At 45.1% G+C, this 57,671-nt stretch carries 47 protein-coding genes and 2 riboswitches (1 of these 49 cut by a window edge); of the genes, 29 read left to right on the forward strand and 18 right to left on the reverse strand.

Features of this window, described 5'->3' with window-relative positions; genetic code table 11:
- Positions 1–174: 174 nt before the first annotated feature.
- On the forward strand, positions 175–3,087 hold the full coding sequence (locus tag AC23N5_RS21705; protein WP_487757224.1) for a PVC-type heme-binding CxxCH protein: 2,913 nt from the start codon (positions 175–177) through the stop codon (positions 3,085–3,087).
- Between the two features lie 219 nt (positions 3,088–3,306).
- Here the strand turns inward: AC23N5_RS21705 and AC23N5_RS21710 are convergent, their stop codons facing one another.
- Positions 3,307–4,389 carry a Gfo/Idh/MocA family protein gene (locus AC23N5_RS21710; protein WP_183973063.1) on the reverse strand — a complete coding sequence of 361 codons (1,083 nt, stop codon included), beginning with the start codon at positions 4,387–4,389 and terminating at the stop codon, positions 3,307–3,309.
- A gap of 272 nt (positions 4,390–4,661) precedes the next feature.
- Positions 4,662–4,802, forward strand: a riboswitch (cobalamin riboswitch).
- Between the two features lie 95 nt (positions 4,803–4,897).
- Here AC23N5_RS21710 and metE point away from each other — a divergent pair.
- Positions 4,898–7,207: a 5-methyltetrahydropteroyltriglutamate--homocysteine S-methyltransferase gene (metE, locus tag AC23N5_RS21715; RefSeq protein WP_487757225.1), complete on the forward strand. Its 2,310-nt coding sequence runs from the start codon at positions 4,898–4,900 to the stop codon at positions 7,205–7,207.
- Positions 7,208–7,278: 71 nt separating this feature from the next.
- The gene (locus tag AC23N5_RS21720) at positions 7,279–7,782 is read left to right on the forward strand and encodes a PAS domain-containing protein (protein ID WP_487757226.1); all 504 of its coding nucleotides are present in this window, start codon (positions 7,279–7,281) and stop codon (positions 7,780–7,782) included.
- A 155-nt stretch (positions 7,783–7,937) separates the two neighbouring features.
- On the opposite strand, the gene AC23N5_RS21725 is transcribed toward AC23N5_RS21720, so the two are convergent.
- The 5 genes from AC23N5_RS21725 to AC23N5_RS21745 all read right to left on the reverse strand — a co-directional run bounded on the left by AC23N5_RS21725 (position 7,938) and on the right by AC23N5_RS21745 (position 15,988).
- Positions 7,938–8,636 carry a hemerythrin gene (locus tag AC23N5_RS21725; RefSeq protein ID WP_487757227.1) on the reverse strand — a complete coding sequence of 233 codons (699 nt, stop codon included), beginning with the start codon at positions 8,634–8,636 and terminating at the stop codon, positions 7,938–7,940.
- Positions 8,637–8,828: 192 nt separating this feature from the next.
- A complete protein-coding gene (locus tag AC23N5_RS21730; protein ID WP_183973071.1) occupies positions 8,829–11,099 on the reverse strand; it encodes an NADP-dependent malic enzyme in 2,271 nt (756 codons plus the stop codon).
- Positions 11,100–11,294: 195 nt separating this feature from the next.
- Positions 11,295–12,257 carry an AAA family ATPase gene (locus AC23N5_RS21735; RefSeq protein WP_487757228.1) on the reverse strand — a complete coding sequence of 321 codons (963 nt, stop codon included), beginning with the start codon at positions 12,255–12,257 and terminating at the stop codon, positions 11,295–11,297.
- A 46-nt stretch (positions 12,258–12,303) separates the two neighbouring features.
- On the reverse strand, positions 12,304–13,671 hold the full coding sequence (locus AC23N5_RS21740; RefSeq protein WP_487757229.1) for a peptidylprolyl isomerase: 1,368 nt from the start codon (positions 13,669–13,671) through the stop codon (positions 12,304–12,306).
- A gap of 19 nt (positions 13,672–13,690) precedes the next feature.
- The gene (locus AC23N5_RS21745; RefSeq protein ID WP_487757230.1) at positions 13,691–15,988 is read right to left on the reverse strand and encodes a peptidylprolyl isomerase; all 2,298 of its coding nucleotides are present in this window, start codon (positions 15,986–15,988) and stop codon (positions 13,691–13,693) included.
- A 150-nt stretch (positions 15,989–16,138) separates the two neighbouring features.
- Here AC23N5_RS21745 and truA point away from each other — a divergent pair, with 150 nt between their 5' ends.
- The 19 genes from truA (at position 16,139) to AC23N5_RS21840 (ending at position 40,529) form a co-directional block, all read left to right on the forward strand.
- Positions 16,139–16,888, forward strand: coding sequence for a tRNA pseudouridine(38-40) synthase TruA (gene truA, locus AC23N5_RS21750; protein WP_183973078.1), 750 nt, complete (start codon positions 16,139–16,141; stop codon positions 16,886–16,888).
- A 12-nt stretch (positions 16,889–16,900) separates the two neighbouring features.
- Positions 16,901–17,497: a nucleotidyltransferase family protein gene (locus AC23N5_RS21755; protein WP_487757231.1), complete on the forward strand. Its 597-nt coding sequence runs from the start codon at positions 16,901–16,903 to the stop codon at positions 17,495–17,497.
- A 146-nt stretch (positions 17,498–17,643) separates the two neighbouring features.
- Positions 17,644–18,126 carry a Fur family transcriptional regulator gene (locus AC23N5_RS21760; RefSeq protein ID WP_183973082.1) on the forward strand — a complete coding sequence of 161 codons (483 nt, stop codon included), beginning with the start codon at positions 17,644–17,646 and terminating at the stop codon, positions 18,124–18,126.
- Between the two features lie 38 nt (positions 18,127–18,164).
- Positions 18,165–19,100 (forward strand): sirohydrochlorin chelatase, encoded by a 936-nt coding sequence (locus AC23N5_RS21765; RefSeq protein ID WP_487757232.1) that lies wholly within the window; start codon positions 18,165–18,167, stop codon positions 19,098–19,100.
- A gap of 6 nt (positions 19,101–19,106) precedes the next feature.
- Complete coding sequence (locus tag AC23N5_RS21770; protein ID WP_487757233.1) at positions 19,107–19,676, forward strand: PepSY-associated TM helix domain-containing protein; 570 nt, start codon at positions 19,107–19,109, stop codon at positions 19,674–19,676.
- Positions 19,677–19,684: 8 nt separating this feature from the next.
- Positions 19,685–21,952, forward strand: a complete 2,268-nt coding sequence (locus tag AC23N5_RS21775; RefSeq protein ID WP_487757234.1) for a TonB-dependent receptor — start codon at positions 19,685–19,687, stop codon at positions 21,950–21,952.
- A gap of 132 nt (positions 21,953–22,084) precedes the next feature.
- Complete coding sequence (locus AC23N5_RS21780; RefSeq protein ID WP_487757235.1) at positions 22,085–23,461, forward strand: HmuY family protein; 1,377 nt, start codon at positions 22,085–22,087, stop codon at positions 23,459–23,461.
- A 175-nt stretch (positions 23,462–23,636) separates the two neighbouring features.
- Positions 23,637–26,003, forward strand: a complete 2,367-nt coding sequence (locus AC23N5_RS21785) for a TonB-dependent siderophore receptor (protein ID WP_487757236.1) — start codon at positions 23,637–23,639, stop codon at positions 26,001–26,003.
- 72 nt (positions 26,004–26,075) lie between these two features.
- Positions 26,076–27,230 (forward strand): PepSY-associated TM helix domain-containing protein, encoded by a 1,155-nt coding sequence (locus AC23N5_RS21790; RefSeq protein WP_487757237.1) that lies wholly within the window; start codon positions 26,076–26,078, stop codon positions 27,228–27,230.
- A 327-nt stretch (positions 27,231–27,557) separates the two neighbouring features.
- Positions 27,558–27,893 carry a hypothetical protein gene (locus AC23N5_RS21795; protein WP_487757238.1) on the forward strand — a complete coding sequence of 112 codons (336 nt, stop codon included), beginning with the start codon at positions 27,558–27,560 and terminating at the stop codon, positions 27,891–27,893.
- 7 nt (positions 27,894–27,900) lie between these two features.
- Positions 27,901–28,122, forward strand: a complete 222-nt coding sequence (locus AC23N5_RS21800) for a hypothetical protein (protein WP_183973098.1) — start codon at positions 27,901–27,903, stop codon at positions 28,120–28,122.
- Positions 28,123–28,159: 37 nt separating this feature from the next.
- A riboswitch (cobalamin riboswitch) is annotated at positions 28,160–28,363 on the forward strand.
- Positions 28,364–28,422: 59 nt separating this feature from the next.
- Positions 28,423–30,369 (forward strand): TonB-dependent receptor plug domain-containing protein, encoded by a 1,947-nt coding sequence (locus AC23N5_RS21805; protein ID WP_487757239.1) that lies wholly within the window; start codon positions 28,423–28,425, stop codon positions 30,367–30,369.
- A 4-nt stretch (positions 30,370–30,373) separates the two neighbouring features.
- Complete coding sequence (locus AC23N5_RS21810; RefSeq protein ID WP_487757240.1) at positions 30,374–31,471, forward strand: YncE family protein; 1,098 nt, start codon at positions 30,374–30,376, stop codon at positions 31,469–31,471.
- A gap of 167 nt (positions 31,472–31,638) precedes the next feature.
- Positions 31,639–33,774, forward strand: coding sequence for a transcriptional regulator (locus AC23N5_RS21815; protein WP_487757241.1), 2,136 nt, complete (start codon positions 31,639–31,641; stop codon positions 33,772–33,774).
- A gap of 85 nt (positions 33,775–33,859) precedes the next feature.
- Positions 33,860–35,059, forward strand: a complete 1,200-nt coding sequence (locus AC23N5_RS21820) for a hypothetical protein (protein WP_487757242.1) — start codon at positions 33,860–33,862, stop codon at positions 35,057–35,059.
- Positions 35,060–35,069: 10 nt separating this feature from the next.
- The gene (locus AC23N5_RS21825) at positions 35,070–35,975 is read left to right on the forward strand and encodes an NAD(P)/FAD-dependent oxidoreductase (RefSeq protein ID WP_487757243.1); all 906 of its coding nucleotides are present in this window, start codon (positions 35,070–35,072) and stop codon (positions 35,973–35,975) included.
- A 292-nt stretch (positions 35,976–36,267) separates the two neighbouring features.
- On the forward strand, positions 36,268–38,712 hold the full coding sequence (locus AC23N5_RS21830) for an outer membrane beta-barrel protein (RefSeq protein ID WP_487757244.1): 2,445 nt from the start codon (positions 36,268–36,270) through the stop codon (positions 38,710–38,712).
- A 184-nt stretch (positions 38,713–38,896) separates the two neighbouring features.
- Positions 38,897–39,784, forward strand: coding sequence for a TraB/GumN family protein (locus tag AC23N5_RS21835; protein ID WP_487757245.1), 888 nt, complete (start codon positions 38,897–38,899; stop codon positions 39,782–39,784).
- Position 39,785: 1 nt separating this feature from the next.
- The gene (locus AC23N5_RS21840) at positions 39,786–40,529 is read left to right on the forward strand and encodes a hypothetical protein (RefSeq protein WP_487757246.1); all 744 of its coding nucleotides are present in this window, start codon (positions 39,786–39,788) and stop codon (positions 40,527–40,529) included.
- 121 nt (positions 40,530–40,650) lie between these two features.
- Here AC23N5_RS21840 and AC23N5_RS21845 read toward each other — a convergent pair whose 3' ends face one another.
- Positions 40,651–42,081, reverse strand: coding sequence for a 3-keto-alpha-glucoside-1,2-lyase-like domain-containing protein (locus AC23N5_RS21845; protein ID WP_487757247.1), 1,431 nt, complete (start codon positions 42,079–42,081; stop codon positions 40,651–40,653).
- A gap of 130 nt (positions 42,082–42,211) precedes the next feature.
- Between AC23N5_RS21845 and AC23N5_RS21850 the strand changes: the two genes are divergently transcribed.
- On the forward strand, positions 42,212–43,513 hold the full coding sequence (locus AC23N5_RS21850; protein WP_487757248.1) for a hypothetical protein: 1,302 nt from the start codon (positions 42,212–42,214) through the stop codon (positions 43,511–43,513).
- Positions 43,514–43,552: 39 nt separating this feature from the next.
- Here AC23N5_RS21850 and AC23N5_RS21855 read toward each other — a convergent pair whose 3' ends face one another.
- Entirely contained in the window at positions 43,553–43,936 is a 384-nt protein-coding gene (locus AC23N5_RS21855; protein WP_183973118.1) for a DUF3037 domain-containing protein, read from the reverse strand.
- Positions 43,914–44,711: a HipA family kinase gene (locus tag AC23N5_RS21860; protein WP_487757249.1), complete on the reverse strand. Its 798-nt coding sequence runs from the start codon at positions 44,709–44,711 to the stop codon at positions 43,914–43,916. Before AC23N5_RS21860 ends, AC23N5_RS21855 begins: the two co-directional genes overlap by 23 nt.
- A gap of 207 nt (positions 44,712–44,918) precedes the next feature.
- Here AC23N5_RS21860 and AC23N5_RS21865 point away from each other — a divergent pair, with 207 nt between their 5' ends.
- Complete coding sequence (locus tag AC23N5_RS21865; RefSeq protein WP_487757250.1) at positions 44,919–45,182, forward strand: hypothetical protein; 264 nt, start codon at positions 44,919–44,921, stop codon at positions 45,180–45,182.
- A gap of 5 nt (positions 45,183–45,187) precedes the next feature.
- On the opposite strand, the gene AC23N5_RS21870 is transcribed toward AC23N5_RS21865, so the two are convergent.
- From AC23N5_RS21870 to AC23N5_RS21880, 3 genes are all read right to left on the reverse strand, one after another.
- Positions 45,188–45,937, reverse strand: a complete 750-nt coding sequence (locus AC23N5_RS21870; RefSeq protein WP_487757251.1) for a thioredoxin domain-containing protein — start codon at positions 45,935–45,937, stop codon at positions 45,188–45,190.
- A 13-nt stretch (positions 45,938–45,950) separates the two neighbouring features.
- A complete protein-coding gene (locus AC23N5_RS21875) occupies positions 45,951–46,406 on the reverse strand; it encodes an OsmC family protein (RefSeq protein WP_487757252.1) in 456 nt (151 codons plus the stop codon).
- A 175-nt stretch (positions 46,407–46,581) separates the two neighbouring features.
- Positions 46,582–47,889, reverse strand: coding sequence for an aminotransferase class V-fold PLP-dependent enzyme (locus tag AC23N5_RS21880; RefSeq protein WP_487757253.1), 1,308 nt, complete (start codon positions 47,887–47,889; stop codon positions 46,582–46,584).
- Between the two features lie 225 nt (positions 47,890–48,114).
- Between AC23N5_RS21880 and AC23N5_RS21885 the strand changes: the two genes are divergently transcribed.
- A complete protein-coding gene (locus AC23N5_RS21885; protein WP_487757254.1) occupies positions 48,115–48,567 on the forward strand; it encodes a hypothetical protein in 453 nt (150 codons plus the stop codon).
- Between the two features lie 159 nt (positions 48,568–48,726).
- On the opposite strand, the gene AC23N5_RS21890 is transcribed toward AC23N5_RS21885, so the two are convergent.
- On the reverse strand, positions 48,727–49,599 hold the full coding sequence (locus AC23N5_RS21890) for a ribokinase (RefSeq protein WP_487757255.1): 873 nt from the start codon (positions 49,597–49,599) through the stop codon (positions 48,727–48,729).
- A gap of 77 nt (positions 49,600–49,676) precedes the next feature.
- Here AC23N5_RS21890 and AC23N5_RS21895 point away from each other — a divergent pair, with 77 nt between their 5' ends.
- Positions 49,677–51,260: a Na+/H+ antiporter gene (locus AC23N5_RS21895; protein WP_183980223.1), complete on the forward strand. Its 1,584-nt coding sequence runs from the start codon at positions 49,677–49,679 to the stop codon at positions 51,258–51,260.
- A 7-nt stretch (positions 51,261–51,267) separates the two neighbouring features.
- On the opposite strand, the gene AC23N5_RS21900 is transcribed toward AC23N5_RS21895, so the two are convergent.
- The 5 genes from AC23N5_RS21900 to AC23N5_RS21920 form a co-directional block, all read right to left on the reverse strand.
- Positions 51,268–51,531 (reverse strand): hypothetical protein, encoded by a 264-nt coding sequence (locus AC23N5_RS21900; RefSeq protein ID WP_487757256.1) that lies wholly within the window; start codon positions 51,529–51,531, stop codon positions 51,268–51,270.
- 42 nt (positions 51,532–51,573) lie between these two features.
- Positions 51,574–52,245, reverse strand: a complete 672-nt coding sequence (locus tag AC23N5_RS21905) for an XAC2610-related protein (RefSeq protein ID WP_487757257.1) — start codon at positions 52,243–52,245, stop codon at positions 51,574–51,576.
- Positions 52,246–52,460: 215 nt separating this feature from the next.
- Positions 52,461–53,759 (reverse strand): prolyl oligopeptidase family serine peptidase, encoded by a 1,299-nt coding sequence (locus AC23N5_RS21910; RefSeq protein WP_487757258.1) that lies wholly within the window; start codon positions 53,757–53,759, stop codon positions 52,461–52,463.
- A 133-nt stretch (positions 53,760–53,892) separates the two neighbouring features.
- Positions 53,893–54,237: a zinc ribbon domain-containing protein YjdM gene (locus AC23N5_RS21915; RefSeq protein ID WP_487757259.1), complete on the reverse strand. Its 345-nt coding sequence runs from the start codon at positions 54,235–54,237 to the stop codon at positions 53,893–53,895.
- Positions 54,238–54,316: 79 nt separating this feature from the next.
- Positions 54,317–54,715, reverse strand: a complete 399-nt coding sequence (locus tag AC23N5_RS21920) for a winged helix-turn-helix transcriptional regulator (RefSeq protein ID WP_487757260.1) — start codon at positions 54,713–54,715, stop codon at positions 54,317–54,319.
- 125 nt (positions 54,716–54,840) lie between these two features.
- On the opposite strand from AC23N5_RS21920, the gene AC23N5_RS21925 reads away from it, so the two are divergent.
- The 3 genes from AC23N5_RS21925 to AC23N5_RS21935 all read left to right on the forward strand — a co-directional run.
- A complete protein-coding gene (locus AC23N5_RS21925; RefSeq protein WP_487757261.1) occupies positions 54,841–55,713 on the forward strand; it encodes an SDR family oxidoreductase in 873 nt (290 codons plus the stop codon).
- A 347-nt stretch (positions 55,714–56,060) separates the two neighbouring features.
- Complete coding sequence (locus tag AC23N5_RS21930; protein ID WP_487757262.1) at positions 56,061–56,954, forward strand: dioxygenase family protein; 894 nt, start codon at positions 56,061–56,063, stop codon at positions 56,952–56,954.
- A 112-nt stretch (positions 56,955–57,066) separates the two neighbouring features.
- A protein-coding gene (locus tag AC23N5_RS21935; protein WP_487757263.1) for an acetyltransferase domain-containing protein crosses the window boundary here: on the forward strand, positions 57,067–57,671 show its 5' portion. It continues 538 nt past the right edge of the window; only the first 605 of its 1,143 coding nucleotides appear in the window; the start codon lies at positions 57,067–57,069; the stop codon falls past the right edge of the window.

Raw genomic sequence — 57,671 nt, forward strand, 5'->3', positions numbered from 1 at the left:
CAACCGACTCAGCTTTTTCAAAACCCTTGCAAACGAGGTCTTGAGAAACCTCTAGCGTCAGATTTGAGAATCTGACGTCACATCTAAACTCTTTATAATAAGTAGCGAGTATCTAACGCCTATTTTGGACTTTATTTTACACGAAGTCATTCGCACCTAAAACCCCAACCAACAATGCAAAATACAGCAATAAAACTCATACTATTACTGGGTTTTGTTTCGGTTTTTTCTTTCACAGGAACGGATACCCTCCAAAACGAATACCGAGCGGAAGGTGCTGCCGATTCCAACCGTGTCTATGTTCCCGACGACCTTGAAGCTACCCTCTGGGCCGAAGCACCGTTGTTTTACAATCCTACCAACATGGACATCGACGCCAAAGGGAGGGTTTGGATTACGGAGGCCGTCAACTACCGCAATTTTAACAATAAACCTGACCAAAAGCTCACCTTCAACGAAGGCGACCGAGTCATGATTCTGGAAGATACCGACGGTGACGGGAAGGCTGACAAATCGAAGGTGTTTGTCCAAGACAAAGACTTGGTAGCACCGCTGGGCATTGGGGTCATTGGCAATAAAGTGGTGGTAAGCTGCGCCCCCAATATCATTATTTATACCGACGAAAACGGCGACGACATTCCCGACAAAAAAGAGATTTTTTTAACGGGTTTTGGCGGCCTCGACCACGACCACTCGCTGCATTCGCTCACGGCTGGCCCCGACGGAAGGTGGCATTTTAACACAGGAAATGCGGGACCGCACAATGTCAAAGATAAAAGTGGTTGGACACTGCGCTCGGGGAGTATTTATACAGGAGGAACGCCCTACAACAAAGAAAACCAAGGCAATCAAAAAAGCGACGATGGGCGTATTTGGGTGGGTGGCCTGTCGTTGCGGATGAATGCCGACGGAACGGGTCTCAAAGTAATGGCGCACAATTTTAGGAATAGTTACGAAATAGCCATCGACAGCTACGGCGATTATTGGCAAAACGACAACGATGACCAAGTAGTCACCTGCCGTACGAGTTGGGTCATGGAAGGCTCTAACGCGGGCTATTTTAGTGCCGACGGTACGCGTACTTGGCAGGCCGACCGACGACCTAGCCAAGACATGTTTACTACCCACTGGCACCAAGAAGACCCTGGCGTTTTGCTCGCGGGTGACAACACGGGCGCAGGCTCTCCCACGGGTATGCTCGTGTATGAAGGCGACGCCTTGGGTGAAAAATACCGAGGTACCGTTCTCAGCTGCGAAGCAGGTCGAAATGTGGTATGGGCGTATTGGCCTAAAGCCAAAGGGGCTGGTTTTGATTTCTCTCAACGGGTCGATTTTATCAGTAGCTTTTCCAAAGTTGAAGAACACTACATTTGGCACGAAACGGGCAAAGACAAACGTAAGTGGTTCCGCCCCAGCGATGCCGCTACGGGCCCAGACGGCGCTATTTACGTCGCCGATTGGTACGACCCCGTGGTAGGTGGCCACCAAATGCACGATAAAAAAGGCTACGGACGGATTTACCGAATCACGCCCAAAGGCAAAAAGTTAAGTACACCCACCTTAGATCTCGGCTCGGTCAAGGGACAAATCGAAGCCCTTAAAAACCCCGCCATCAATGTTCGCAACCTAGGTTTTGTGGCGTTACAAGCCCAAGGCGAAAAAGTAATTCCCGCCGTCAAAGCCTTGCTGGCCGATGCTAATCCGTTTGTGCAAGCGCGCGCGGTGTGGTTGTTGGCTCAATTGGGGGCAGCTGGAAAAGCCGAAGTAGAACAACTTCTGCTTCAAAGTACTGACGCTCGGCTCCAAACTGCGGCATTTCGGGCGTTGAAGCACGACGTCACGCCTTCAAGTTCGCCCCAAGAAATAGCCCAACAAGTGGATTTGTGCCAAAAAGCGCTCAAAGTGGCTTCCCTTCCACTATACCGCGAAATCGCCATTTCGTTGCGGGATGTTCCTTACGCTGCGATGGCAAGTCTGATTTCGCCGCTCGAAGCTGCTTTTGATGGAAAAGACCGTTATTATTTAGAAGCCTTAGGAACGGCTTTGGACGGAAAAGAAGAAAGTTATTTCCAGAAAGTTCGTCCTCAATGGCCTCAAAATGCCGCCAAATGGACGCCCCAACAAGCGTGGATGGCGTGGCGACTTCATCCAAAAGCAGCCTTGGTCGATTTAAAAACGCGAGCGTCCTCTCCAACTCTCTCTTCTGAAGAGCGCAAACGAGCCATCACCGCGATTGCGTTTATCAAAGACAAATCGGCCGCGCTTGCCATGCTTGATTTGACAAAAAGTACCTTGAAAGACGTAGCCGAACAGGCGTTTTATTGGGTCAATTTCCGCAAAACCAACGATTGGCAGCCGTTGCTTGATTGGCAGGAAGCAGCGGCGACGCAACTCAGTCCCGCTCAAAAACAGATGTTGACTTGGAAAGACATCATGACCGATGCCAATGCCCCCATCGCAAAACGCGAAGAGGCGGCAAAAACGCTTGCTGGGGATGTATTTGGGGGACAATTGCTGCTCGCCGCCGCCAGTGAGAACAAAATTCCGAAAGAGCTACGGCCGCTCATTGCTCAAACCATTTTCAACAATCCCGATCGCAGTATTCGGATGATGGCGGGCGATTACTTTCCGCGTCCAAGTGGAAAAGGACTTTCGGTGAGCTTAGCCGCAAGTTTTCCTGCCGACCTTGGTAAAGGCAAACAGATTTTTCAAACACACTGCACGTCGTGTCACCGCTTTCAGCAAGACGGGAAAGAAATTGGCCCTGATTTGACTTTGATTGGGAAAAAGTTTGATAAAGAGGGATTGTTAGACGCCATCATCAATCCAAGCGCCAGTTTGGCCTTTGGCTATGAACCGTGGATTATTCAAACCAAAGACAAAAATACGTACTACGGTTTTGTGGTGGGCGACGGTGCGAATGTGCTCCTCAGGGATGTTGCGGGCAAAACATCGGCCATTAAAGCGTCACAAATTGCTTCTCGTCAACAACTTAAAAATAGTTTGATGCCCGAACCTTCGTCGTTGGGGCTAAAAGAAAAAGATTTGTCGGATTTGGCAGGGTATCTGCTCGGGTTACCTAAGTAAGCAAGAGGCAAGGGGCAAGGGGCAAGAGTCGGACCGTCGCACGGCAAGAAGCAAGAGGCAAGAGTCGGACCGTCGCACGGCAAGAGGCAAGAGGCAAGAGGCAAGAGGCAAGAGGCAAGAGGCAAGAGGCAAGAGGCAAGAGGCAAGAGGCAAGAGGCAAAGGAAACTAAAGTAAAGGGCGAATGAGTTCCTTCTGCCCTTTACTTTAGCCAATAATTATTACAAACGAACAACTTCGCCCGTACGCACTGATTCGTCGCACGCAAACGCGATTTGAAGGCTGTTTACGGCGTCCGCCATGTGGTCGGTTAGGTCAACATCTTCTACGATTGCCTTTAAGAAATAAGCTTGTTCGCGGTTACAAAGCTCTTGGTGGTCTGGCTCGTCGGTCAAGTTAATCCACTCATCAGGTTTTGTAAATGCGTTGTTTTCGTCAATATCAGCATGGTGATAACGCAACGACTCCGTTTTGGTGTGTGCGTCCACGTTGTCCGATTTACCCGCCCCACCTGCATCTTTTGCCACAATCGACACGCAGCCTTTAGGGCCTACCACGTCTTTCACAAAAAATGCCGTTTCGCTCATCATCGGGCCCCAGCCTGCTTCGTACCAACCTACGGAACCATCCTCAAAACGAATTTGGAGTTGTCCGTAATTGTAATTTCCCGCAGGAATATCGTCGGTCAAACGAGCGCCAATGGCCGATACCCACACTGGTTTTGAACGGGTCATTTGGCACATAACGTCGATGTAATGCACGCCGCAGTCCACGATTGGGCTAAGGCTTTTCATCAAATTGCGGTGTACGTCCCACATATAGCCGTGGCTTTGCTGGTTGAGATTCATCCTCATTACCAATGGCTTACCAAGCGTTTGCGCCAATTCCACAAACTTTTCCCACGACGGATGATGGCGCAAAATATACCCTACCACCAATTTTTTATTGGCTTTCACGGCCGCTTCTACCACGCGCTTCGCTCCTTCGACGGTATCAGCAACTGGTTTTTCGATAAATACGTGACAGCCGTGCTCAAAGGCCATGACGGCAAACGCTTCGTGCGTGTCGGGGTAGGTGGAGATACAAACCGCGTCGGGTTGAGTCGCTTGAAGGGCTTCTGCATAATCGGAATACAATGCGTAACCGCCCCCTAATTTTTCGTTTAGAACTTCTTTACTTTTTCCCGTTGAGACAATACCACAAATTTCGAAACCTTCAAAATTATGATAGGCTGTGGCGTGAGAGGCGCCCATGTTACCGCATCCAACGACAAGGACGCGCACTGGTTTGGGGGATGTTGACATAGGTAGTAATGAAAGGAAATGGTTTTAACTGTAAAAGTACATCATTCATTCTTACATACCATCATTTCTTCAAAATGGGCTGCTGTGGCACAGTAATTTTTGGGCAATAAATTGGAGAATTGTTAAAAGATTATTTATCTATTATTTTTAATTTTTATAATTATACAATCTTTTATATTTAACATATTTGATTATTTTTTGTTAATTTCTATTCATAAATAAACATTATAAGTTTTTATTTTATTCTCTCTCTACCTTTGCAGAAGTTCTTTCAATCAATTGCCGTTTTTGGTTTCAGCGGAGTTTGTTTTTGCTGAATTAAAAAGGAATCGTGTGTAACTCACGAACTGACGTGCAACCGTAAATCGCCCAAAACGATAAGTCGAGACACTTGCCAAAAACGAATTGACGGAGGCTTTCACGAGTCGAAGCCGACGTCAGGCAGTGGGTAAGGAAAGAGCAAATAAGTTTTTCAACTTTTTTGTTTCATTCAACTCCTTTTACTCTTATGCTCAAAAACAACCTTGGGTATCCTCGCATTGGCAGTCGCCGCGAGCTAAAAAAAGCCTGTGAAGCCTACTGGGCGGGCAAAATCTCACAAACCGAACTGCTAGAAACAGGCCGCCAAATCCGCCTCCACAACTGGCAGCTGCAACAACAAGCAGGCATTGACCTCATTCCGTCCAACGATTTTTCTTTGTACGACCATGTGCTCGACCTCAGCCTAACCGTGGGTGCTATTCCTGCTCGCTACCAAGAAATCTTAAATGCCAATCCTCAAAACAATTCCCTCGATGTCTATTTTGCCATGGCTCGGGGCTACCAAAAAGAGGGGCTTGACATTAAAGCGTTAGAAATGACCAAATGGTATGATACCAATTACCATTACTTAGTGCCTGAGTTCACCAAAAATCAGACGTTTAGCCTTTCTTCAGACAAAATTTTCAATGAGTTTGATGAAGCCAAGTCGGCAGGGATTTTGACGAAACCCGTGCTTTTAGGGCCTGTTTCTTACTTGCTTTTGGGCAAAGAAAAAGAAGCCGACTTTCACCGCTTAGAATTATTACCTCGCTTGCTTTCCGTCTATTACGACATCATTGAGCGACTGACCCAACAAGGAGCCGTGTGGATTCAATTCGATGAACCCTGCCTTGCACTTGATTTAAGCTACAAAGAAAAAGACGCCCTCCGAACGGCATACGGCACGATTCGTAACCGTTTCCCCCAACTGAAAATCATGCTGGCTACTTACTTTGATGGCTTGCGCGACAACCTGCTGGTAGCTTCTCTTTTGCCAGTTTGTACGCTACATGTCGATTTGGTACGTTTCCCCAGTCAATTTGACAACCTATTAACAGCCATCCACGAACCTATGTCGTTGTCACTTGGTGTAGTTGACGGACGTAACGTTTGGAAAAACGACTATACCCGTTCTCTCACTTTCATCCAAAAAGCCATTGATAAGTTAGGAGAGGCAAGGGTAATGATTGCGCCCTCTTGCTCTTTGTTGCATACGCCCTGCGATTTGGAGTTGGAGAAGGACGAAACCAGACTTCCTTCTGAGATAAAGCAATGGATGGCTTTTTCCAAACAAAAGCTCCAAGAAATCAACGACTTACATCTCATCGCCACCCAAGGAGACAATAAAAAATGGGCGCAAAATAAAGCAGACATCGAAAGTCGGCGTACGTCGTCATTGATTCACAAACCGCACGTAAAACAACGCGTTGATGCGCTCAGCGAGGCCGATACCCAGCGTAAAAGTCCGTTCTCAACCCGTCAACATCTTCAAAAAGCGTTGTTGCAGTTGCCCATCTTCCCCACAACGACCATCGGTTCATTCCCCCAAACAGACGCCATTCGCCAGCTTCGCGCTCGCTACAAAAGCGGCGAGATTTCCCCCCAACACTACGAGGAAATCATCGGAAAAAACACCGAGGAGGCGATAAAATGGCAGGAAGAAATTGGTTTGGATGTATTGGTTCACGGCGAATTTGAGCGAAACGACATGGTGGAGTATTTCGGCGAACTGTTGGAAGGGTATGCTTTTACGCAGAATGGTTGGGTGCAAAGCTACGGTTCACGTTGTGTGAAACCACCGATTATTTATGGCGACATTGAACGCCCACACCCCATGACTGTACGGTGGGCTACCTACGCCCAATCGCTAACCTCAAAACCAGTGAAAGGTATGTTGACGGGGCCGATTACGATTTTGCAATGGTCGTTTGTACGGGACGACCAAGCCCGAAGTGAAACAATGTTTCAGCTCGCTTTGGCCATTCGTGATGAAGTGTTGGATTTGGAAAAAGCAGGTATCCGAATCATCCAAATCGACGAAGCAGCGCTGCGTGAAGGACTTCCGTTACGCAAAAGCGACCGACAAGCCTATCTTGACAATTCTGTCAAAGCCTTTCGGGTGGCGTCCTCTGCGGTGGCAGACCAGACCCAAATCCACACCCACATGTGTTATTCAGAGTTTAATGACATCATAGAATCCATTGCGGAGATGGATGCAGACGTCATTACAATTGAAACCACCCGTTCACAAATGGAGTTGTTGGACGCATTTCATACCTTCAACTATCCCAACGAAATTGGCCCAGGCGTCTATGACATCCACAGTCCTCGCGTGCCCAGCGTCGATGAAATGGTGCAGTTGTTAGAAAAAGCATTGGCCGTACTCCCCGCTGATCACCTTTGGGTCAATCCCGACTGTGGTTTAAAAACGCGCCGTTGGCCAGAGACTGCCTTGGCCTTAAAAAACATGGTACAAGCGGCTGGCCAAGTTAGAAAAGCCATTGTTGAAGAGGTGTGAAACAAAAATACCTACGTTTAGGTTTAAACATTTTACCTAAACGTAGGGTAGTACAACAAAAGATAAAAATTATGTTTCATTTTCCACCTTCAAAATCAATTCACAAACTTTCCTCACTTGTCCCACTATTAAGCTGGGATTTTGCCCATCCGTTGTTGCAAAAGCAAATAGAAGTAGGTGAAGATTATAAATCCATCTCGACACTTTCTGAAAGATTTCAATGGGATTTAGAATTAGAAACAAAACAACTCTTACGAAACAATTATATCTTAGTAATCACCGACTTATCCCAAGAAATAGTATGGGTAAGTAAGCAATTTGAAACAATGACCCATTATCCTAAGAACGAGGTCATCGGACGAAAACCTACGTTCTTGCAGGGTGAAAAAACAAGCACAAAATCGCTGCACCTAATACGCGAAAAGTTGTCGAATGTAGAGCAAGTAGCGACCAAACTTCTCAACTACCGTAAAAATGGGGAAGCCTATTGGTGCCAAGTAACCATTCTCCCCATCCACAACACCGACGGTCTTTTGACGCATTTTATGGCGATTGAGAAAGAAGTTGATTGTTAGTTAAGTACTCAAGCACAACGGGGGCAATGCAGCTGCCTTCTTTGTTCACTATGTGTTTATTCTAATGTGCTCTATGTGTTTTAGAAGGTCTTGCATTCACACACCCCCATTGGCTTTGTCTTTTAGGTAAAGAGGAAGTATTCCGAAAAGTTGGCTCAATTCAATTGCTGCTCCAGTTCAAGCGCCATTGGTACCAAAACGTGGTCTTCGATGATGGCGTGTTTACGAAGTTCCAATTCAAACAGCTCCACTTGGTTCAAGAAAATTTTATACGGCAAAGGCACGGATTCTTCGCCCGAATAACGCCGAATCAACTGACTTACTTCTTGCAGCTCGTCTTCGATGGGCGAGTGTGAATCAATAAATTGTTGGATACTAAAGTTCGATTTTTCGGCTGAAGTCCGAAGTTCGGCGGGCTGTTTTGAAACCTCAATGAGTTTTTGAATATAAGGAAACAGCTCTTTCTCCTCCATCCGAATGTGCTCAATCAAGTGGGTCTTGTAGTCATTGAAGAAATACGCCAAACTCGCCAATAGCTGATGGCTTTGTCCATATTTGCTAAAAATATGCACCAACGACTGCTCAATTTCGGGAAGTTTTTTGGTAAGGTAATAACGGTGAGTCGCTTGTAAATAGGCCAGAATTTCTCCAATCGAGAACTTCTGCATTTTTTCAAAAGGGAAGTCTTCTTCGTTATTGTATAAATCTAAAATGAGCTCGATAAGCTCAGGATTCATGTCGATTACTTTGCTTCCTGCTTTTTGCTCTTTGTCTTGGAGGGAAGAATCACCGAACCTTTCAACGACCAATTGGTAGGTTTTGTCGGTATCAATAAAATCATGTAGTGCAGCCATACTAGTTCATTTGGGTTGAAGCCAAATCTAGCCACTGCTACGTATTCAAACTATGATAAAAATCAGGAAAAGGTTTTGGGTTTCGTGTTTGGGAATTATGGTTTTGAGAAACCTTGGCGGCGGTTATTGGTAACCGCCGCCACTTTGGCTCCAAACAGGAAACCCGAAACTTCAAACAGGAAACCTATAAACCTATTGCTTCATCTGCGCCTCCACTACTGCGATGGCCACCATGTTGACAATCTCACGAACCGAGCTACCCAGCTGCAAGACATAAACGGGTTTGCCCATGCCCAACAACAACGGCCCAATCGCCTCGTATTCACCTACTTCCTTGAGGAGGTTATAGGCAATGTTACTCGCCGAAAGATTAGGAAAGATAAGTGTATTTGCTCCGTCGTCCACCAATTTTGAGAAAGGGTGGTTGGCGCGTAACAGTTCTGTATCAAAAGGCAAGTGCGCTTGCATTTCACCGTCCACAATCATGTCTGGATGCTTCGCGTGGAGTTTTGCCACGGCTGCGCTCATTTTTTCAGCATCTTCTCCTTTGGCGCTTCCAAAGTTAGAATATGTGAGCAACGCAATGCGTGGTTTGATATTAAAACGCTCTACTGCCCGTGCCGTGAGTTCCGTAATTTCGACGACATCATCTACCGTCGGATTGAAATTCACCGTCGTATCAGCCAAAAACAACGGCCCACGACGCGTCAGAAGGATGTACATCCCTGCTACTTTTGTTACGCCCGGTTCTTTTCCAATGATTTGGAGCGAAGGGCGAATTGTGTCGGGGTAGTTGCGGGTCAAACCAGAAATGAGGGCATCGGCTTCGCCCATTTCCACCATCATTGCCCCAAACGAACTACGATAGTACATCATTTTACGCGCTTCAATGAGATTAACCCCTTTGCGTTGGCGTTTTTTGAAATATGCTTCGGCATAGCGGTCAATGTTTTCCGCTTGTTCGGAGCTGTATGGATCAATCACAGGCACATCGGCCATGTCAAGCTTATTGGCTTCAATGATGGCACGAATACGCTCCTCTTTCCCAAGCAATATAGGGAATGCAATTCCTTCATCGCGCACTTGTTGGGCTGCTTTGAGTACTTGCACATTTTCAGCATCCGCAAATACAACGCGTTTTGGCGCTTTACGGGCTTTGCTGATAATCACTCTTGAAATCTGATTGTCTTGGCCAAGGCGTTTTTCCAACTGCTGAATGTACGCATCCCAGTCGGCAATTGGGCTTTTGGCAACCCCGCTGTCCATCGCTGCTTTGGCAACGGCAGGCGCTACGGTCGTAAGCAAGCGCGGGTCAACGGGTTTAGGGATGATGTACTCCCGCCCAAACGTCAAGTTGGTCGTATTATATGCTAAGTTGACAATATCTGGGACGGGCTTTTTGGTCAATTCGGCCAATGCGCGAACTGCTGCCAACTTCATTTCTTCATTAATTTCACTGGCACGTACGTCCAATGCTCCACGGAAAATGTACGGAAATCCGAGTACGTTATTTACTTGGTTGGGATAATCCGAGCGACCTGTGGCCATAATCACGTCCTCGCGGGCTTCTACCGCATCAGGATACGGAATTTCAGGATCAGGGTTGGCCATCGCAAATACCATTGGATCTTTGGCCATCGAACGTACCATGTCTTGCGATACTACGTTGGCCTTTGACAAACCTAAAAACAAATCGGCTCCTACCATTGCCTCTGCAAGGGAAGCGAAACGGCGCTCTGAAGCAAATTCTTTTTTAAGGTCATCCAGATCCGTACGGGCGGTATTGATATGCCCTTTGCTATCAAACATATCGACATTCTCGCGGCGAACGCCCAATGCCATATACAGCTTGGTACACGAACTAGCCGAGGCGCCCGCACCTGAAACAACGATGCGAATATCTTCGACTTTTTTGCCCACGATTTCGAGGCCATTCAACAAGGCAGCCGCACTAATGATGGCCGTTCCGTGTTGGTCGTCGTGCATAACAGGAATATTCAGTTCGGCTTTGAGGCGACGTTCAATCTCAAAACACTCTGGTGCCTTAATGTCCTCAAGGTTTACACCCCCGAAGGTTGGCTCCATAATTTTGACAGTCCGCACAAACTCGTCCACGTTTTCGGTGTTAAGTTCAATGTCAAACACGTCGATGTCGGCATATATTTTAAACAGAAGGCCCTTCCCTTCCATCACGGGTTTGCCAGCTTCTGGGCCAATATTACCCAAGCCTAACACGGCGGTTCCGTTACTAATAACTGCTACCAAGTTACCTTTGGCGGTGTATTTATAGACATCCTCTACGTTGCGGTGAATCTCCATACAGGGTTCGGCAACGCCAGGAGAATATGCCAAAGACAAGTCGAGTTGGTTGTTGGTCTCTTTGGTTGGCACAACTTGAATTTTGCCAGGGCGGCCCTTCGAGTGGTAGTAAAGCGCGTCCTCTTTGCGAATTTTTGGAGGCATAACGGTTAATTGGAGGTTGATTTTGGGGCTGCAAGGTACGAACGAAAATCATTTGTCGTACTAATTAATTGAGTTTTTGTCATAAACCTACCCGATAAGTTTCTAAACGGCACAAAGGCATACAAACAAAAAGCCGTCTATTCTCCTCTAAAAGGGGAATAGACGGCCAAAATGACGACTATTTATGAACAATATTTAGACCAATCGTTTAATGATTTCATTGGATGAAATGCCTTCGGCTTCGGCTCTAAAGTTACGCACGATACGGTGGCGCAAAATAGGTACCGCTACTGCTTTCACATCTTCAATGTCAGGCGAATATTTACCATTGATAAGAGCATTACATTTAGCCGCTAAAATGAGGTTTTGCGACGCACGTGGACCCGCTCCCCATTCCAAATAACTCTTGGTATCTGCACTTGCAAACTCCCCGTTGGGGCGGGTTTTGTGAACCAATTTTACGGCATATTCCACCACATTATCTGCCACAGGTACGCGTCGCACTAAGTGTTGGAATGCTTCAATCTCAGCCCCCGAAATTACTTTGTTTACCGTGGGTCTGCTGTCGGCAGTTGTTGCTTTTACGATGTTTAATTCTTCTTGGAACGAAGGATAATCCAAGGTGACCATAAACATAAAACGGTCCAATTGCGCTTCAGGAAGTGGATACGTTCCTTCTTGTTCGATGGGGTTTTGCGTAGCTAGCACAAAAAACGGACGGCTCAACGCGTGCTTTTGACCTGCCACGGTCACGGCATATTCTTGCATCGCTTCCAAAAGCGCCGATTGCGTCTTGGGCGGTGTACGGTTAATTTCGTCAGCCAAAATGATATTGGCAAACACAGGCCCGCGCACAAAACGAAAATTACGCTCGTTGTCTAACGTTTCCGACCCCAAAATATCCGAAGGCATCAAGTCGGGCGTAAACTGAATACGGTTAAAACTTAAATCAAGTGCGTTCGAGATTGTCTGAATCAACAGGGTTTTTGCTAACCCTGGTACCCCCACAAGCAGACAATGTCCTTGGCAAAAAATGGCCGTCAAAAGTAAACGTACTGTTTCATCTTGACCTACAATCACTTTTCCAATCTCGGTGCGGAGTTTTTCATAGGATTCTTTCAAAGCTTCGGCAGCTGCAACGTCAGAACTAAACTTCATTTCATCTAAAGGGTTTATGAGTTAATAGATGGGGGATTTAATTTTTTCAATTGTCATCGGGGGAAATGCCGAATATTCGACATCCTTGGTACTCAGGTTCAACTTTGATAAATACGTCAGCTACTGCTTTTTTAAACCACTCATCCACCGCCTTTGTTTTTTTGTTTGCCAAAACAATGTTGTTAAGTTTTTCAAAGTCTAACTTCAAACTCGCCGTGTGCGGTTCCGACTTACTCTTATAATAGACGATGCGCATGGCCGTTTTACCATCGTCCGTACGGTAGTTCAATGGCGCACTTATCGTGCCAACTTTCATGGTATCCAACATCATATACAAGTTATAATCCATAGAAGCATCCAATGGCAAGCGCGACGCGCCCGATTGTGCATCTTTGATGAGCCCTCCCGCGTCGGCAGTGTTTTTGTCTTCCGACCAATCTTTGGCCAATCTTTCAAATTTAGCCGTTGTGTCTGTTTTAATCACTCGGTTTAAGCTATCCAAAATACGCTGTGGTTCACTCAAATCCATGCGGTTGTAATCAGGGCGCAACAAAATGTGACGCGCGTGGTATTCTGCCCCACGGATTTCGAGCAATTGAATCAAGTGCAAGCCAAATTCTGACTCTATCGGTTCTGAGATTTCGTTTGGTTTGAGTTTCAACGCTGCTCCTTCAAACTCTGGCACCATCATCCCGCGCTTGGCAAACCCTAGATCTCCGCCTTGTTGTGCCGAACCAATGTCTTCTGAATAAGCTGACGCCAAGCCAGAAAAATCTTCTCCTTTTTCAACGCGTTGCTTAAAATCCAACAACTTGTTACGAAGTTCGTCTTTCTGCGCTTTAGTTACTTTTGCAAAACGCACAATTTGTCCAATTTCTACCTCCGCAGGAATAAACGGCAAACTGTCTTTTGGAATCGCATTAAAAAACTTGCGAATCTCACTCGGCGTTACTTTGATTGCTTCCGTAATTTTGTTTTGCATTTTGTCCGAAAGCATTTCTTCCTTGATTTCACTGCGAAGCTCTGCTTTTAGCGTCTCAATGCTTTTGCCATAAGCCTCCACAATGTTCTTTTCTGAACCAAAGCGTTTGGCCATGTATTCCATACGAGCCGAAATTTGATTATCAATTTGTTTGTCTTCCACCTCCACCGAGTCAATTTCAGCTTTGGCAAGGAGCATTTTACGGATAATCAAACTTTCCAATGCTTGGCATTGGTTGGGTGCAGGTTGGTTTTGTTGTTGGTATTGTAAAATAAGGTTTTCAAGGTCAGAGCGAAGGATGTAGTAGTTATCTACTTTTCCGATTACTTTGTTGACACTGACACTTTTGCCTTGTGACCAGCCCGAAAGGCAACTAATAAACACCAATACGAGGGTAAGGCTACTGAATCGTTGAATGAGGGTATTTTTCATATAATACTAAATGGACTGCTTATTTTGACAGTTTACGCAATTCTTCTTCGTTTACTTGTACGCCAAATTTTTGGCGCAATTGATTAAGCCAATTTGTTTCGAGTTGTTTTTGGAAATCATTTATCACTGCTCCCCGCGCTTCATTAAAAGTTTTGATACGAGCAGGTTCAATTTTTTCAATGTTAATAACGGCTTTTTTCCCATTTACGTTTACTTGTTGCATTCCAGCTTCCCAACGGCCCGCATTTAGGTAGGCATTGGCACCTTTTGCAAAAGCACCATCGGTGATGCTAATTACTCCTGTCTTCTGGGCATTTAGCGCTTTTTCAAGGTCTTTTTTTGAACTGCTAAAGTACTGAAAACTAATTCGGCGGTTGCGCGTATCGGTTGCTACGGGTTTGTATTTCCCATTGTCTTTCTCAATAATTCGCGTCAACGATACGCCATCCCCTGACAAAGCCTTGATGGCATTTTTCAAGCGAGCCGCCGACACAGAGTCAGCTTCTTCTGCTCCTGCAAACGACGATACCTCTACCACATAATTTTCGTTGTTCATCAATGTCATTGCCACATCTACCAACGCTTCGCGGTGTTTTTCAGTCAATATCGTCGATTTTGAATCAAAAATGAGGTCTGTCCCCTTGCGACGAAGTTGATAAGGCGCAGACTTGAGCGATTCTTGCGCACGTTTCAGTAACGAGTCGCTATCCGACACCAAAATGGTCGCTAGTGCGCGCTCTGGGTACTGGTATTTCTGTTTGTTTTGCTCCCAAAGTTTCCGCTGCCCGAGGGTATCCGACAACGACGGCTGCCAAACGTTGGCTTCCATGGTTTGAGAAAACAACAAACCATCGTTCATTTCCGTTACAAGTGCTTTAAATTCAGGGTATTTTTTGTCCAAATTTTTCTCTTCGACTTCAATCAGCTTTTTCTCCAAATACGTACGATAGTAACGTTGCCCAACCACCAACGGCGACGAGTTTGGCGCAGCAGGTCGCTGAAAATCGCGTACATATTCCAAAAACTGATTTACCAAAAACGACTCATTATCAATACGAAACAGCTCTTTTTTATCAAGCGTTGCGCTGAGAGGTTCGATAAACTTCCACTGACCGTTTAAGATAGACGAATCAAATTTGGCAAGAGCTGCTTCACGAATTGGTTCTGATTCCACTATTTTATATGAAGCTCTTAGCTTTTTGATAAGTGCTTGTTGGATTACTTCACTTCTTGAGTCGGTGGTTACTTTTTGGCGAATTTGAGGAGCTGCCTCGGCAAATGATTCAATGGGCTTTTTGGAAAGCAATTTGATAATATGCCAACCATAATTTGATTGAAACGGCGCCGAAATATCACCCACATTTTTCAAAGAAAATGCGGAATTCTCAAACTCAGGCACCATTTCGCTTGGCCCAAATTCGCGCAGAACACCTCCTTCGTTTTTGGTGGTGGCATCGTCCGAATAATCACGACACACTATTTCCCAAGCTTCTTGTTGAAGCAAGGCCGCCGCTTTTTCTGCCTTGGCTTTCGCTGCGATTTTCCCCGCTTCCGTTGCGCTCGAACTAACGCTCACCAAAATATGCGCCACCTGTACTTTTCCACGCGCAGGACGGCGTTCAAGTACTTTAATCAGGTGATACCCCGCCCGCGAACGCACAGGATTAGATATTTGCCCTATAGGCAACGTAAAAGCGGCTGTCTCAAACGGGTAAATTGTTTTAAAAACAGGAAAATAACTTTCCAAATCTCCCCCCTTTGGACTTGAAATAGGGTCTTTGGAATATTGTTTAGCGGCACTTTCAAAATCAATTTCTTTCTGAATGATGCGCCCACGAAGTTCGCTGATGGCACGAAACACAGACAGCGTGTCCGCAGGTAAAGCATCAGGCGAAACAGGGAGCATAATGTGCGCGATACGAACTTCTTGCTTCATTCGTTCATACGCCTCCGCCACCAAATTATCCACCAACGCCTTGTCCATCAAGTACGGCTGTGCAAGTTGCTGGCGATAAGACGCCATTTCTTCACGAAAACTAGCCGCGGTATCAAGCCCTGCGCTTTGAGCGCCCAATACTTTTAATTTAAGGTTTGTATAAAGTTGTAGGTATTCGCTAATGCCCGTGGGCTTGGTGGTATCGTCCGAAAACTGGTTTTTGGTAAATGACTGAAAAAACTCATCGGTTGTGATTTTTTTCCCGCCAATGGTCAGAATCGTAGGTTCGGACGGTGGTGGCGGTGGAGGGGTAGGTTTCGATGTAGTACAGGCTGTAATACCAAGAATCAACGCAGCGACGACGAAATAGCTATACTTCATTTGAACTTCTTTTGGTTCATTAATTAAACACTAATCAAGCTTCATTTATTGTGAAGTTTGCAAAGTTACGCCAACTTTCCGAAAGTTTAAACAAACATTCGTTTTGTCAATAGCTCCTTTCTATAACCGAAATCGCTTTATCTTTGCGCCATGCGTTATTTTTTGGAACTTAATTACCGAGGGACGGACTTTCACGGGTGGCAAAAGCAACCCAATGCTCCCACCATTCAGGAAGAACTCGAACGGGCGTTTGGGGTTATTTTGCGGCAGCCACTCGAAATTATTGGCAGCAGCCGCACCGATGCGGGCGTTCATGCCGAACAACAATTTGCCCACTTTGACGTGCCCGAGCCCCTCCCCGCCCCCGACCGACTTATCCACGGCATCAACAGTGTCTTGCCCAACTCCATTGCGGTTAAAAACCTGACCTTGGTCAAAGACGATGTTCATTCGAGGTTTGCGGCGACGCACCGTTGTTATCAGTACCGAATCGTGTATCAGCGCAATCCATTTTTGGTGGATTTGGCACACACGTATCGGCCCATTTTGGATGTACAAAAAATGAACGAAGCGGCAAAACTTCTTCTACAATACGAAGATTTTGAGTGCTTTAGCAAAATCCACACCGACGTAAAGACATTCATTTGCCAGATTGCCTTTGCCTACTGGGAACCGACCGCCTTGGGCATCACTTTTCACATCAAAGCCAATCGCTTTTTGCGTGGCATGGTGCGTGCCATCGTAGGAACGCTGCTTGAAGTAGGGCGTGGCCGAATGAGTATTGAACAATTTGAGCAAATTATTATTTCCAAAAACCGTAAAAATGCCGCTGCTCAGGCACCTGCTTGCGGGCTTTTTTTGACCGAAGTAGGCTACGAATGGAACGAACTTTTGAACTAACTTATACTTCCCTTGAATAAAATAGGTATTATTATCCTCGCCGCGGGAGAATCAAAACGAATGGGTTCTCCAAAACAATTGCTCCAAATTGAGGGCAAGAGTCTAATCCATCGCACCGCTGAAATCGCCCTCGCTACCGACTGCTACCCCGTGGTGATGGTCATTGGTGCCAATAAACCGCAAATTGCCCCCGAAATTGTTGATTTACCCCTCACCGTCATCGACAACCCCATGTGGCACGAAGGCATGTCGTCGTCGGTAAAAATGGGACTTGCGGGCGTCTATATGACTTACAAAGAAATTGAAGCCGTCATCATTCTTGTCTGCGACCAGCCTTACCTTTCGGTTTCGTTGTTAGAACGGATGATTGAAATTTATACCACCAAAAAACCACGGCTCATTGCTTGTCGATATGGGGAGCAACTGGGCGTGCCTGCTTTATTTGATCGGACGCTTTTTGAAGAACTTTTAAATCTCAAAGGCGACAAAGGTGCCAAGCCTGTACTGATGAACCACCTCGACGAAGCGCATATCCTTCAGTTTGAAGCTGGCAGCATCGACCTCGATACGCCCGACGAGTACCAAGCCTTTCTGGATGGCCTTCGTTAATTTTCAAACATACTGACAAAAATCAGTAGTCAATTCTTCGATTTTAATTTGGATTTATTCTAAACAAATACGTATGTTTGCAAAAAATTAGAATTATTCTAAATAAAATTACTGTTGTAGTAAGCTCAAAGCAAGCCTTGCAGAAGATGAATAAGAATCCTCACATTGAAGCCGTTACGCTCCGTCTTAATCAATTTTTAGAAGTAAAAGGGTATCGCCGTACCCAAGAGCGTTACACCATTTTAGAGGAAATCTATGCAAAAAACGACCACCATCACTTCGATGCCAGTGAGTTACGCGAAACCCTCATTCAAAAGGGTTTTCATCTGAGCATGGCAACCGTTTATAATACCTTAGAATTATTTGTGGAAGCTGGGCTCATCAAAAAACATCAGTTTGGCGGACAAGCGGCTTCTCACTATGAGCGAACCGTTGGGAGCGGCCAGCACGACCACATTCTTTGTTTGGATTGTGGGTTTGTCAAAGAATTTTGCGACCCACGAATCCATACCATCGAAAAAACGGTCAGCGATTGGTTTTCTACCGACATTGCTTATCACTCTTTGGTGCTTTACGGCCACTGCACGGAGGAGCTTTGCAAAAACCGAATTACCAAGAATGTGAATTAATTTTTTTGCACCACTATTTATAATTAGTTTAAATTAAAATGAAATCATTTCCTCTTACATGGACATTGGGTGTCATTGCGGCACTGGTACTTTTTCTTCAAGCCTGTTCAAGCAGCGAGAAGGCATCAAACGAAACCGCTACTTCTGAAAAGAAAATCGGGGTATTGTTGGTCAATCACGGCTCTCGTTCGGAGACTTGGCGCAATGAATTGGTGCGTTTAGAAAAAAATGTAACTGATTCTGTATTGGCATCTGGCGATGTGAAAGGCATTAAAACGGCCTTCATGGAATACACCGAGCCGTCGATTGCGACGCGTCTCAAAGAGTTTGATAAAGAAGGCTTTACGGACGTGGTCGTGGTTCCAATTTTCTTGACTGTGAGCCCGCATACTTTTGAAGACCTGCCGACTATCATGGGACAAAAAGAAGATAAAGCCTCCATGGAAGCCCTGAAACTAGAGAAAATTGAGCGTTATGTTCCCAAAGCAGCCATCCACATTACCCCCAACTTAGACTTTACCGACGTATTAAAAAGAAACGTATTGCGCAGGGCAAAAGAACTTTCAAAAGATGCACCCCACGAAGGACTTGTGTTGATTGGCTACGGCGACGAAACCTACGACAAAGAATGGACGGAGTTGTTTAACCAAGTTGCCACACACGTAAAACAAGAAATTGGCATCAGCGAACATAGCCACGGCTGGTGCGGGCACATTGCTCACTACAATCCTGCCGAAACCACCAAGGCAGTAAATGAAGTCTTAAAGAAAAAAGAGAAGGCCGTCGTCATTCCTGTGTTGGTTGCGCACGACGAAGACTTTCAGCTTAAAATCATCGGAGGTGGCATCGATAAAGTGGCTAACAGTGAAAAAAAGGTTTCTTACAAGCCTGATGCCATCCTCCCCGACCCTGACATTCAGCATTGGGTTATTACCGTCGCCAATGAGTTTGTAGGTAAAATCAAAAAAAGCTAAGTGACAATGGACTGGTCAAAAAAGGCGCTTCGGCGGCTCAACATCGCCACGCACCGTGATTTAGGCTATTTTTTTTCGGCTTTGATTATTGTCTATTGTTTGTCGGGCATTGCGCTGAATCACGTCGATGATTGGAATCCTGACTTTATTTTGACAAAACGTGAGTTGGTCATTCCTACCAACTACCAGATGGGCAAAATTGGCGAAAAAGAAATTGCTGAGTTTGCCAAAATGGTGGGAGAAGGTCGCCACAAATACGTGGACTCTCCCACCAAAGATCAGCTCAAAATTTATTACAAAGACGCCTCTTTTCACCTCAATTTCACGAGCCGAAAAGGATTGTACGAGCACATTTCCAAGCGCCCACTTTTTTACGAAGTCAACGCCATTCACCGCAATAGCCTCCACGGCTGGAAATGGGCTTCCGATGTCTTTGCCGTTTTGCTCATTTTGATAACGTTGACGGGTCTTTTTATCCTAAAAGGTAAACATGGGCTCGGTGGGCGTGGGAAATGGCTCCTTGCCGCTGGTTTTGCTCCTATCCTTCTTTTCGTCGTGTTACTTTCATTCAAATGATGAGCTCCATGAAATACCTTTTGGTTGGACTTTTTTGGTGGATCAATGCGTCAGCATTTTGTCAAACACCCCAAGGAAAAGTGTTTGGTACGGTCAAAGATGCCTCGGGGCCTATCGCTGGCGCTACCGTTGCCGTACCTTCTACTTCTTGGGGAACAGTGACGGATGCCAAAGGCCAATTTGAACTTGCGCTCCCCCAAGGAAAACATACGATTAGTATTCGCTTTGTGGGTTTGGCCACGGTTCAAAAAGAAGTAAACGTAGATAACGTTTCAATCGCTATGGGGGAAATTTTGCTAACTCCTTCGACCAATCAGCTGGATGCGGTGGTTGTGACAGGGCAATTTGGTCCACAGTCGGTACGCAATTCGGTGTATCAAATCCGTACTATTTCTAACGAACAAATTCGCCTGCGTGGAGCAACCAACATCCAAACCGTCCTGAATACGGAACTCGGAATGCGTTTCTCTAACGACCTGACTTTAGGAACGACCGATGTTCAGCTAATGGGAATGTCGGGGCAAAATGTCAAAATTTTGTTGGACGGTGTCCCGATGATTGACCGTGGTTCTACCCGCGAGAGTTTGGGTCAAATTGACATCAACATCATCGACCGAATTGAGATTGTCGAAGGCCCCATGTCTGTTTCGTATGGCTCAGATGCGCTGGCGGGCGTCATCAATATCATTACCAAAAAAGGAGATGAAAAAGCCAACCTGACCCTAACCGCTCGTGTGCAAGAAGAAACGACGGGGCGCGATTACCAACCCTTTGCGGGCGAGGGTACGCATAATGAATTTCTGGGCGTGGCTTGGCAAAAAAAAGGCTGGCAGGTATCAGGCAATTTTTCACGCAACTTCTTCGGCGGATGGCAAGGAGCCAACACAGGCCGTAAAAAAGAATGGTTACCCAAAGAGCAGTACCTTTCAACGGCGGGAATCGCCTACCGAACTCAAAAAGTAAACGTTTGGTATCGTTTCAATGGTACGTCCGAAACCCTCAAAAGCCTGGGTGATACTTACATCAATACCCAAACCAAAAACCTATCGGCTACTGACCAGTTTTATGTCACCTACCGTTGGTTTCATCAGGCACAAGGTGAGTACCAAGTCAATGACAAAACAGGCCTTACTGCTGCCGTATCGTTTACGGATTACAGCCGCCAAACCGAAACCACTGACTATGACCTTGTTCGCGAGCGACGTACCCTCAACCTGAGTGGGTCACAGGATAAGTCAACGTTCAAAACTACCTTTGCCCGACTGACGGCACAGCATCGGTTTTCGAGCCACGTTTCGCTTCAGCATGGGTTTGAAATGAACCTCAATTCCAGCGCAGGGGAGCGTATCCAAGGCACGCCACACATCAACGAGTTTGCTTATTTTGTTTCGTCTGAGTTTAAAATTGGCAAAAAAATCAACGTTCGTCCAGGGCTTCGGTTTCTCAAAAACTCCGTGTACGATGCCCCGCCCGTCATTCCGTCCATCAATACCAAGTTCATTTTGGCCGATGGTCTTGACTTGCGGTTGGCCTACGCCCGAGGGTTTCGTTCTCCCGCACTGCGCGAATTGTATTTTACTTTTTTTGACGCAAGTCATTCCATTAGAGGCAATACCAATTTAAAAGCGGAAGACTCTGATAGTTTCAATGCCTTCCTGTCTTATCAAGTGATTGCGAAACCTACCTTGCGATTCAACAGCACGTTGGGTGGTTTTTACAATCACTTCAACAACCTCATTTCGATTGGCACTGACCCAACCAACCCAGCGATTTCGACTTACATGAACATTGATACCTTCAAAACCACAGGATTCACGTTCAACAACACGCTTTTCTGGAAAAACTTGCAAGGTAGTCTTGGTTTCTCACACATTGGCCGTTACAACAGCGTTTCGGAATCGGTTTCATCTCCAGCTTTTGTTTGGTCCAACGAGGTCAATACCAACCTCCGCTATACGATTCCCCAAATAGCAACCAGCCTAAGTTTTTATTACAAATACACGGGAAAACTACCCACCTATCAGGCAGTCAGTACCGAGAATGGCACCATCGCCAGCCTTGCCGAAACGGCCGCTTTTCACATGGCCGATGTTACGTTAAACAAAGTCTTTTTCAAAAACTATACGCTTGTGGGAGGGGTAAAAAACCTCTTCAACGTCACTCGCTTGGCCAATTCTGCTGTCAATACAGGCGCAGGGCATAGTTCAGGGGGCGCAGTTCCCATGGCGTATGGCAGGTCATTTTTTGTGGGACTGACCGCCCAATTGTCTAAATGAGTTCGGGTCTGACGATACGAGTGCGGGTCAGACGATAGTCAGACCCACTTTACAGCCACGCAATCGTCCACCAATCTGAAGTCTGACTATCGTCTGACTCCAACTAAAAACAATAAATAAACTTTTATCAAAATGAAAAAAATACTCTGCACCTTATTCGTTACCACCAGCATTTGGGCTTTTACTGCCTGTGAACAAAAGGTAGAATTACCCGATAACCTCGCCTCGTTTACCACCACCGCACAAGGACTCGAAGGAGACGAAGCAAGTATTCAAATTGCGCTCAGCCGCGCTGCCGACGCGGCAGTGCCCGTAAGTATTCAGCTAACGCCCACGTTGTTGACATACGACAAAGAATTTACGACCGAACCTGCCGCAAGTAATAATGTCATTTCGGCCACCATCCCAGCGGGGCAGTCAGGGGTTACGATCAAAGTAAAAAAGAAAGCCAATGTGTTTTTGAATGGTGATGAAAGCTTGGCGCTCAAAATCACATCGGTAGGAACGCCCGTTTTGATGGGCTTAAACACCGAACTGAAACTAAGCTTTGCCGCCATTACCTCCACAGGAAGTCAATTAACTGCCGAGGGAAAAACGGCCGAATCGAATTATGCCAACAACGTCTATATCGACCTCAGCGCCAATGCTACGACCCTTTCAACCCGTAAAAGCTGGAATTTAGGGTTTTACCAAGGTGGACAGTTCCGTGTCATTCTCAATCACAGCTACCAAACCTCCGCTGCTGCCACGGCCAAAACGGACATTACTGCCGTCACCTTGGCCGACACGGCTTCTGTCTTAGACTTAAACTTTGCACCTGGGGCCGAAGGTTCATTGGCGTTGTGTGACTATTGGGATGGTGATTTAACCAAAACATCCTTTGCTGAAGTATCGGCTACTGAATCCCAAAACAAAGTGTATTTGGTTAGTTTTGAAGGAAGTAAAGCCAAAAATCAGTGGTACAAAGTAAAAGTAAACCGCAACGGAGAAGGCTATAAAGTACAGTTCGCGCGCATTGGCGAAACGACGATTCAGACCATTGATATACCTAAAAACGCCGATTACAACTTCTCTTTCCTATCGCTCGAAACGGCCAAATTGGTAAGCGCCGAACCTCGCAAAGCGAGTTGGGACATTCAGTGGGGCTACAGCACCTCCAACGCAGGCACCGTTCCTGCTACGCCGTATTGGTTCCAAGATTTCATTTCGCTCAACTACGCCGCAGGTGCCGAAGCAGCCGAAATTCTCACTTCTGCCACTACTTACGAGGCTTTTGGCGAAAGTAATCTAACAGGTTTGACCTTCCTCAAAACCCGCGACGCCATCGGCAGCAAATGGCGCAATACCGCCCCGGGCACTACGGCGGGTATTCGCAAAGACCGTTTTTACGTCGTCAAAGACCCTGCAGGCAACTATTACAAAGTACGCTTCATTAGCATGGGCTTGGCCAGCGACGGCGGAGAACGTGGCAAACCTGTCTTTGAATATGCCCTTGTCAAGAAAAAATAGGCGTTCGGGTCAGACGATAGTCAGACCCGAACGCCTTACCAATCTAACTGACTATTTCTTGGTCAGACGATAGTCAGACCAGAAATCTGGCTTCCGTCTGACTGTATCACTGTACCTAACCAGTCTGACTATCGTCTGACTTCTTTGTAGAATTTTAATTAATTAACCACATAAAATGAAAATTTCTCTTCCCCACACATTACAACTCACCTCAAGATTAGTACTTGTTTTTGTATTGATAAGTACCTTTGCTTGGTCACAAAACGCCACCCTCAAAGGCCGCGTTACTACCACCGACGGCAAGGCAGCCGAGTTTGTTAACGTCATTTTAAAAGGAACAAACAAAGGGGTAGTCGCTGATGCGGAAGGTAACTATGAGTTGACCAACATCAAACCAGGCAATTACACTTTGCAAGCAAGTTTTGTTGGTTTAACTCCCCTGTCTAAAAAAATCACCCTTACCGCAGGACAAGTACTGGAAGAAAACGTAGAACTCGCCGCCAATAGCCAACAGCTTCAAGAAGTGCTGGTTACGGCCAATCCGAGCAAATACGTTTCTGATTATCCATCCATCTCACTGCGACTCAAAACGCCTTTGTTGGAACTTCCCCAAAATATTCAGGTGGTAACGGCCCAAACGTTGAAAGACCAACAAATTTTTGACATGTCGGAGGGCGTAACGCGTAATGTCAGCGGAGCTGCCCGCTCTGAACACTGGGAAACGTATGCGCGTATTTCGATGCGCGGGTCACGCATTGCTGCTTTCCGAAACGGAATGAACGTCACCGAAGTTTGGGGGCCACTTACCGAAGACATGAGCATGGTAGAACGTATTGAGATTGTCAAAGGCCCCGCGGGGTTTATGTTGGCCAGCGGCGAACCGAGCGGTTTTTACAACGTAGTTACCAAAAAGCCCACAGGTATGACCAAAGCAGAAGCTACGATGACGGTCGGAAGTTTTGGAACGTACCGTAGTTCAATGGATTTTGATGGAAAATTGAGCAAAGATGGAAAAGTTCTGTACCGTCTCAATTTGATGGGACAAATGAAAGGTACGCACCGCAATTACGAGTTCAACAACCGTGTGTCAATCGCTCCCGTCATTAAGTTTCAAATCAACCCTACCACCTCTCTAACGGCCGAATATACCCTTCAAGGAGTCGGTATGTCTCCGATTGGTTCGGCCTATGCCTTCTCTCCCAAAGGAATTAGCGACTTGCCACACGATTTTACGATGTTGGAACCCAACATGAGAACCACGAACATCAAAGACCAGTCGCTATTCATCACCCTTTCGCACAGCATTAATGCCAACTGGAAATTTACGGGTCAAGTAGCGTATTTACACTTCGACCAAGTAGGCGAAAGCCTCTGGGCGTCAGGATTTAGCGGCGACACGCTAAAAAGAACTTCCAGTATTTGGGATATTTTGGGGCAAACTAAAGTAGGACAGTTTTTTGTCAACGGTGATGTACAAACGGGAGGAATCAAACACCGCATTTTGACGGGCATCGACATGGGCAACAAGGATTTTTACCACGATTGGAGTCAAGGAGGGATTGTGGGAGACTTGAACGTCTATAAGCCTGTTTACGGACAAATTCCTGCCAAAAATTACGCCGTTTATGACCGTAGTCTGAGCATCCGTGAGCGTGGAGTTCATTATAACAATGTTTATACCGCGCTGTACGCCCAAGATGAAATTCGTCTGGCCAACGATAAACTTCGCGTCACGTTGGCAGGCCGCTATACCTCCACCAACGACATTGACCCTTACTCTGGCACCGTAAAATCGGGCAAGTTTACGCCACGTTTTGGTCTTAGTTATTCCATCAACAAAAGCACAAGCGTGTATGCGGTCTATGATGAATCGTTTATTCCGCAAGCGGGTGGTACGTTTGAAGGGAAAAAATTTGACCCTATCGTTGGCAACAACAAAGAAGTTGGAATCAAAAAAGAATGGCTTGATGGCCGCTGGAATGCCTCCGCGAGTGTGTATCGAATCACCAAAAATAACGTTTTAACCGCAGACCCTAACCACCAGTTTTTCTCAATTCAGTTGGGACAAACCCAAACGCAGGGAATAGAACTCGACCTCCGCGGACAAATAGTATCGGGCTTAGACATTACGATGAATTATGCCCTTACCGACGCTAAAATCACCAAAGATACCGACAACAAACAAGTCAATAAGCAAGTGCCTGGCACCGACAAGCACATCGCCAACGCTTGGCTGAGCTACCGCGTACAATCTGGGAAAGCGTCAGGGTTAGGACTTTCATTAGGGGTTCAGAATACCAGCGGAAGAACCAACTGGTACGGAATTTACAATCCTGACGTTGACCCATCTATGCCCAACTACACGCGCTTTGACGGAGCTATTTCGTACCAGTTGAACAAGTTTGGGATTGCCTTAAACGTAAACAACATTTTCAATAAGTACCTCATTACGGGCGGTGCCTATTATCCTTGGAGCTCAAGCTATTACTCACAGGTGGAAGCCCTAAGAAATGCCCGCTTGAGCATTAACTATAAGTTTTAGTTTTTTTCTGTGTTCCACCTCTCCTACTCAGGGAAGTGGAACACAGTTTGGTATGACATAAATTATCAAAAAATGAACTTCAAAAAAATCATTGGCTTCATTCACCTCTGGCTCGGGCTTTTGTCGGGGTTTGTCGTGTTTGTAGTAAGCCTTACGGGCTGCCTGTACGCCTTTCAGCAAGAAATTCAGGATGCACTCCAAGACTTTCGCTTTTCAAAAGTGGAAAACAAAGCCATACTTCCCCCCTCGGCCTTTGAGGCAGTTGCCCGTAAAACCTTACCCAAAGCCCATTTGCACGCCATCAATTACCCCGCAAAAGGGCGCAGTGTCGAGGCTATTTTTTTTGATTTTGCCCCCAACGAACACTATTACATTGTTTATCATAACCCTTATACTGCCGAGGTGCTACACGTCCAAAACATGGAAGAGACTTTTTTCCATTGGGTATTAGATGGCCACTATTACCTGTGGCTTCCTCCCGAAATTGGACAACCCATTACCTCTTATGCTACCCTTATTTTTGTGTTTTTGCTCATTACAGGTATCGTCCTTTGGTGGCCTAAAAACAAAGCAGCGGCGAAACAACGCTTCTGGTTTCGCTGGAAAGATGCGACGCAATGGAAACGCAAAAACTATGATTTACACAACATTTTAGGGTTTTATAGCTCTACTTTGTTACTCATTATCGCAGTTACGGGTATATTTTTTGGTATCCAATGGTTTACTTATCTCATTTATAATGCCACGGGAGGGGAAAAAAACTTGTTGTTTACGGAGCCCGTCTCGCAAAAACCCATTCAAACCAACTTTAAAAAACCCGTCACTGATTTGATTTGGGAAAAAATGAAAGCCGAACACCCTGATGCAGTTTCGCTCGAAGTTCACGCCATCGAATCTGATTCTTCCACCATTGGGGCCAACGTAAATAAAAAAGATGGGGTTTATTGGAGCATCGACTACCGTTATTTTGACCAATACACCTTAAAAGAAATCTCGGTTGATCACGTCTATGGAAGACTAAAAGACGCAAATGTTGCCGATAAATTAATCCGAATGACCTACGATATTCATACAGGGGGTATTTTAGGTCTTGCGGGAAAAGTACTGGCTTTTTTACTTTCTGTCGTGGCCACCAGTTTGCCCATTACAGGCTTTATGGTTTGGTGGGGGCGAAGAAAAAAGAAAGAAAGAACAGCTGTAAAATCGGCGAAAGTCGAAGTTATTTAAACAATTGTGTGGCTGGTTGCTCACAACCAGCCCATTCTCCTAAAAACAACCATGAATTGTGGTCAGACGATAGTCAGACCACAACACACACATCAGATTTTTTACCATTTTATTAGACCTATTTTCACGGTCTGACTACCGTCTGACCTAGTTCAAAATCATTGTTCAAACCCCCATGAGCAATTTTTATAACGAAGCACTGCTTTTATCAGATGCCAACGAAATCTTAGCGCATTCGGGCTATCAGAACAATAATTGAAGCTATTTTTTTGCACATTTAATTATAATTAGTCTAAATTAATTTTTAAAAATAACTCATTTACAGGCATGTGCGAATTTAAAACCCTTCACTTAGACGATAAACTGGGCTACGTGCTTCAGTGTATCCACTGCAAACAAATCACCATTGGATTTGGGATTTTGGTCTTCAGCCGTACTGTCACCGAATTTTATAAACTGGTACAAGATACGCACAGTTGTTATGCTCATCATTTAGCAATGGGCATTGACCCTAAATTACGTAGCATTCCTTTTCTACAATTAAGCGAATATAGCTGCGTCACCGTCTCGCTCAATGACCTTTATTATTTAGGTGAATTATTGGACTTTGCCTGTGCCAAACTCCAACTGGAAAAAATGATTGCGTCACTTCCCAACAACTAACGCTGCTATGAAAACGCTGCACTTCCGCACCAACATCGACTGTCCCTTTCGGCTCTTGAAAGCGACCTGTGGTTTGGAGTGCCTTCGGGGAAAGTATTGTCATTTTAGTGTCGATTTGGTGGAACAGAACCACATTCTTACTATTAAAACCGACGATTTACAACCCGATGAAATTATCCAAGCCTTGAAACAAGAAGGGGTCTCTTGCGAGATGCTTCTTCACAGCTGATGTAAAAAGGGATTTTAGTAATCCCTTTTTTTTACTACTTTTGCCCCCAGTTTATGGTGCTAGTCAAAAATACCCTTTTTGACCCAAGCTTAATAGGGAAGTCGGTGCAATGCCGACGCTGTCCCCGCAACTGTAAGTTTCGTTCGTTTGTTTTCACTCTGCTTTGCCACTGCCCTTTTGGGGCGGGAAGGTCTGAAAACAAGAAACAAGCCAGGAGACCTGCCATTGATTATCCTTGATTGTGTTCTTACGGAGGATGAGAACAGTTGAGTGCTTTTTTTTCATACTTATTTTTAAAAAATGGTCAGACGTACTTCTACTGTACTCGTCTCTGTGCTTGGTATTGCTTTGGCAGGATTCAGTCCCAACTGTTATTCCCAAAAAGAGCAAACACTCTGTGAAGTAACCGTCACGGCGGTTAAACCCGAGCGATTTATGATTGGGCAAAAAGTCAAAGACATTGACTCCACGCAGCTTGCCCAAAATCGCTTCACAACCCTCGCCAATTTCTTGCAATTTCAGTCACCCATTGCTTTCAAAAGCTACGGGGCAGGTCAGCTTGCCACGATTTCGTTTCGAGGTACCTCATCCAGCCACACGGCTGTCTTGTGGAATGGCGTAAATATCAACTTCCCCTCTTTGGGGCAGTCAGACTTTTCAACCCTTCCGATGAGCGGTTTCGACGAAATGACGATTCAATACGGTTCGGCGGCAAGTTGCGTAGGTACTGACGCCGTTGGGGGAAGTATTTTACTTCGCTCAGTTCCCAAGTTCAACCAAACGGGCCTTCAAGCCATTGCTGGAGTAAGCGCCGAAAGCTCCAAAAATTTTGCAGGACAAGCGGGGTTAAGGTTTTATTATCCAGTAGCTAAAAATTGGAAATTATCGGGCAAAACACTTTTTTACGGAGCAGATATTCGCAACGATTTTGGCAATGACCCGATTCAAAATAGAAAAGGAGCTCAGTACCCCGTTGAACCCATGCAAACGCTACAAAAAGGGTTTGTTCAGGACATTTATGCCCTCCATTCCAACGGAAATCTGTTCAGTTTAAATGCTTGGATTACCGACAACAACCTCACCATTCAGCCAAACAGCTTGATTCTGAGAGAGATTACTCAAACCAAGGCACAACGGTATGTGTTGTCGTACAACGTTGGAAAAACCCTCCTGAGGGCAGCTTATATCAACGATGTGTTGGACTACGGAAGGGCTGACAACACAAACCCTAGTCATACCAACATTGACCGTTATTTATTTCGGGTTGAGCACGATTTTTCGTGGATTAAAAGCTGTGAAAGAGGAACAAACCTCAAAGTTGGTTCAGAAGTTACCCACTATGCGGCACAAGTGGATGGATACGGCAAAGAGCTAAAAACCGAAAACCGCGCCGACTTTTACATGCTGCTTCGGTACCAGCACAGTCTGCGGTTTTCTAGTTCACTCAACCTTCGTCAGGCGCTGGTGAGCGGCTACAATCCCCCTTTTACTCCGTCTCTTGGCCTTGATTACCGCGTTTTTAGCACCCCTACCGACCGCCTTAACCTTACCACCAATATCGCCTACAGCTATCGCGTCCCGACCCTCAATGAACGTTATTGGGTCAACCTCGGAAACCCAGCCCTCCAACCCGAAGTTGGATTTAACAAAGAAATTGGCGCAGTTTGGAAACGGCGCACTTCTGAGCACTTCCATCAGCAATACAGCATCAATGCGTTTCACAATTTGATTGACAACTGGACGTATTGGAATCCTGACAAAAATTATAAAGTCGAAAATTTACAACAGGTACTCGCCAAAGGCATTGAAATCGAAACCAGCCACCGAGTCATCACCGCTGCTTGGGAAGCAACGGCACAGTTTCAATACGCCTTGACGCATTCTTCCCAACAAAAAGCCTACGGCCCTTATACCCAAGACATTTTGGGCAAACAGTTGATTTACGTCCCTCGGCACAGTCTCAGCGGCACGTTGGGCGTCACATCGGGAGCTTGGTCATTTACTGTTCAGCAACTCTATAACTCAGCACGTTTTATCACCTTTGACCATTCGGGACGGCCCTTTCCTGGTTATTACCTGATGAACGCTTGGGCAACTTACCAGTACAAACTCAAGCAACATCGGCTTCATTTTCAGTTGCAAGGCAATAATTTGACCAACACACTATATCCCAATCTCAAGAAAAATGCGATGCCAATGCGCTCGGTATCGTTCAATGTCATTTTCATTTTCAATCAAAAAAAATAAATTCATGAAAATCAACTCCATTTTAGTTGCACTCTTTACAGTAAATCTTCTTGCCTCTTGCGAAAAAAACGAAACCGAACCCGTACAACCCTATGATACAGGGGTGATTGTTGTCAACGCTGGAAATTTCACGGACAATAATGGCACACTCAGCCTCATCCAACGCACTGGTCAAACGGCAGTTACTGATATTTTCCAAAAAGAAAACATGCGTTCTATCGCAGGGGGCTTGAGTGGCTATGCCGAAGTAAATGACAAAGGCATTATTTTGGTCGATAATTCGACGGCGGGCAAGGATGCCATCGAAATCGTAAACGCCCGCACCTTTAAAACCGTAGCAACGATTCCTTCTGCCGAAATTGAAAATCCGCGCACTGTCATCAAAGTTTCCGAAACAAAAGCGTACGTCAGTGCGTGGGATGCAACGGGCGATTTCTCTAATTTTTACAAAAACCCAGGCTACATCGCGGTGTTGGATTTGACATCGAACAAGATTGTGAAAAAAATCGCCGTTCAAAACGGCGCCGAATCGCTGGCATTAGTAGGAAATGAAGTATATGTCGGAAATACAGGTTCGGGAAAAACCGTCTTAACTGTGATTGACGTCACAACGGATGCCGTAAAACAAACAATTGAGGTAGGCCGCAATCCAAACATCATTGGCGTGGACGCAAGCAGCAAACTTTGGGTATATGCAGGAGGTGAGCTGCAAAAGATAAATACCAGCTCAAAAACAGTAGAAAACAAACTCAAAATCACCGCTTCTAACGCGTCAAAATCGCCCAGTTCGTTTGTTTTGAGTGCCGACAAAGCGACGATTTACTACACATTCTCGTTTTATGATGCCGCAGATAACTACGTTCAAAAAGGTGAAACCTACAGTTTCAGCACGACAAGTACGGCCATTGAAGCAAAGACTCCTTTTATCAACCGCCTATTTAGTGGTGGCTTGGCCGTTGACCCACAAACGGGCGATTTGTACGCTGGTTTAGTTCCTTCTTACAAACAAGCAGGTTACGTTTTTCGCTATAAATCGAACGGGACACTCATTGATTCGGTAAAGGCTGAAATTGCCCCAAGCAAGTTTTTCTTCAAAAAATAAGCATTCATATCCACCCATTAACAGTTAGCAGTGATGTTTTAGGGAGTATCCAAACGGGTACTCCCTTTTTTTACACCAAAGCCACCCTTTACACCCCACTCTTAGTAGCCCAAACCAGCCCGAGGTTCGTATAATAATCAGCTACAAACTTTATTATCCCTTGGACAATGCCCACTATTCTACTAACCTTTCTCATCGCATTTACCTCCGCTTTTTACGTTGCGGCCCAACCCTCAGCTATCTACCACCAAGACATAAAAACCGATATTACGCTTCCCACTGAAGCTGGGAAAAATACGCTAAAGCTTTTTCAGTCGAAAGACCAACGAATCTGCGTTACCTCGACGGGTATTTTTCGGTTCAAATCAGGAAAGTGGAGTGGCCAAAAGCAATCCACTGAATTGACAAACGCTTCATTAGATGGCGATGGAAATATATGGATGGCGACTGCTCGGGGCATTTATTCCGAAAAAAAAGAGAAACAAATCCCCCAACCGCCGCTTTCGCAAACCGATACCATCCTGACCCTTTTTTGGGAAACACCTAAGCAACTCTGGGTGGGTACCAACAACGGCCTAATGGGCTGGAATGGGCAATGGTCACCGTCGCTTTACGTCAAAGAAAGCCGCGTGAATAGCGTAGCCAAAGACGCTCAAGGACAACTTTACGTCGCAACCAACCGTGGACTGTGGCGACGTACCAATGGGCGATGGTTTAACCTCGACGAAAGCCTCATGGCCGTAGGAAATAAAGAAATGTATTTTGCCCTGACCAATTACAACAACGAGCAAGACATGGTTTATAGTAGCCTGTGGTCGGTGGGATGTATTGCCAACGACGGAAATCATTGGGTGCTGAGAGCCACCGACGGACTTCCTTACGGGCCTGTTACGGTACTTACGCCTTTCGCAAGCGGGCTTTGGATGGGAACTCAAAAAGGATTGATAAAAAAAGATAGTCGCTGGCAATACTACAACGGCAGACGCTGGCTTCCCGACAACCAAGTGAATGACATTTTAGTCGTTGATTCACTGACAGTTTGGGTAGCAACGCCGCAAGGAATTGCCCAAATTCAGCAGCAAGCGATGACCTTGGAAGAAAAAGCCAAACGAATCGAACAGACGATTGTGCTACGGCACAATCGCCGTGGATTGGTCAACCATTCTCATCTAAAAGTGGCGGGGGATATTTCGACAAGTTACCTCAACAATGAAGATAACGACGGCTTGTGGACGGCCTGTTATTTGGTCGCCGAATGTTTCCATTATGCCTCCACGGGCGACTCTTCCGCAAAAAACCGAGCCATTCGCACCTTTGAAGCCCTAGAACGACTCGAAAAGGTTTCGGGCATTTCGGGTTATCCTGCCCGTTCGTATGCCTTAGCTACCGACCCCATCACACAGTCACGGTCGCCACACCCAAAACTCTGGCATCCTTCGCCCGACGGCCAATGGCAATGGTTGGACGACACCAGTTCGGACGAAATCACAGGTCATATTTTTGCCTTACCTATATTTTATGATTTGGTGGCCAACGATGAACAAAAAGAAAGAACGAAACAGCTCATCAAACGCACCGTTGACCATATCATTGACCACAATTATCACTTGATTGACTTCGACGGCAAGCCAACCCGTTGGGGAGTTTGGCATCCCGATTCGCTCAATCATTCGCCCAATTGGATGTACGAACGGGGACTCAATTCCTTACAAATTTTGTCTTTTCTCAAAACCGCCTTCCACTTTACAGGTGATGAAAAGTACGAAAAGCACTATCACTATTTGGTAAATCAACACGGTTATGCCAAAAATGCCCTGCAAGCCAAGGTTTTTGGGCCGTTTGAAACCAGCCATTCTGACGATATTCTGAACTTTTTCCCTTATTATGGTTTGCTCAATTACACAAAAGGAGACCCCAATCGCGAACTCTACCTCAAAAGCCTCGAACGAAGTTGGAAAGCCGTTAAGTCTGACCACATGCCTATCTGGAACGTAATGGCAAGTGTGATGCTGCGCAAAGATTGTGATGTAGCCATCGCTTTGGAAGAAATCCAGCAGTTTCCGCTCGACTTGATTAATTGGCGGATGGAAAACAGTCATCGTTGGGATTTACCCAAAGACCCGTTGATAAGCCGTTTCCGCCGTCTTCAATCCACCGAGCCCATCCCTACCCCCGAAAGCGGTGTCTCACGCTGGAACACCAACCCAAAAGAATTTGATTCGGGCGATGGTGGCAAAACCGAAGACAGTGGTTCCTACTTTCTTTTTGCGTATTGGATGGGGCGGTATTATGGATTTTGGTAGAACCACTACCCTATTTCGCAACAATGTTGCAAAATAGGGTCAAGCCTTTTATATTTGCATCATTGTTGCAAATATAAAAAGTCCAATGAAAAAACACCTTTATTACACCTCACTTGTAGCTTTGGGTATCACTGCTACGTTTAGTGCCTGCCACAATCACAACGATGTAGCCCCCGATGACAACCTTGAGCACAAATTTATCAGGGTCATGGTTAGTGATGAATCCACAACAGATATTTCGTATCTCAATCCTCGAACTGGTGGCGTCACATTTGAAAAAGCACTCTTCCCAAAATCCGCACTCTACACAACTGCCTCAGGACGGTTTGGGGTAGTTATTCACCGCGAAAACAATTCCGTGCAAGCCTTTGACACTGGTTTTGAACAACATAGCGACCACGTTGATGTCAAAGGAACGCCAAAATGGGCGGCCTTGGTTGGTCAAGGTAAACAACCTACTCACTTCAAAAGTAAAGGCAACGAAGTTATTATTTTCAATGATGGAGACGGAACGCTAGATGTTGCCCAAGAATCTGACTTCCACACTACTGGGGCTAAAATGAAAGCAATCAATGCGAATAACTTAGCGCATCACGGAGCAATGACCAAATTTGATAATGGCACTTATGCCATCACTGAAAAAGATGGCTCCGTAGCTGGAACGCTCCCCGAAAGAGTAAAAATTGTGGACGCCACTGGAAAACAAATTTTTGCATCAAGCCTACAAACAAAGGGTATCCACGGGAATGCGTCAGACGGTAAAGTCGCACTTTTCGGTTCTGCAAGTGGTATCTTGGTCGTTGACCAAGCAGGCACGCAGCGACTAATTCCCCATCCATCCGACTTCGGTACTGCGTGGTTTGGAACAATCTTAGAAGGTGGAAATACATTTGTGGGTTATACCGCCGCTATGGGTACTTATGTCATTGATGTTACCAATAGTAAAATTACCCCGATTGTTCTCAGCAAAGACATCATGCAGTGTAAAGTAGATTATGCTGGTAACGTTTTAGTGGTACTTCTCCACTCGGGAGAAGTACAATTATACAACATCAAAACCAACCAACTTATTAAGAGTGGGACAATACTTTCTGCCACTGACAAAGGGGAAACTCAAAAACCACAAATTGAGGCTACTTCAAAGTATCTTTACGTAACCCAACCTAAAACTGGCGAAATCATTCAAATTGAAATTGCCAACTTTTCAAATACGAAAAAAGTAAAGGTTTCTGGTACTCCTTATCGTCTTGCCATTGTTGGTATTGAATCAAGTGCAGAACACTAAAAGTTGAGCTATGTCATCCCACACACACGACGTCATCATCATTGGTGGTAGCTTTGCGGGTCTTTCGGCGGCGATGGGTCTTGGGCGCGCGCTACGAAACGTGCTTATCATTGATAATCAATTGCCTTGCAATCGCCAAACACCTCATTCTCACAACTTTCTGACGCAAGATGGAGAGCCACCCCTCCGTATTTTAGAAAAAGCACGTCAACAAGTACTTGCCTATTCTACCATCGAATGGAAAATAGGAACAGCCGTTCAAGCCCATAAAAGTGAAGCTGGGTTCGAAGTAGTTCTTCAAAGTGGCGAAAGCTACGGGGCTAAAAAACTCTTGTTTGCCACGGGCATCAAAGATAACTTGGAGACATTCAAAGGACTTTCAGCTTGTTGGGGTATTTCGGTCATTCATTGCCCCTATTGCCACGGGTTTGAGGTAAAAAATACCCCAACGGCCGTCATTGGCAATGGCGACGAAGGTTTTGAATACGTAAAAATGATCTCTAATTGGACCAAAGAGTTGACGCTCTGTACAAACGGCCCGTCAACCTTGAGTCCAGAACAACGTTTGAAATTGGCTAAAAATGGCATTCAAATGATTGAAGGCGAAATCGACGAGTTTGTACACCAAAATGGGCAGATTGAGCACCTTTTACTCAAAAACCAAGAAAAACCACCCGTACAGGCGGTCTATTATCGTCCCTCGTTTGTTCAACACACTGATCTCCCTGCCCAACTTGGCTGCGAACTGACCCCACAAGGTTATATTCAAGTCAATGAAATGCAGCAAACCAGCCAACCTGGCATACTGGCCGCTGGCGACAACACCTCCCCTTTTCGTTCGGTGGCCAATGCCGTCGCCAAGGGCTCGATGGCAGCGGCGGTTTTGAATCGAGAACTCATTGAAGAGTCGTTTTAAATATTTTTTTCATTTTTTTTGCAGTTGATGCAACCTTCTTGCTTGAGATTGCATCTTATAGACATAACAGCAAGTTGAAAGCAAAGCAATCCATGAAATAAGTAAAACAAAAGGCAGTAGTTAGGAGCATTGATTTTGCCTAACTGCTGCCTTTTGTCACAAATAAGCAGTTTTTACAGCCAAAACCGCTTATCTAAAAAAATCTACCGCTTATGTAAAAAAAGGTAGCTTGCAATGCACAGTACTATACCTTTGAAGCGGTAATTAATAACAGCCATTTTAAACAGTAGCCATGAAAACTTCTAGCAGCTTCATCGCAGCATTCGTTTTGCTTTGTTCCAATGTGATTGCACAGTCTCCTTCAAAGGGGAAAATCACGGGAGATGTAAAAGAATCAGCAACAAAACCACTTCCTTTCGCCACGGTTTTGTTGCTTAACGCCAAGGACTCTACCCTCGCCAAAGGGGCTATTTCGAGCGAATCTGGCACTTACGAATTTGAAAACATTTCGCTTGGTCGGTATTTGATTTCGGCCACCATGGTAGGTTTCCAGAAATCATTCTCAGCGCCTTTTGAACTAAAAGAAGGCCAACTTAGCCTGAAAGTCCCCTCGCTTATCGTTGCCGAAAACACCCAAACGCTTCAAGAGGTGAAGGTAGTTTCAAAAAAACCATTTGTAGAGCAACAAGTCGATCGCATGGTTGTCAACGTTGAAAACAACATTGGTTCGGCGGGTGGAACCGCCCTCGAAGTGCTTGAAAAAGCCCCAGGTGTGACCATCGACCGCCAAAACGACCGCCTCCAGTTTAAAGGTCGCCAAGGAGTGATGGTGATGATTGATGGGAAGTTGCAACAAATTTCGATGCAAGATTTGATGAATATGTTGCAGTCGATGCCGAGTGATAACGTTGAGAAAATTGAACTTATCTCCAACCCTCCTGCCAAATACGATGCCGCTGGAAATACGGGTCTTATCAACATTGTATTGAAGAAAAACAAAAATTTTGGAACGAACGGAAACTATACGTTGGGAGCAGGTTATGGCCGCTATGAGAAACTAAACGGATCGCTAGGGCTCAACTACCGCAATGCCAAATACAATGCGTTTGGAAACGTAAGTGTTTTTCACGGGCGCTTCCAAAATACCCAAGACATCGACCGTACAATTGCATTTCAAGACCAAGTTACGTACATGGATCAAAACAGTCCACGCGTAGGAAATCCGCAAAATGTGAGTTTTCGGGGCGGGGTTGACTTTTTTGTCACCCAAAAAACGACCATCGGGGTATTAGCCACTGGTTTTCTCAACCAGTTTAAAATGAATGGTGTTTCAAGAACGGATTTTCGCGATAAAAACCAAACACTAACGAGCCGTTTTGAAACAGATACTTACAACCACAACCGTTTGGATAATTATACAGCCAACGTCAACCTTAAACATGATTTAGGACAAGGACGTGAGCTGACTGCCGATGCTGATTACTCGATTTTTAATGGCAACTCTGGCAATGATTTACGTACGACCTACTTCTCCCCTAGCGATGAAATCACCAGCAAGGATGTATTCAGAAACATCATGCCTTCAAACATTCAAATCGCGGGTGCAAAAATTGACTATATCCACCCTCTTAAAAAAGGAAAAATAGAAACAGGTGCCAAAAGTAGCTTTGTGAATACCGACAACGACATGCGTTTTGAAACCCAAGTAGATAACGTTTGGACGCTTGACCCAACTCGCTCTAACCAGTTCATTTACAAAGAAAACATCAATGCTGCTTATCTTAATTATAGCACGTCATTGAACAAAAAAACGCAGGTACAATTGGGCTTCCGCGCCGAGCATACTCATTCGCAGGGTAACTCAGTGACGCTCAACAACGTCGTGGATCGCAACTACGTCAACTTGTTCCCAAGTGTGTTTGTTTCTCGTTCGCTCGATACCAACAACGTCTTGAACGTCTCGTACAGCCGCCGTATCGACCGTCCCAATTACCGCAACTTGAACCCGTTCCAGTTTTTCCTTGACCCTTATACGTTCCAACAAGGAAATCCGAACTTGCGTCCACAGTTTACCAATTCGTTCCAAATTACCCACGTCTTCAAAGGCGCATTTTCAACCTCCTTGGGATACAGTCGCATCAATGACGTGATTGCCGACCAAATTCCGAAACAAATTGCGTCAGAAAACAAGACCTACGTAACCACCGAAAACTTAGACCACCAAGACAGTTATAACCTGACCTTTAGTATTCCTGTGACGGTTAAAAAATGGTGGACGATGCAAAACAACATCAGCGCGTTTTACAACCGCTACCGCTCGTTCTACTACGGTGCCGACCTCGACTTGGGGCAATTTGGAGCAACGGTATTTATGACCAACAACTTCACTTTACCGAAAGGATACACGGCCGAATTGAGCGGTTTTTGGAACTCGCCAACCCAATATAACCTCTTACAAGCCAAGGCTCAAGGACAAATCAGTGCTGGTTTTGCCAAGTCGTTATGGAACCGCAAAGCCTCTCTGCGCGTAAACGTGAACGATATTTTCTTCTTGAACCGCTTTGCAGGAACGGTGAAATACCAAGATTTGAATTTCAAAGTATATTCTCGCTGGGAAAGCCGCCAAGTGCGGGTATCATTTACCTATCGTTTCGGAAATCAAAACGTGAAAGCAGCTCGCCAACGTAGCACAAGTACCGACGACATCCGCAACCGCGCCAACTCGGGTCAGAACTAGCAAAAAACAAGGGTCGGAAAACGAACCCGCCCTTTCAACGATATTTTAGTTTAGGTTAAGAAAACGTCGGAAAGCCATGCTTTGATTAAGGCATGGCTTTTTTTATTTTGGCTTTTTAGTACCTTGTTGCCCTATTTTTACGTTAAACATTGGAATTAAACCTCCCTCAATTAAACAAAACGCCATGACAAAAACCGCTACTCTCCGAGTAACACTGCTCCATTTGAACCGCTTCTTTGGTTTTTTACTTGTCCTCTGTGGCTTTTCGGCCTTCTCTCAAGAAAAATCCTTGCTCTGGGAAGTATCAGGAAATGGGCTCGCCAAACCGTCCTATGTTTACGGAACTATTCACATGATTTGCCCCAAAGATTACCTCATGACCGACTCAACCAAATCGACCTTTGGGAGAGCGGAACAAGTTTATCTGGAATTGGACATGGACGACCCAACGTTAATGACCAAGATGATGCAAACCTCCATGCTGACCAACGGTAAAAAACTCAAAGACTATCTGTCGGAAGATGACTATGCTGTTTTGGACACTTATTTTAAAGAACGTCTCAAAATGAGTCTTGCCATGTACAACGGCCTGAAGCCTTTCACGGTTATGTCCATGATTTACATGACTTTCCTCGACTGCCAGCCTCAATCCTACGAATTGATGTTTACCCAAATGGCCACAAACGCCAAAAAAGAGTTATTAGGGTTAGAAACCGTTGAATTTCAGATGGGCGTTTTTGACCAAATTCCGTACGAAAAACAAGCGGCCTTGCTCGTGGACATGGTTCGAAAAAAAGAAGAGTCGTCCAAAGAGTTTGAAAAAATGGTGGCCTTGTACAAAGCCCAAGACCTAGAAGCGCTCGTCAAGCTGATGGACGATAGCGACTGGGATTTCAACGGATACGAGGACATTTTGCTCGCTAATCGGAATGCCAATTGGATTCCAATTATGGAAAAGGCCATGCAGTCGAAATCATCATTTTTTGCCGTAGGTGCAGGACATCTTGGTGGTGAAAAAGGTGTTTTGAGTTTACTTAAAAAGAAAGGATATTCGGTAAAACCAATTTTATAAAATGAAAAAAAACGCATTGCTTCTCTTGTTCACCCTTTTGTTCTCAATCATTTCCCGCGCCCAAACCGTCGATGAAGTGATTGAAAATTACTTGAAAGCCATTGGGGGTAAAGAGAAGTTACTTTCCCTAAAAACACTTCGAACAACGGGTTTTCTAAAAATGCAAGGAATGGAAATCCCTTATATTCAGCAACAAAAAGCGCCCAACTTACAACGCTCGGTTGCTTTGTTTCAAGAAAAGAGTATCTATCAAAACTGTTTTGATGGAACAACGGGCTGGCATACCAATCCGAAAACGTTACAATTAGAAAAGTTAACGACCGAAGAGAGTGAAACCTTAAAAGCTGACATTCAAATGCTTGACCCATTTGTTAATTATGCCGAACGTGGATACAGCGTAACTTTGGAAGGAAAAATGCTGGTTGAGGGCAAAGATTGTTACCGTGTGCGCTTGCTCAAAAAACCACCGCCAATGACCAACGCTACCGTGGCAGAATTGTCGAGTTTCTACTTTTTCGATACCAAAACTTATTTACCTGTTTTAGTACGAAATGCCATTAAAAAAGGGACAGGAAAAGGCGGATATATGGACACGTATTTAAGTAAATTTCAGACGGTCAACGACATGGTTTTTCCGTTTGAAATTACTCAAAAAATCAATGGGAAGACCACCCTTTCCATCTCTGTCACCCAAGTAGAAACCAACCTTGATTTGACAGATCAAGAATTTGCATTTCCAGGCTAACTCCCCTTTCAAAGTTTAATCCTCACAAGAACCTGAAACTTGGAAAGGCTTATTAACGCACAAACAATCTTTCCAAGTTTATCCTCACAAGAACCTGAAACTTGGAAAGGCTCCAGTTTTTTTACTCTTTCACAAACTCCTTCACGTCCACGCCCTGTTTAAAACTCAGTTTGTTTTCGGTTGGCTTAAACTGCACCGTTGCAAAGGCTTTAGGAATGCTAAAAGTATGATTTCCAATGTATTTCATTTTAAACTCAACGTCTGAATTAATCACCCTTGCTACAAGTTTTTTGTCTTTTTGAGCGAATGTCAGTTTATAATCACTTCCAGGTTGGGTGTACACCCCCACGTAGGGCTCAAGTGGCATTTTTCTAATTTCTTCCGCCAAATTAAGGATCGTAGCCACCTCGTCAATTCGCTCAACTTTATCTACATTTTCGAGTCGTGCCATGAGTCCCCAGCCATAAAAATCGTTGGCCACTGCGATGAGAAGCTCGTTTTCTCCTTTTTTAAGATTGAGCTTGGCCACCGTATTGGTAATCGCAAGTCGGCCACCTGGGATTTTCCGCATTCCTACTTGGGGAAACAGGTTTTTGTCAACCAACACCATTTCATTGTTGAGATACACCCAGATTTCGTCGTTAAAGCCTATCTGCAAATTTGTAAAGGTGGGTTCTGAAGCCGTTATTGTCGTTTTAAGCCAAACGAGTTTACGCTGTGGCGTAGCACCAAAGCGTCGGGTTAGGTTAAGCAAGCCCGCCGTTTCAGCGTCGATGCTTTCCAAAAAATCTTCCGCATCTGGTAAGTTTTCAGCAAACGTTTCGTTGCCTTTGGGAAACAAAACAGGCGTCGAAATTGCCCATTTACGGAGGTACTGCCCATCATGTTTGGTCATATCAGTTCCTTCATAGCTGGCGAGTCCTTCGGTTTCGTTGGGCTTAATTTGGAGATTTGTGATGTACCCTTCTCCCTCAAAAGCGATGCTGCCTTCGGCCATTGTTCCTTCCAGTTTCGGAACTTCTAATACCGTATTGACCATATCGTTCACATACACCTTCATTTGTTTACCCGAAATGACCAACTTCATGTGATTCCACTCCCCCGTTTTGGCCATGGCAGGGGCTTGGTACTGCGGATAAATGTCCCACATATTGACCCCATCAAAATAGGGCGCGTACTGTATGCCTTGATTGGCCAGTTTACTCCCGATTCGAGGTACACGCAGGTAAACAATTTCTTGTTCTTTGGCATCTTTTCGGTGAAAATAGACCGACGACGCAAACTCAGCAGGATGGGGTTCTATGTCAAATTCAATCGTGCCATCTTTAAACACGAAGTCTTTTAACACCACTTGCCCCGACAATGAACCAATTTTCATGGCTTTTTTACCTTTATAATCCAAAAATGTCACTTTTCCCGCCTGAAAATCCCAGCGTTCGGGTACGAGTAAATTTGAATTATCTGTTAATTTTGGGGAAGAAACGGTTTTGTTTTTTTGTGCAATCCCTTGAAGAGACACGACCATCAACATAAACGAAAGCAATTTTTTCATAGACGAATAGCTGTATAGTTTTTAAAATTTCATCAAAAGTCGGCGAATCCGTCCGTTCTAGCTGGTTCAAACTTGTTTCAAGTTAAGTTCAAGATCATTTCAATGCCGTTTTGCCTTATTTTTGCCCCCTATGAACACAACAGCCATTCATCTACCGATTTCCAAGCTCAAATCCCAGATGGAAGCGCACCTTCAATGGGGCGAAAGCAGCGTTTGGAATAATTACGACTTTGAAAAACTCAGCGAACAGATTACTGAAAGAACAAGTGTGTCGTTGAGCGTATCAACTTTGAAGCGGATATTTGGGAAAGTCAGCTACAAAAGCGAGCCTTCCATGACCACCCTCAACGCCCTTGCGCAGTTTTTGGACTACGAAGATTGGCGTGATTTTTTGGTTAAAAATCCAGAAAAAACCGAAGCCCCTCCCCCAACAGTTATCACAACACCGCCCGTTTCGCTTCCACCTTTACCTATCCCCAAAACTAGTTTTTGGAATCGTCAGCGCTGGGCTTTGGTGGCACTGGTCGTTGTTTCGTTAAGCATTTTTAGTTTTTATTTTCTTTCGAGCAAACCCAAATACAATCCCAACGATTTTAGCTTTTCGTCAAAAACAATGCTCACCGAAGGATTGCCCAACTCGGTGGTATTTGACTTTGACGCAACCAGCGCCAACCCTCAAGATTCGGTATTCATTTCGCAATCGTGGGACGTGCGGCGTAAGGTATTGGTCAATAAAAACGACAAACATCATTCATCCATCTACTTTTACCCTGGGTATTTCCGAGCAAAATTGATGATTGGGAAGGAAATCATTAAAGAGCACGACATTCAAATCAAAACCGACGGCTGGCTTGGCGTCGTTGAAGCAGATTGGGGTATTGAACCTTTGTATTTCAAGCCATCAGACATCGTAAAAACCCCCGTCGTTGAGATAGATAAACCCGTGTTCGACAAGTACAACGTTCCATTAAACCCAACCCCGCCCAAGATTCGGTTGTTTAATCAGAAAGACCTCAAGGGCATAATGACGGACAATTTCATCTTTGAAACTGAAGTGAAAAGTGGCCTCCCCGAAGGTAGCAATGCTTGCCAGAACGTGACCGTGATGTTGCAAGCCAGAAACGATATTATGATGGTGCCCCTCACGAGCGTTGGTTGTGTTGGCGATATTTCATTGGCGGCTTTTGGGTATTATGTAGCAAGTAACAAGGCCGATTTGAGTGGTTTTGGCTGCACGCCCAACGAATGGACCAAGCTCAAGATTGAATGTAAACGGGGCGAAATGAAAATTTTTGTCAACAACAAACTGGCTTATACCGCCAAAGTTGAGAATCCTCCCACCGACATCGTCGGCGTTCAGTACCGCTTCAACGGCCCCTGCGCCGTGCGAAATACTTGGCTAGAGGGGACTACTGGAAAGGTAGTCTTTTAACGCATTCATTTTTTACCCGTGTGATTCTGTAAGAAAAAATCACTCAACAAGCTGGGCAAAAAGTTGTTGAAGCGTATCTTCTGGATTTTGGCACAAGCCAGGATGCACAGGAGAAGACTGAATAATGGTACTTCGGGTTGAAGTAAGCCACCGAAACCGCTCAGCTATCGAAAGTTGTCCAATACGTCCACCTTCCTTTCGACCTGCACAAATACGCTCAAAAGTACGTAGCCGCTCCCTTAATTCATTGCAACAAACGGTTGACCCAAATACCTTGAGTCGGTCTTCGTTGAGGAGAAATTTGGTTTGTAAAAACCCTTGCGAAGGGCAATATAAGATAACCCCAACGTTGAGAAATTCCTCACGCTCTACCCGCGGAACAAAGCGGATGACGGCATACTCAAACAAGTAATTTTCTGGCATTTTGGGTTTCGTTGACAAAAATTTCTGACGCAGCTAGGCGCGTTTCTAAAAATTGAATATATACTTGACGACGCTCCTCAGCAGTCATCGAATTGGAGGCATCCATAAGCCATTCATCAGGAACAAGGCTAACAATCTCCCGAATACGTTCTGTGGTAAGTTTAGCCTTAAACTCTTCATCTACAGCCTTTAATTCGGACGCTTGCGGAAGCAAAACATGGTCTTTGATGGGAGCAAAAGGGCGCTTTGCCTGTTGTTCCCAATTGTCCCATGAATGATGAAAATACAAAGCCGCACCGTGGTCGATGAGCCAAAGTTCTTTGTGCCACATCAACATATTGGTGTTTCGCGACGTACGGTCAACGTTGGTGATAAGGCAATCGAACCAAACCACTTGCGAAGCTAATTTTGGCTCAATGGTGGTTACCAATGCATCGTACGTAATGGCAGCCGACAAAAAATGCAAGGCCAAATTTAGTCCCACGCTGGCTTTCAATAAGTCCTGAATTTCTTCGTCGGGCTCCGCACGACTGAAGGCAATGTCGAGTTCGGTAAAGACAAGTTCTGGAATTTTAAACCCCAAAGTTCGCGCAAGTTCACCCGCGATAAGCTCCGCGATGAGTGCTTTGGGCCCTTGCCCAGCTCCACGAAATTTCATAACGTACAAAAAACCGTCGTCAGCTTCGACAAGGGCAGGGAGCGAACCGCCTTCACGCAAGGGCGTAACATAACGCGTTACGTTGACAGTTCGGAGGGGAGAAAAAGTTGGACTCATTCGTCTTTATGCTAAACCACCTCCACAAAATGGGAGGCAGGATTGATTGAAGCTGGAAAGTTAGGGGGTTTTTAAGACATTTGGTAGTAGTTTGTTCCCAAATCCTTGCATTTTCATCCCGACAATGTGTAGTTTTATCACTTTGATTTTCTTACAAAAAGGCATGAAGCTAGTTTTGAGCCAGAAACAAAAGAAAATGTAACCACTATGAAACCAACTCGTTTTTATTTATCAATTTTTTTCGGCTTTGGCATAGGGGTTTTTATATACAGCACCCTTTTTGGGGAGTTTTACCCCGTTTTTGAAAGCTTTTTTGATTCAAAAATACCGTCTCTGCCGCTTTTTGAAAATATTGTCAATACCACAGACTGGCTTAATGCCCTCATAAAGCCAACCGCCATCGCGAGCTTTGCGACTGTTTTTCAGTGGATTGCAGATAAGACCAAGGCGCGGCGGCAAGAAAAGAAATAAAGGCGCTATTGAAGATGTTTCACCAACTCTTCTTTTCCAATGTAACCCACATTTTTCCAAACCATTGTTTTGTTTTTAAAAACAAGCACGGTAGGAAGTCCCTCGATGCTAAGCTGAGAGGCCAATTCGCCACTGTCGTCGGCATTGATGCGCACGACTTCCACTTTATCACCCATTTCGGTTTTAATTTCCTCTAAATAAGGGGCCATTTTTTTGCAAGGTGCACACCAATCGGCATAAAAATCAATCAAAACTAACTTAGGTGAATTAAGTGCCGCATCAAATTGGTCGCGGTTCATGCCCGCAGGCTTGGCTACACTTACGTTGGCCGTGGTTTCGGGTAGTTGTGCCGCACGCCAGGCCATCATTCCATTTTCCATTTCGAAGACATTTTTAAAGCCAAAACTGCGCATTTTTTCGGCGGCAGCAGCACTGCGAGCACCACTCAAACAATACACCAAAATGGGTTTATCGCGCTCAAAACCATCAATTTTATTTTCAAAACTATTGGAATTCCAGTCAATGTTATGAGCGTTTTCGAGGTGTCCTTGGGCGTACTCTTCGGGCGTTCGTACGTCCACTATTGTCAATTTAGGGTTGTCTTTGATTCTTTTGTAGGCTTCTACGGCAGAAATAGTCCCATTTTCATTGGCTGTTGACGTCGAATTGGTTGACGTTTGTTCGTTTGATTGTGTTCCACAGGCACTAAGAATACCTGTTAGATAAATTGCGAGAATGAGTGTGTATTTATTCATTACTTTTTGAAAATTATGCAACAACCTCTTCGGTCATTAGTTCGATTTCGGGTTGAAAGATAATACGAGATTTAACAGAATTGCTAATCAAACATGCTGCTTCTGATTTTTGAAGCACTTTGAGAGCGCGCTCGCGCTGGTCTTCTGAAAAAATACCCAACGAAGGCATAAGGGTAATCTCGCTAATCATGTATTTTCCCTCAACTACTTCCAATTTCCCAACGGCTTTGGAAGAAAAGGAAGCATAAGAAAGCTTTGAATTTTCGGCAATGGCCAAAAAAGTTGTCATCAAACAACTGTTCACAGCAGCTACTAACAGGTGTTCGGGCGACCAAATCCCTGCCATGCCTTTGGGGAATTCGGGAGGAGTCGCTACTTCAATTTCCTCGTTCAAAACGCTTGAACTCATGATACCTTTGCGGTCGTTTTCCCAACGAACCGTTACGTCATAAAAATGTTCTTGTGCCATAATTTTGGTGTTTTAATCCTAATGGTGGCACAAAGATGAACGCAAAAATAAAACTGGTCAGCAACATTTGTCACATAAAACAAAGACCTTCCAAGTTTTAAAACTTGGAAGGTCTTGCGCTTAAACACAAAGTTTCTAAAACTTGGAAGGTCTAGCAATCAGGAATAGCAATTTTCTATCCCGTTTTTTTACGTGCTGCCGACGCTATATCGTCAAGGGCATGAACCAGTCGATCGAGGTCTTTGGGGGTGTGATACACGTGCGGTGTTACCCGAACCCCTTTTATGTTTTCCCACTCAATACCCGTCGTATGAATCTTGAATTTGTTATAAAGTTGCCCGTCTAATTCCGACGTTTTAAGCCCATCAACCGACACCAAGGCGATAGCGCAGGCGTATTTTGGATTGGGCGAAGTGTGTATTTTTACGCCAGGGATTTGACGCGCTTTATCCGTCCAATACCGCTGTAAATAGTGCGCACGGGCTTGCTTTCTGGCCGTCCCGATAGAAAGTTGAAAGTCAGCAGCTGAACCAATCGCCATTTCGGAGGCAAACGACCGCGTGCCTAAACTTTCAAATTTGCGAATATCGGGGCCATCAGGCTCGTTGTTGGAAAGCAAGGCCCAGACCTTAGAAATTTTATCTTTTTTGACGTACATCATGCCACTACCAAAAGGCGCACACAGCCATTTGTGAAGGCTAGTCGCGTAATAATCGCAGCCCAAATCAGGAATTTTAAAATCTAACAAAGCAAACGTATGTGCCCCATCGGCAATGACCTCGATGCCACGTTTGTGGGCTTCGTCGGCAATTTTGCGAACGGGCTGAATTTGGCCTACCCAGTTAATCATGTGCGTAATGTGTACCACCTTGGTTTTGGACGTAAACGCACTGACAAATTTATCGACAAAATAGGCGTCGTTTTCTTGGGGCAAATCAAGATTAATCCAGACCAACTTAATGCCGTCACGCTTTTCGCGCTGTTTCCAAGCATTAATCATATTGGGATAGTCTTGCTTGGTCAACACAACTTCGTCGCCAGGTTTTAAATCAAGTCCAAAAATGACCGTGTTTAAACCTTCGGTGGCATTACGGTTGATGGCAATTTCTTCGGCGTCGCAACCCGCCAAATCGGCAAGTTTACTGCGGAGCGCTTCACGGCCTTGGTCCAAAATCCGCCACATGTAGTAGCTTGGGGCTTCGTTGCAGTATTGGTAAAACCGAATGTGGGCATCCTGAACCGAACGCGGCTGCGGACAAACGCCGCCGTTGTTGAGGTTAAGCAAATTAGGCGAAACGGTATATTCGGTTTTGACCCAAGCCCAAAAGTCTTCATTCTGAGCGGCTTCTACGGGGGGTAAATGCCCGATTTGGCGATTGAGGGTTTCAAAATTGTTCGCTTCGGCAGATGTAAGAAAAGGAGGAAGACTGAGCGCACCTGCGGTAGCACCAAGCGAGCCCAAAAATTGACGACGGTTAAACATTCGATTGTGAGTTTTTGAAATGTAATGCGGCTTACAATACTACAAAAAACTGATTAAAAAGGCTACTGAAATCGGGTTAAAAAACAATAGAAAATACCTCAGTAGAATGCCCGTTAAATAAATGCTTTGGCAAACTATGCGATAAACGGTATATGATTTTCTATATTTGTGACTAGATTTATATCCGTTTAACCATTACAAATCATCTAACATCTCTACTCATTTATGAAACAGCTTCGTTTAACATCTGCACTTTTGGTACTTTTAATGGCTTTTGTCATTACCTCATGTAGCAAAAAAGACGAACCAGAACCTTCGATGGGCGACCAAGTCGCTGGCACATATACCCTCACCAAAGTTACGGTTAGTGGGTTTACTGCCGATATGCCGTTTACCAATCCTACCACGGGAGTTACGCTTTCTGGAAAGATTGTGGCAACAAAAGTAGCTGACGACAAAGCAACGGCCATTCTTACCCTTACTGATAAAGATGCCTCAGGAAAAGTTACCGACGATGTATCTAATTTGGGTGAAGTAACGCTCAAAAAAGCAGCTACGGGCGAAATTGAAGCCTACAGCGGTACTATAAAAGTAGCTACTTATACTGGTGGATTGCTCACTATTTCGGCGGTTGATGCTGATTTAGGCCCCATCTCTTTTGTTGGGAAGAAAAACTAATTTCCTATACTCAGCGGTTCTAGTGCTGTTGGTTACTTAACCCCAACGCATGAGGTTTCTCAAAACTGAAATAATCGAGGTTTTGAGAAACCTCCTAGTCAGATTTAAGAATCTGACTACACACTTGATTTGAGAATCTGACTACACGGCTTTCACTTCTTACATTACTTCTTCTTTGGATGGGATTGATACCGCGCCACCTGCACGGGTAACGCAAATGGCGGATGCTTGGGTGGCTTTTTGGAGGCAAGTATCTAAGGTTTCACCCAATGCCCAGTTAGCCAAAAAATAACCAATAAAGGTGTCTCCTGCGGCGGTGGTATCTATCGCTTTTACTTTTTTAGCATTAATGGATCTAATTTCAGACGCATGTTGGTAGCGTGCCCCTTTGTCGCCCAACGTCAGAAGGGTAGCTGCATTGGGAAATTGTTCTGCCATTTTTTGCAAAATACCCTCTGCTGTATTTTTGTTGGTTAGTTCTTCCCCTTCTACTTCATTGATGATAAAAACGGCAATGGTTTCCAAAGGCAATTCAAAAACACTGGGCGTCATGGGGGCAGGATTAAAGAAAATTTTCAGCCCACGTTCGGAAGCCGCAAGGAGCAATTCGGGCAAAGCATTGATTTCATTTTGTACCAATAAAATATCCCCTTTTTCAAAATGCTGAAGCACATCATGGATATGGGAAGAATGGATAGCCTGATTAGCCCCACCGTGAATGATGATGGCATTTTGTCCGCTAGGCTCCACCTGAATAATGGCATGGCCCGTAGGGCCGTCAGAAATCGTTAAGAAATCAACGTTTACTCCCCAATCGTTCAACTGGTTTTTTATCCATATTCCATCTTCTCCAATAGCCCCTGCGTGATAGACTTGCACGCCTGCTTTGGCCAATGCCACACTTTGATTACAGCCTTTGCCCCCCATGAAAACTTGGTACGAAGTACTGGCAATTGTTTCAGCGGGTTTTACAAAATGGGGAACTCCATACACATAGTCGATGTTGATAGAACCAAAATTTAAGATTTTCATATATTTTTGGAAACGTTAGTCAAAATTAAATTTGATTGATTTTGCTAACTTTACCAAATCCACCTATACATTCTCCCATGATTCACGAAAATTTACTGCTTATTGTTACCCTTTTGATGGCCGTGTCGATGCTGTCGATGCTCAGTGAAAAGCTAAAGGTGCCGTATCCCATTTTTTTGGTGCTTGCAGGCTTGGTGATTAGTTTTATCCCTGGCATTCCAGTTGTGACGTTGAATCCCGACATCGTTTTTCTCATCTTTTTACCTCCCATTCTCTACGCAGCGGCTTGGAATACTTCATGGCGAGAGTTTTGGGCGGCACGACGAACGATTAGCATGATGGCCTTTGGACTCGTATTTTTTACTTCCACGGCGGTTGCGCTCGTCATGCAGTTGCTCATTCCCGATTTTCCGTTGGCACTCGGTTTTTTGTTGGGGGGCATCATTTCACCTCCCGATGCAGTGGCAGCGACGTCGGTGCTACAAACCGTAAAAGTACCTAAGCGTGTCGTCACTATTTTAGAGGGTGAAAGCCTCATCAACGATGCGTCGTCATTGATTGTTTTTCGATTTGCGTTAGCAGCTGCTTTGACGGGAGAATTTACGTTTTCCAACGCGGCCACAAACTTTTTTGTGGTAGCAGGGGTGGGCGTGTTTATTGGGCTTTTGTTTGGCTTTGCGCTTTTTTATATCCACAAATACCTGCCCACCACGGCCAGTATTGACACTTCTTTGACCGTTATTTCTCCTTATTTGATGTACATCGTTGCTGAGTATTTTCACACTTCGGGGGTAATGGCAGTGGTAAGTGGCGGGTTGTTTTTGAGCTATCGCTCGCACGAAATGTTTTCCTACAATACCCGCATTCAAGCCTATTCAGTGTGGGATGTTTTTATATTTATCCTCAATGGATTTGTCTTTATCCTGATTGGCCTACAGCTCCCCGCTATTTTTACGGCGCTTCAGTTGTACTCCTTGGCCGAACTTGTTTTTTATGGGTTAGTGATAAGTGTATTAGTGGTGCTTATTCGGCTAATGTGGGTATTTTCTGGCATGTATTTGTCGTGTTTTTTCAACAAAAGAGAGCGCAAATTGAGTTGGCGAAATGAGTTTTTGATTGCTTGGAGTGGTATGCGGGGCGTAGTTTCGTTGGCATCTGCGTTGGCCATTCCTTTGACCTTGGAGGGAGGCGCGCACTTTCCCCACCGCGACCTACTACTTTTCATCACCTTTGTTGTGATTTTGTTTACGTTGGTATTTCAAGGGCTCAGTTTATCGCCCATTATTCGTTGGTTGAAAATCAGCGAAGAAGAAAACGAAGATAAAGAGCAAGAGGTGGAGATTCGGCTTCGTTTGGCAGATGCAGCGCTCAATCATTTGCAAACCAACTACGTTGCAGAACTCGAAACCATTGATGCCTATGGCCGCATCAAAGATCGGTACCAACGAATGTCCGAAATTGCCAATCAGAAATTATTAAAAGAAGATACCGAAAAGGCCGTGCCGCACTTTTTGCCCAAATACCGCCGTATGTTGCTGGAGTTGGTCAATGTACGCCGCCGAGAGCTTTATAAACTACGAAACGAGAAAAGCTATTCGGATGAATTGCTTCGCCGAAAAGAGCACGAATTAGACTTGGAAGAGGCCCGATTGAACGAATAAGGGCAACCTAAAATGGGCTATTTCTACGTTGAATTTCAGCTTGGAGGTTCTTGAGTTTATGAGTGGCATTACGCCCAATAATAAAAGCCGCAACCATCAAAATGACGGGAAGGAATTTGCCATTGTGCGTAGCGGAGTAAATGGCAATACCAACCAAAAAGCCAACAAAAATCGCCATCGGGATACGTTGCGACTTTAGCTTTTTTTCTTCTGCCCTCAATTCTTCGAGCGTTAAGCGCCCATAATCTTTTGTGCCAAACGGATTTTCCATGTTTAACGTGGGTTTGTTTGGCACAAAGATAAGTAGCAGTCGTTACGGTTTATAATAATCTGCCACTTTGTACTTTTTAAGGTTGGATACCCACTGTCCATTTCTTAGTTCACGGGTCGTCACTTTTACAGTTTCTCCATCAGAAGCTTCTTCAACTTCACGTACTTTTTTGAGGCCCTTTCTAAAAACAACTTCGTACTCGGTCTTTAGAAGCAAACAGCAACCTGATTTTTCCTTACAAATCAAACGTTTACGCGCGTGGTTCACCTCGAACATTCCCAAATTATCTACGACCAAATCAGTCAATTCTTCGCTTTTGACAAAACGTTGTTTCGTACTGTTGAACACATAAATGTCGTACGTTGGTGCTCCATAACTGCCGTTGTTACCGTTCCGAATGGCAAGGTCAGTTTGATTATCAAAGTTAAAATCATCAAACTTTAGTACTTGCTGTTGGTCGTATTTTATGACATTGTTTTTACCCCTCACAATATCAAAACCAATATTTTTCGACGTAAATACTTGAGAAATACCTTTTTTTATGCTGGATATTAACTCTATCGTCCCCTTTCCATGGCAGTTGGATTCTGTACATTTTTCGACCTTCACCTTGGCCGTATAATTGTGGGGAGCTTGGGTAATTAGAAATGTATGCTGCGCCCATAACGCATTTGAGACAGTTATATATAGAAGAAAAGGAAACCACTTTGCCATTTGCGAGATGATACGAATTATACTTTCAAGTTCATTTTGAGGGTGAAAATACGTTAAAATTTGCTCAGCTTCAATGTAGCCAAGTCAGGGTGTACGAATAAATGCAGGGTTTAGAAGCATTTATTCTAAAACACATAGAGCACATTAGAATAAACACATAGTAAACATAAAAGACAGCCTCGCCACCTGCAAAATTTCGTACACCCAGAACCGCTCTACTTCTTCCGCTGTGCGGCCATCCATTCCATGATGGTGGTAGGGCGGCCGTTGAGGCGAACGAGCGAGCCGTCGTAGTCGAGTTGGGCGTGGTTTACGTGCGAGTAAATCCACGACCAGTGTCCGTTGTAGTAATAATTGTCGCCACCAAAAAAGCCCGAAAGATCAGTGACGTGGTCGTAGTAGCTGAAATACACGTTTTTAGCACCTGCCTTTTTCAAGCGCTCGTACACGGGCACTACCGTCAAATCAGGCTTAGTCGTGGCGTCTTCTTTGCAGTGGATAAACCACATCGGCACATTTTTGATGCTGCTGATTTGGGCGTCGGTTATGTACTGCGATTGGTAGGCCAAGGCACTAATATAACCCGCCGCAAAATACGCAGGTTCTTTTAAAATTAACTTGAGCGCCATGTAGCCACCGTTTGAGCAGCCACCCACGTAAATACGCTTAGAATCAATGTCGGGGTGTTGGGCCACATACGCTTTGATGAGCGCCATCAACCCTACGTTATATACGTCCTCACCCGAGCCAGGCTGCATCACGCCCTCTTTGTTGTGCATCCACGCGCCAGGGCACTGAGGCACCAATACGTAGGCAGCGCCAAAGTATTTTTGAATATCGACAGAGGCATAGTTGAACGCTTTGTTGCCAATTAGCGGAATAGTGGGGTCGGTGCCACCCTCACCACCACCGTGCAACCAAATAATCAAGGGATTTTTGGCTGACTTATTTTTGGGGGCAAAGGCCGCGTACGACATGGTTTTGCCCGCTTCGTACTCGTATTTCCCTGTCAAATCAAACTCGTCGATGCCTGGACGAACTCTTGCTTTTTCTTTGTTCCACACCTGATTGGTTTTGGTGTTGGTAGCGGTTACTTGATAGTTGACCCACGAATTACCTCGACATTGGCCACTCTGCGAGTACTGAAAAGGCGAAGAGAGAGGCATGTTGGGCGCTACGGCCAGCACGAGCGTAGCGTGCGAACCCTCTTTGATTCGATTACCTTGGGCGTCGGAAATGTAGGCAAAGACCACCGTCCGATTGCCGCTTTTGAGGGCATCGGGAATCGTGGCGCAGTCCGAACTCCGCGTTACGGCAACGGTAAAATCTTTAAAATCGACATTGGTTGAAGGCGCATCAAGCGCAACAATCACTTTGCTGACTGCGGGGCCCCAATCGTAGCCTTCCACCACGAGGGTGTAGTCGCTCGAAGATTGAGCTTGGGCGGAAGTCCCTAAAAAAAGTGCGCACACAAGCGCAATACAAATGACTTTGGTAAGGTGTAATACTTTCATGAAAGGTTAAAGATTAAGTAAACCGCCAAAGTTAGCATTTATGCCGAGGGAAAGGAATTTAACACAAAGTTATTCACGCAAAGTCACAGGCATCTGAGCTTCTTAGCGACTTTGCGTGAAGACAACACTGTATTTACGCCTTGCGTACAAACTCCGATTTGAGTCCCATCGAACCAAAACCGTCGATTTTGCAGTCGATGTTATGGTCGCCTTCGGTGAGGCGGATGTTTTTCACTTTCGTGCCCGCTTTGATGGGCTTTGGCGCACCTTTCACGGGTAAATCCTTGATAACCACTACCGAATCACCGTTTTGAAGGACGTTTCCGTTGGCATCTAGTACGTTCAATTCACCCTCTACCACTTCTACCTCCGCATCTTCGGGGTTCCATTCGTGAAAACATTCGGGGCACACCAACAAACCATCGCTTGGATAAGCGTATTCGCTACCGCATTTGGGACAAGGAGGAAATTCTGACATAGGAAGGTTTTATTTTGATTAGGCCGCAAAAGTAGAAAAATTAGCCACAAAAAGACATATAAAAGTACTTCCCAACAATTTATCCTGCATTCCGCACGCCACTAAACGCAGGTAAATTGTCCATGATATTGGTTTGACGATGCTGCAATCCCCACTCAATCATAGTATCAATTACCCTGTGCAATTGTTCCCCCGATTCGGTGAGTTCGTACTCTACCGTGACTGGAATGGTATTATAGACCTTCCGACTGATAATGCCATTGGCTTCCAAATCTTTCAATTCTTGAGAAAGCATCCGTGGAGTGATTTTGGGGATTTCACGCTCAATTTCTTTAAAGCGTTTTTTACCAAACAACAACGTCCCAATGATGGGCATTTTCCACTTCCCCTGAAAAGCGTTGAGGGTATCTTGCACGGCCAAAACGTAGGAGACGGGGCATTTTTTTACATTTTCGACAGACCTCAGTGATTGTATCATGTTGTTAGTCAGGTTGCTATACTTTATGATAGTGCTATACTTTTGTATATCGCTATATTTTCCATAGCAAAGATAACCTACTTTTGTGACCATCAAAAACATTTTTCACATAAACTTTTACAACAATGATATTAGTAACAGGCGCCACAGGACAACTCGGAGGCAGTGTAGTTGAAAATTTACTTACAAAAGTACCCGCCAGCGAAATCGCGGTATTGGTACGGGATGCGGCAAAAGCCGAACACCTCGCTGCCCAAGGGGTGGACGTCCGTGTAGGCAGCTATTTTGACAAAGCATCGTTGGCATCGGCATTGCAGGGCATCGAAAAGGTGCTTTTGGTTTCTTCCAACGATTTTAATGACCGTTTGGGGCAACACAAAAACGTGGTGGATGCTGCCAAAAATGCGGGTGTAAAGCATATTTTATATACGGGGGTGGCGATGAAAGACATTAACGAGTCGCCCTTGAAGCCTTTGTTGGGCGATCATTTCCAGACGGAAGATTACATCAAAGAAAGCGGATTGACGTACACATTTCTCCAAAACAACCTCTATTTCGAAGTTATTCCGATGTTTGTAGGGGCGGGGGTGTTGGAAACGGGTATTTTCTTCCCAGCAGGAAATGGAAAAGTAGCCTTTGCGGCCCGTCAAGAATTGGCAAAAGCGACTGCCACAATTTTGACAACCGAAGGTCACGAAAACCAAACCTATCCATTGACAGGTTCAGAAGCGTATTCGTTTGAAGAAATTGCGGCTGAACTTTCAATTTTATCGGGTAAAAATGTACCATACGTAAGTCCCGAACCTGCGGCATTTGAGGGCGCTTTGAAACAATTTGGCTTACCAGAGGGGATTATTTTGATGTCGGTGCTGTTTGCCGCAGCGGTAAAAAACGAAGATTTCGACCAGCCTTCACCTATCCTTGAAACTATTTTGGGCCACAAAACAATGCCTTTGGCAGCCTTTTTGAAAGAAGCCTTTGCCTTGGAAACGGTTTAGTAGTGCCGTCGGTTGCTCATTGTAGTGCCGTCGGTTGCTCATTGTAGTGCCGTCGGTTACTCATGGTAGTGCCGTCGGTTACTCATGGTAGTGCCGTCGGTTGCTCATTGTAGTGCCGTCGGTTGCTCACAACCGACGCTTGAGGTTTCTCAAAACCTCGCTTACGGAACTGATTTTTTCGCTGTACATTCGGTTATGATTAACCGAATGTACAGCCGAGGTTTTGAGAAACCTCGGACACGCGGGAAACCTCGGGCACGCAGAAAACCTCGGGCACGCGGGAAACTTCGGGTTCATGTTTTTTTGCAGAATTTACCGTTATTTTAGGGAAGAAAACCCTTACTACGATGGAACGCAAGGAATTTATTCAATCACTTCTAACACTCTCTGCCATGGGAACCTTGAGCAGTTTTAAACAATATACCGATACTTTGCCTACGCAAAGCACCCGAATGCCCGTGTTGTTTACGTCGCATGGGAGCCCAATGGACATCCCTTTATCGAAAGAACAGCGACCTTTTTGGAATGCACTGTTTCAGTTGGGGCTTGATTTGCAGAAAAAATACGAAGTGAAAGCGGCCTTGGTTGTTTCGGCACACTGGTGTTCGAGGGGTACGTTTGTGAATATTTCGCCCGAGCAACAGCAAATCTACGATTACTACGGTTTTCCGAAACATTATTACGACCCCAAGTACCATGCACATGGAGCACCAGACATTGCGAAAGAGGTAACCAAAATTATTCCTTCTGTGCAAGAAACTACCGAGTGGGGACTCGACCACGGCGCGTGGCCTATGCTGATGCACCTATTTCCCAATGCCAATATTCCTGTGTTTCAGATGAGTATTAGCTACTACGAAACACCTCAGTACCATTATGAATTGGGCAAACAGCTCAAATCCTTGCGCGAAAAGGGTGTTTTAATCATCGGTAGTGGCTCGTTGATTCATAATCTTCAAATCCTTGGCCCCAAAATGCGGTCGGGCGACATGACGCCATTTGGCTGGGAAGCAGAGTATGATGAATGGATAAAAAATCAGATTAGTGAACGGAACGTTGGGAACATTATCAAGTACGAAACGAGCCATAAACTGGGCAAATTGGCGGCTCCCACTCCCGACCATTTTGTGCCCGTTTTGTACAGCCTTGGACTGATGGATCCTAAAGACGAACTACGGTATTTTTACCAAGGAAAACCCAACCTACCTGCCTTCAGCGAGCGGAGTTTTGTATTGAGTTAGAAGGGGTTGACTTTCTGGGAAAGTGCGAGCTAATTGGCGAACCCAACGGTTCGCCAATTAGTTTTTATACCTATTTGACTTTATATCCCAAACAACCCTATCAGCCCATTTTATGAAACGTATCTCTTCTATCGACACCGTAAGAGGCATTGTGATGGTCATTATGGCCCTCGACCATATTCGTGATTTGATTCACATTCCTTCCCAAACTCTTGATCCTACCAACTTAACGACCACCACTGCATCCATTTTTATGGCACGGTGGGTTACGCATTTTTGCGCGCCGATATTTGTGTTTTTGGCAGGAACCTCCGCTTATTTATCTTCCCAAAAAGAAGGTAACCACTTGTTTTTAATCAAGCGTGGGTTGTGGCTGGTGTTGCTAGAATTCACCGTTATTACCTTTGGTATTTGGTGGGATATTCAATTCAATGTATTTCTGTTTCAGGTCATTGCAGCCATCGGACTTAGTTTCGTCATACTTGGTTTCTTGCACCGCGTATCTGCTTCAACTTTGGGCGTTGTAGGTGTGGCTATTATGGTGCTTCACGGGGCATTTGCGCTTTTACCTGAAGGTTCGGCGTTGCGAACTATTTTGACGCCTATCTTTTCGGTAACTGCCTTGCCGTTACCTGCTTCTAAAACGCTCATTATGGGCTATCCTCTTATTCCTTGGCTGGGCATTATGTTGGCAGGATACGGCGCTGGAAGTTATTT

Source organism: Runella sp. R5_40, assembly GCF_057652295.1.

Excerpts from the sequence above, each read along its gene's own strand:
- AC23N5_RS21840 (WP_487757246.1), top strand. The coding sequence starts at position 39,786 with ATGAAAAAAAACGCATTGCTTCTCTTGTTCACCCTTTTGTTCTCAATC.
- AC23N5_RS21930 (WP_487757262.1), top strand. The coding sequence starts at position 56,061 with ATGGAACGCAAGGAATTTATTCAATCACTTCTAACACTCTCTGCCATG.
- AC23N5_RS21785 (WP_487757236.1), top strand. The coding sequence starts at position 23,637 with ATGAAAATTTCTCTTCCCCACACATTACAACTCACCTCAAGATTAGTA.
- AC23N5_RS21915 (WP_487757259.1), bottom strand. The coding sequence starts at position 54,237 with ATGTCAGAATTTCCTCCTTGTCCCAAATGCGGTAGCGAATACGCTTAT.
- AC23N5_RS21875 (WP_487757252.1), bottom strand. The coding sequence starts at position 46,406 with ATGGCACAAGAACATTTTTATGACGTAACGGTTCGTTGGGAAAACGAC.
- AC23N5_RS21745 (WP_487757230.1), bottom strand. The coding sequence starts at position 15,988 with ATGAAGTATAGCTATTTCGTCGTCGCTGCGTTGATTCTTGGTATTACA.
- AC23N5_RS21885 (WP_487757254.1), top strand. The coding sequence starts at position 48,115 with ATGAAACAGCTTCGTTTAACATCTGCACTTTTGGTACTTTTAATGGCT.
- AC23N5_RS21710 (WP_183973063.1), bottom strand. The coding sequence starts at position 4,389 with ATGTCAACATCCCCCAAACCAGTGCGCGTCCTTGTCGTTGGATGCGGT.
- AC23N5_RS21760 (WP_183973082.1), top strand. The coding sequence starts at position 17,644 with ATGAATAAGAATCCTCACATTGAAGCCGTTACGCTCCGTCTTAATCAA.
- AC23N5_RS21845 (WP_487757247.1), bottom strand. The coding sequence starts at position 42,081 with ATGAAAAAATTGCTTTCGTTTATGTTGATGGTCGTGTCTCTTCAAGGG.
- AC23N5_RS21855 (WP_183973118.1), bottom strand. The coding sequence starts at position 43,936 with ATGCCAGAAAATTACTTGTTTGAGTATGCCGTCATCCGCTTTGTTCCG.
- AC23N5_RS21905 (WP_487757257.1), bottom strand. The coding sequence starts at position 52,245 with ATGGCAAAGTGGTTTCCTTTTCTTCTATATATAACTGTCTCAAATGCG.
- AC23N5_RS21910 (WP_487757258.1), bottom strand. The coding sequence starts at position 53,759 with ATGAAAGTATTACACCTTACCAAAGTCATTTGTATTGCGCTTGTGTGC.
- truA (WP_183973078.1), top strand. The coding sequence starts at position 16,139 with ATGCGTTATTTTTTGGAACTTAATTACCGAGGGACGGACTTTCACGGG.
- AC23N5_RS21835 (WP_487757245.1), top strand. The coding sequence starts at position 38,897 with ATGACAAAAACCGCTACTCTCCGAGTAACACTGCTCCATTTGAACCGC.
- AC23N5_RS21780 (WP_487757235.1), top strand. The coding sequence starts at position 22,085 with ATGAAAAAAATACTCTGCACCTTATTCGTTACCACCAGCATTTGGGCT.
- AC23N5_RS21890 (WP_487757255.1), bottom strand. The coding sequence starts at position 49,599 with ATGAAAATCTTAAATTTTGGTTCTATCAACATCGACTATGTGTATGGA.
- AC23N5_RS21850 (WP_487757248.1), top strand. The coding sequence starts at position 42,212 with ATGAACACAACAGCCATTCATCTACCGATTTCCAAGCTCAAATCCCAG.
- AC23N5_RS21820 (WP_487757242.1), top strand. The coding sequence starts at position 33,860 with ATGAAAAAACACCTTTATTACACCTCACTTGTAGCTTTGGGTATCACT.
- AC23N5_RS21790 (WP_487757237.1), top strand. The coding sequence starts at position 26,076 with ATGAACTTCAAAAAAATCATTGGCTTCATTCACCTCTGGCTCGGGCTT.
- AC23N5_RS21740 (WP_487757229.1), bottom strand. The coding sequence starts at position 13,671 with ATGAAAAATACCCTCATTCAACGATTCAGTAGCCTTACCCTCGTATTG.
- AC23N5_RS21720 (WP_487757226.1), top strand. The coding sequence starts at position 7,279 with ATGTTTCATTTTCCACCTTCAAAATCAATTCACAAACTTTCCTCACTT.
- AC23N5_RS21770 (WP_487757233.1), top strand. The coding sequence starts at position 19,107 with ATGGACTGGTCAAAAAAGGCGCTTCGGCGGCTCAACATCGCCACGCAC.
- AC23N5_RS21925 (WP_487757261.1), top strand. The coding sequence starts at position 54,841 with ATGATATTAGTAACAGGCGCCACAGGACAACTCGGAGGCAGTGTAGTT.
- AC23N5_RS21735 (WP_487757228.1), bottom strand. The coding sequence starts at position 12,257 with ATGAAGTTTAGTTCTGACGTTGCAGCTGCCGAAGCTTTGAAAGAATCC.
- AC23N5_RS21815 (WP_487757241.1), top strand. The coding sequence starts at position 31,639 with ATGCCCACTATTCTACTAACCTTTCTCATCGCATTTACCTCCGCTTTT.
- AC23N5_RS21775 (WP_487757234.1), top strand. The coding sequence starts at position 19,685 with ATGAAATACCTTTTGGTTGGACTTTTTTGGTGGATCAATGCGTCAGCA.
- AC23N5_RS21860 (WP_487757249.1), bottom strand. The coding sequence starts at position 44,711 with ATGAGTCCAACTTTTTCTCCCCTCCGAACTGTCAACGTAACGCGTTAT.
- AC23N5_RS21705 (WP_487757224.1), top strand. The coding sequence starts at position 175 with ATGCAAAATACAGCAATAAAACTCATACTATTACTGGGTTTTGTTTCG.
- AC23N5_RS21810 (WP_487757240.1), top strand. The coding sequence starts at position 30,374 with ATGAAAATCAACTCCATTTTAGTTGCACTCTTTACAGTAAATCTTCTT.
- AC23N5_RS21765 (WP_487757232.1), top strand. The coding sequence starts at position 18,165 with ATGAAATCATTTCCTCTTACATGGACATTGGGTGTCATTGCGGCACTG.
- AC23N5_RS21725 (WP_487757227.1), bottom strand. The coding sequence starts at position 8,636 with ATGGCTGCACTACATGATTTTATTGATACCGACAAAACCTACCAATTG.
- AC23N5_RS21795 (WP_487757238.1), top strand. The coding sequence starts at position 27,558 with ATGTGCGAATTTAAAACCCTTCACTTAGACGATAAACTGGGCTACGTG.
- AC23N5_RS21800 (WP_183973098.1), top strand. The coding sequence starts at position 27,901 with ATGAAAACGCTGCACTTCCGCACCAACATCGACTGTCCCTTTCGGCTC.
- AC23N5_RS21730 (WP_183973071.1), bottom strand. The coding sequence starts at position 11,099 with ATGCCTCCAAAAATTCGCAAAGAGGACGCGCTTTACTACCACTCGAAG.
- AC23N5_RS21865 (WP_487757250.1), top strand. The coding sequence starts at position 44,919 with ATGAAACCAACTCGTTTTTATTTATCAATTTTTTTCGGCTTTGGCATA.
- AC23N5_RS21900 (WP_487757256.1), bottom strand. The coding sequence starts at position 51,531 with ATGGAAAATCCGTTTGGCACAAAAGATTATGGGCGCTTAACGCTCGAA.
- AC23N5_RS21870 (WP_487757251.1), bottom strand. The coding sequence starts at position 45,937 with ATGAATAAATACACACTCATTCTCGCAATTTATCTAACAGGTATTCTT.
- AC23N5_RS21830 (WP_487757244.1), top strand. The coding sequence starts at position 36,268 with ATGAAAACTTCTAGCAGCTTCATCGCAGCATTCGTTTTGCTTTGTTCC.
- AC23N5_RS21805 (WP_487757239.1), top strand. The coding sequence starts at position 28,423 with ATGGTCAGACGTACTTCTACTGTACTCGTCTCTGTGCTTGGTATTGCT.
- AC23N5_RS21880 (WP_487757253.1), bottom strand. The coding sequence starts at position 47,889 with ATGTTTAACCGTCGTCAATTTTTGGGCTCGCTTGGTGCTACCGCAGGT.
- AC23N5_RS21825 (WP_487757243.1), top strand. The coding sequence starts at position 35,070 with ATGTCATCCCACACACACGACGTCATCATCATTGGTGGTAGCTTTGCG.
- AC23N5_RS21895 (WP_183980223.1), top strand. The coding sequence starts at position 49,677 with ATGATTCACGAAAATTTACTGCTTATTGTTACCCTTTTGATGGCCGTG.
- metE (WP_487757225.1), top strand. The coding sequence starts at position 4,898 with ATGCTCAAAAACAACCTTGGGTATCCTCGCATTGGCAGTCGCCGCGAG.
- AC23N5_RS21920 (WP_487757260.1), bottom strand. The coding sequence starts at position 54,715 with ATGATACAATCACTGAGGTCTGTCGAAAATGTAAAAAAATGCCCCGTC.